Below are 48,105 nucleotides of genomic sequence, written 5' to 3' on the forward strand. Positions count from 1 at the left end.
ACCTTCGGCACCCTGGCCCACGTCGTCGTCTCCAAGTTCGACCATCACCTTCCGTTATACCGCCAGGCCGAGATCATGGCCGCGCAGGGCATCGAGATCGACCGCTCGACGCTGGCAGGCTGGGTCGGCCAGGCATCTGTCCTGCTCGATCCGATCATCAACCGCATCCGCGAGGTCGGACTGACCGCTTCAAAGATCCACACCGACGATACACCGGTCCCCATGCTCGATCCGGGACGTGGCAAGACGGCAACCGGCAGGCTCTGGGCCTATGCCGTCGACGATCGGGGCTGCGGTGCCATGACCCCGCCGCTGGTCTGGTATGAGTTCACCACCGACCGGACAGGCGCACATCCCCAACGGCAGCTAGCCAGTTTCACCGGCTATCTTCAGGCGGACGGCTATGCCGGATACGACAAGCTCTACGACACCAACCGCGTCACCGAGGTCGCCTGCTGGGCGCATTTCCGGCGCAAGATATTCGACATTCATGCGACCAAGCCGACACCGCTCACCACTGATCTGCTTGAACGCATCGGTCAGCTCTATGAGATCGAGGCGGAGGTTCGCGGCCACCAGCCCGATATCCGACGACGAAGCCGACAGGACCGCACCAAGCCGCTGATCGACGAACTGCGCCAGGCGCTCGACGATGCCCTGCGCCGCCTTTCGCCCAAATCCGAGATGGCCAAGGCCATTGCCTATGGTCGCAAGCGCTGGGTCGCTCTGACGCGCTTTCTCGATGATGGACGTCTGGAAATCGATAACAACATAGCCGAGCGCGCCATGCGCTGCGTGGCCCTGGGTCGCAAAAACTGGTTGTTCGCAGGTTCAAAAGCAGGCGGCGATCGCGCCGCTGCCATCTATTCCGTCATCGAGAGCGCCAAACTCAATGGCCTCGAACCACAGGCCTATATCGCCGACGTCATCGCCAGGATCGCTGGCAACTGGCCTGCTACTCGCTGGGATGAACTCATGCCGTGGAACTGGCGGACCGATCAGCAACCGATCGCCGCAGCCGCCTGATCTGCGGTCTCCAGGCCCCGCTTACCCCAATTCTCGTGAGACCATAATCGGGCTATGAGCGACAGATGCTCAAGTCGCCGGTTAAGCCCTATCGTCCATTTCTTCCCGATCGCAAGGCGCCGTGCCTTTGCGGATCGATGAAGCGCTTCGGAAAATGTTGTGCGAAGCGCATCCCCAACAGGCAGGTAGGAAGAGTCTGGCAGGCGGATGCGAATGCGGAGCGGAGGCTTGCGGCCTTGCTGCATGTCCGCGCAGATATCACCCAGTATCGTATCTGGCACCTTAGCCATACGGTGCCGCTGGACGTCCCGCACCCGATCTATTCACGCGACCAACTCATGCTCGTCGACGTCAATGCTTTGAACGCCCATCTCGAGAATTTGATGTGGCTTTATGGCAGACTAGGCTGGCTCAACCGCTTGCCGGCCTTGCTGGACGATATTGAAAGCGCAATTGACGATCCGCGATGGCGGGCCAAGCTTGCCTATCAGCGCGGGATCGTCGCCCTTTGGCAGGGGGATCGCGTTGCCGCCGCCGAGAAGATCGCTGGCCTGGATATTACGCCCGCCTGCGAGGACGTGGATTTGCTGCAAATCCACGTCGACCTTCACGGAAATGCGATGGGTCTTTCCGAGCACCTTGACTTTTATGACGCGATCGTCTCGCGCACGCGCAGCTTGGCGGACAAATTGCAGTATCGCGGCGCCTACGCCTTTCAGCTACTGATGGCGGGTGATGACACGGGGGCGGCCGCGCGCTTCGAAGCGGCCATCGCTGTCGGCCGTGCGGCCGAAGCTGAAAAGCCGTTCAGCGTCAACGCCATCATTTGGTTCTGCAAAGTTCTGGAGGGCCGAGGCGTTATCGATCATGATCGCGCCTTCCTTGATGAGGCTGTCACCCGGCTGGTACCGCTTGCCGACGACAAGGAGCAGCTGACCGCCAGCGGCCGTGCGATAGTCGGCCGGCAGCTCGGCGATGCATTGCGCTATGCTGAGCGCTATCAGGAAGCAATCGAAGCTTATCGAAGGGCGTTTGAAGAAGGGCCCGATCAGGCCCTTCGGACCTTCGAAGCCGAATGCGAACTGTATCTTGGCAACACCGACCAGGCGTATGCGCTGATCCGCCGCGTCGCGGTGACGAAACTCGAGGTGCCCGAGCGGGCCGATCATGCTTTCACCTTCTTCTATATCGCGCTCGCGCGGCGCGATCCAGAAGCGCTCAGCGATGCCCGCGATCTGCTCAAAGCTGCGGTGACGTCGGAGCTATATTTCGAGAGACTGAGGCTTCAGCATATTGTGACGATACAAGAGGCGTTGGACGACATTGCCTCCGAGCGGGAGCCCGCCGCGGTTGCGCCGCTTCTACAGGGGCTAAAGGCCCTCTCCCGCTATGTTCAGCTGCAACCGAACATCGCGGGGATCGGGTTGAATCTGAACAATATGATCGACGATCTCGTCGCCAGACACGAAGCGGCCAACGCCATCTCGGCCAGCGACGAGCTCGGCGGCAGCTAGGTGTTGGCGCGGCAGCGGCCGATTTGGACAAACGACCGGCCGACGAAGTCTCTTTTGGCACGGAACCAACCATCGCCGTGCGGGCGGCTGCTTCCGCCATTTGTGATCTGGAAGCTCTACCGGTCAGGTCTTGGGCATCCAGCATGGCATAGCGGACCGGCCGCACTTGGGAACGGAAAATCGGCAGCTGAACGGCCACAAAGAGGCGACCGCGATAGGCAGGGCTTGGAACAAACCCGTCGTTTTGGAAGTCGATAGCGAATGACCGGTTCCGGACGAAGCGGCCGCTCAATTCAAGACCTAAAGCAAGTCCATACCTCTATTACGACTATTCATATGAGAGCAATTCTATAACAATCGGAGGGATGACAAAGTCGTCGGGCCTTCCGAAGCCTCTCGCCAAAGCCAACGCCTCTCCTAGCAGGTGAACGATGTAGCGATGGATCTGATCGAGCTCGAGCGGAGGACTCATTGACGGGATTACGATACGTGCGTCAAGCCGCCGGCGTCCCGAAGCGAGTTTCCGGACCATTCAGCAATCGGCGCGCGGCCGCATTGTGACGCGGAGGCGCCGAGCGCACGCCGTCCTTAGACACGGCGGTCAGTTCGACAACAGTGCAGGGAAGCCCTGCCGCATCGAATTTTCGCGCGATGAACTCCCCCTCGTCCCGCTTGTGGCTGGACATGAGCAGTTGATATCCTTCGATTTCGACTAGGTTCCGCATGACGTCGACGAATGCCGCCGCGTGAATGATGTCGTTATGCTGAAGCGGATCGTCGAGCAGCAAGGCCCGCCAGCGAGACCATCGATAGGCGGTGCTCGCGGCGCACAATATGCTGAAGCCGTTCGCCGCCATCTGCCCTTCGCTCAGGACCAGCTGTGGCGGTAGATCCGTCTGGTACTGGGCGTTTTCGATTGGGTCAGCGTAACGGAGCCGCATGGCAAGCGATGTGCGCTCAACCGTGTGGGCCGATTTGAACTGCACGCTTTCGCCGGGGGTGCTCAGCAGTGAGCGATTGAACGCGTCAATTAGGTCGTTGAGCGGCAACAGGAACTGCGTCGAAAAGCCTTCAGCCTCTCGTCGAGGATGACGAGATCGGAGTGGGCCATCCTACCAGCGATCTGCTCCGCTTTTCCTTGGGCCTTTTCCTGTTCGAGCGCATTGACCAGTTCGACCGTGGAGAAGAAGCGCCGTTTGCGATGATGCTCGAGCGACCCTGGAGGCTGCCGTTCGATATGAGGATTATCCGGGCGTCGGGCGTCTGGCGACTCCCAAGCTCGGCCTGATCTGGGGACCGACCGCGGATTTTGATCTCAAGCTCAGCTGGGGCCGCTCGTTCCGGGCACCGACACTGTATCAGCGGATCAATCCCCCTTGGGTCTATCTCCTTGAAGGGACTTTGCGTGGCGAGCGAGAAGCCCCTCCGGGCCAGACGGTCATACTGATCGATGGCGGTAATCCGGACTTGTCGCCCGAGAAAGCAAGTAGCTTGTCAGCCAGCTTCGTCCTGCACCCGCAGTCTATGCCCGGGCTTGAGGCATCAGTCAGCGCGTTTAAGGTGAATTACAGCAATCGCGTCGTGGCCCCGATCGCATCTTGGAGCCGCGCCCTGATCGATCCCGCCTTTGCCGACCTCATCAATTTGCTGCCAGGCGCGGAAGCGATTGCATCGGCAATCGCCCTGTCACCGACTGGCCTCGATGATCAGACCGGGTTCGGCACGCCTTTCGATCCTACCAGCGTGTACGCCATAATGGACGCGCGATATCGAAATGTCGCACAGGATCGGATCAAGGGCATCGACCTGGCTGTGCGCTACCGTTTCGAACTGACTGATGCAGGATCGTTCGAACTGTACGGCAATGCGAGCTACCTGGACACAAGCCGGAAGCTTTTTCCGGCCAGCGGACCGATCGACCTTTCCGGCACGATTTTCAATCCACCCCGGTTCAAGATGCGCAGCGGTCTTGGCTGGTCACGAAGCGCGCTCATGATCAACCTGATCGCAAACTATATCGGAGGCGTCACCGACAACAGGCTCACTGAAACTGACAAAGTATCCGGCCTGACTACTTTCGACCTCTCGATCAGGCATCATTTGGGAAGCAAGGCCGGCGGGATCGATATTCAGGCCACGGCGCTCAATCTGTTCGACAAGATGCCGGACCGTATCCGCCAAGCTTCAGTCATATATGCGCCGTATGATTCGACCAATTATTCAGCGATCGGTCGCTATCTGAGCCTCTCCCTGACCAAGAGTTTCTGACGATGTTGACTTGGATGCTCGTTGCAGCCGCGGCCGGCGCGGCTCCAGCGTCGGTCGATTGTAGGTCTGCTTTGATACCGGACCATGACATGTCTCTCCCGCAACAGATCGATGCCGCCGTGCTGATGAACCTGCGCGATATCGGGGGGCTCGCCGATATGGAGCCGCCCTTTTCAGTCTCACCCGACGGCACAAAGGTCGCGGTCGCATTGCGGAGAGCCGACGCCGACAGAAACGAATATTGTCAGGGCTTCGTCATCATAGACGTCAGGTCGCGATCGGTCAGTGATCCGATAATGGTGCAGGGCGGCGTGCTTCTGGTTCGTTACGACCTTGCGAACCTCACTGACTATGGTGGCGGCGTGATTTCCACCCTGGTGCCCCGCTGGTCTCCGGATGGGCGGTCACTCGCCTATCTGGAGCGGCAAAACGGGATCGTTCAGGTGATGCGTCATGATATAGCGGGCGCAATAGCTGTCCAGGTGACGCACTCGCCTGTCGATGTCAGATCCGTCCGGTGGAGCGACGATGGAAGCGAGTTGATTTATGTGTCGCGCCCGGACGAGTTGACCGCGGCGCAGGCTGTCGCGCAGGAGGGGATGAACGGATATCGCTTCGATATGCGCTGGATGCCGGAATGGCGCTCAACGCCATTTCCAACGCTGAAACCGGCCCGCACATTTGCAGTCGCGCTCGCAGACGGAAAGTCTCGCGAGATCGCCCATTCCGATGCGTTCGACAGCAGCCCTGACATAGTCGCCACGGCCGAAGATCTGCACGGCAACACGGCGCACATCTCGTACCAGAGCGCTCATACAATCAACGGGCCCAGGCAAATTCTCGCATCCATGCATGACGGCAGGCAATATGCCTGTAGAGACATAAGATGTGCGATCGCTCGAAAGATCTGGTGGCGTGACGAGAACAGCCTGATTATCGCCAGTCCTGCGGGATGGGGCGGGAGCATGACCAGCCTCTCTATATGGGACCTACGAGGTGGAACCCGACGACAGATGCTGGTCACCTCAGATCTGTTGACCGGTTGTCGGGCGACGCCGGCTCATTTCATCTGCGCCGTAGAGAGTTCGAAGGCACCAAGGCGACTGGTGCTTATCGACTATGCAACCGGCACCCAGCGAGATTTGTTCGACCCCAATCCTGAATGGCGTGCGGCAAAAATTGGGAATGTTCGTCGGTTGCACTGGCGAAACGACATTGGGCTGGAATGCTATGGGGATCTGGTACTGCCAGTAGCGCGCGACAGGCCTTCTCGCCTCCCTCTTGTGGTAGTGGGATATCAATCACGTGGCTTTCTGAGAGGTGGCACGGGTGACCTCTTTCCAGTTTATCCTCTCGCCGCAAAAGGCATGGCGGTATTGGTCTACAATCGCCCGGAGCACACAGGCGCTCTGGCCCCAGCAGTCGATCAGGCCGAGGTGGACCGGCGTGGCTTTGCCGACTGGAGCGACAAGAGGAGCGGCGCCTCGTCCATCATGACGGCCATCTCGATGCTTGTCGACGAGGGCATTGCCGATCCTGAACGGGTGGGTTTGACTGGATTCAGCGATGGGGTGGACAAGGCCACTTATACCTTCATCCACAACAAGACATTTCGCGCCGTCTCGATGGGTACCTGCTGCAGCGACACAATGGGTGTCAATGTGACCATCGGCCCCTATCTGTCAGACGTTGCGACGACCGCCGGCTTTCCACGCCTGGAAGATCGAAGCAGTGAGCGCACCAGAGAGTATTCCGTTTCACTGAATGCCGAGCAGATCGATGTACCAATTCTCATTCAGACTGCGGATCGAGAATATCTTCAGACCCTCGAAGTCGAAGCGACCTTCAGGCAGGCGAAAAAGCCATTGAACCTATATGTGTTCCCGGATGAGTATCATATTTTCTGGCAGCCAGCGCATCGCAGGGCCAGCTATCTCCGGAACATCGCATGGTTCGACTATCATCTGGTCAAAGACGGCAAAGGTCCCGTTCCAGACATGCTCGCTTCCTCTCCTGAGACGGACCGATAGACGTGAACGGCATTGAAAATATGCCTTTCACGAGGAGTGCTGCCGGCACCAAATTTCGACATCTGCAATTTCCAGGATTCGTAAGAAGGCGAGATCTCGAACGGGCGTTGGTAGCGCGCAGTAGCTGAAGATCGCGTCCCTATCAGCTATTCCCTTCTTAACGAGCATGCCATCGCAGAGAAGATCACTCAGTTCGCGGCGATAGGTTTCGAAAAATCGCGTGTGCAGCGCTACCGGAGACCCTTTGCTCTTTCGATAGGCGATGGATTGAGGAAGTGACGGAGAGGCCCGCCTTGCGATGGACCTGTCGCGGCCATCAGCGCACCAGATCCAACTGGGTATGGAGAGGCAGGCTTCCATGATCGGCGCCATAAGGAGGGGCGACAAATTTTCGGCAGAACCGGTTCGGGGGAACCATTGCAGGAAGTTATGGCTGCGGATGATTGCCGCGATGTGCGCCCTCGAACCGGACAAGGCTCCGTCTGGGGCCTCCATCCAAGGGTGATATCGTACCGGTTTCACCTTGCTTGCAGCATCCCTGCTCAGAAATTTGACCTCGCGTGGCCATGAATATCTCTGGCGCGATATGCAGACCCGAGCGGCATGACGTCCAAGATCAAGATAGGAAGCAGCAGTCAGACGCCTGAGGTCACGCATGGTTCTGACAATTTCGCCGACAGGTCGACGACTTTCCACGCAGTCCCGCAATGCATAGCCAGACGCCGTCATGGCAAAGACATTATCTCCGCCATAGCCGCCCAGTATCGCGCTATGCCCCCCGACGAATGCCTGATCGAGGAGCATGGAATCTACCAGGCCAGCTATGCTCCGCAGTGTCGGGCGAGGCAGGAACATTTCGGTCCTGCAGCAGGTCGAAAAATCGGGGAAACGATATGGTGCCTCTATCAGCGGAGCAGAGCAGGCGTGCGCGATGTCCTTCGCAAAATGGCGCTCGTCACCCAATGGGTCGTCGTGTGTGAAGAAAGTGAACAGCTTCGCCCGATCACTGAATTGCGACATGCCCAAGGCGACTATGGATGAGTCCAGCCCGCCAGACACGGTGATGATCGGCGATTGGTGATGGCTGGCAAGCGCCTGAAAAACCCGATCGAACGCGTTGCGCAAACTGGTGACTGCAACGTCCGGACACATGATCGCGGGTGTCACATGGTCCCATGGGGTCCAGGCCGTCAACACCTGTTCACTCGTCTGGTCGACACGCAATTCCTGCCCGGGCAGAAGTTCAGTGATTCCGAGCAAGGCGGTGCGATCGGCGAAATGGTTGGTGAAGAGAAGCGTGTCGCTCACTTCATCCCAGTCGACAGGGATGTCCCGGCCATCTGCTTGACGCAGGAGGTCGATGTCGGACGCGATGTAGCAGCGTGGCCCGACGGTACGAAAGAAACAGGGCAACTGACCGGAGGGATCGCGGATGAAGCTATATCCGCCCGTGTCCGCACGAAAGGCGACGAATGCGCCCCATCCTCGCTGCAGCAGAGTTCGACCGGTTTCGAGATGATCAGGCGGCGCGCAATTGCCTGAAAAGAACAATCCTAACAGGCTATAGTCACCAGATTCACCCGGTCGAAAAGCGGCGGGATCATTGATGTAGAATGTGCCAGGTGCCTCCACCTCGACCCTTGTGAAACCGGCGGGAACGACCAACTTTGGCGGGATATCCCCCTCGCTCCGATCGATGATGAGCAGGTAGCGAACGGCCATCTCAAATCACCAGTATCGGCGAGAATGTGCGCACCTTCTCGAGGTCGTCGTTGATCAGCAGGTCTCGCTGCTGAACCCAGCAATGAGCCGCGAAAGGTCCGGCCCGAACCCCGATCACGAAAGTCGCTGGAAGGTGACGATCAAAGAGCGCCATGATCAGGGAGATGGACGTGCTCAGGCAGCGATCATCCATTGGAAACAAGGGTGCGATTTTTTGAAAGGCCTGGGCGATCGAGCCAGTTGCATCATCCTTTCCGACCTCGGCGATGACGCCAGCCTTGCGCTTTTGCAGTCTGGCTATGATTTCTTCTAACGATGAGAATCGAAGCCACAGGCCGGACTGGCAGCGATATCCTATCGCCCTGAGCGCCGCTCCTGGAGCCACTGATTGAGTTCCCATACCCAGGCAACGAACAGGTTGGAGATGTCCTGCTCGATGATCGGGGGCTTCGTGATCGATCCAACAAAGGGCGTCGCCACCCAGAGCCCGGCTAAGAACGGCAAGCTCATCTTCATCTTCGTTGCCCTCTTCGATCACCCGTTTGAACAAGGGACGCGCTTCCTGCGGCAATGCGAAATATCTGTCATGATACAGGTCGAGGAGGATCACATCATCTTTCAGCCAGACATGATATAGGGACGGACGCAGTCCATAGGACATGGCACAATGCTCCAAATCCGGGCGCGCGCGCAGGGCGCACGCCCGGAGCCGATCACTCGGCGGTCAGGCTCGGCGCATAGATACGCTGCCCGCTGACGCCGTCATTGGTGAGGCTGTTGCCGCCACCCTTCGTCACGGTCGTTGCAGCGCCCAAATCGATCAGCCGACGGCTGCGGACGGTCTTCTTCTTCATGTCACGCTCCTTCATTTGAACCGCAGAATCGCGGCCTCCAAAGCATCAGGCGAAAGCTTTCAAAGATGAAGCGGAGAAGGTCCGGATGCTGGACTATGGCCTTCGTACCAATTGCTTTGTCGATGATTGAAAAAGACTTAGGCGCACGATTTTATACTTGGTGGAGACAGGCTGAAGGGGAAGGGAGGTGGGGATTGGGCTGATGCTGCGCGAGGAATGCCCATGAACCTGATTTCCCTCCAAATGGCGGCCGCCAAACTGGTGCAAAGGCTTGGCGGCACCTGGCAGGCGCACGGGGCCATGTGCCGTTGCCCCGCGCATGACGACCACACGCCCAGCCTGTCCGTGCGGGTGGGGCACAGCAGCCTCCTTTTCAAATGCTTCGCCGGCTGCACGCCCCCGGAAGTCTTGCGGGCGATCCGGCACCTGGCGCTGGACGTACCCGTGGAGCGATCGGACCGGGATGCGACCAGCGCTCTTGCGCCAGACAGAACCGGCGACATCGCCCGGGCGCTCTGGCAGGAGGCGCGCGATGTGGCGTCGAGTCCAGGCCAGGTCTATCTGCGCAACCGTGGCATCCATACTTTGTCTAAGAGCCTGCGATGGCATCCTCGAACGCCGCTCGGACGGGGGCGCGATGTGCGCTTCAGGCCTGCATTGCTGGCCGGGGTTGAGGATCGCGGCCGTATTGTCGCTCTCCAGCGGCTGTTTCTCGAGGCGGATGGAAGCAATCTGGCGCAGGATCTCCTGCGTCCCAAGCGGACATTGGGGCGACCGCTGTCCGGAGCCGTGAGGTTGCGGGCTCCAACGCACAAACTGGGGATTGCCGAGGGCGTCGAGAGCGCTAAATCCGCCTCCCTGTTGCTGGGCTTTCCGGTCTGGGCGGCGCTGGGAAGCGAGCGCCTGCACCAGCTCAGTTTGCCTGCCGGAATAGAACATCTTGTCCTTCTGCCCGACGCTGATGGCGCCGGACGGAAGGCCGAGCTGCGTGCGCGGCTAGCCTATGAGGCGCGACGCTGTTTCGTCGAGACGATATGGCCCTGGTGGGGCCTGAACGACTGGAACGACGTGCTCCTTACAGCCAGGAGAGGGATAGGGACGAGGGCCGGCCGCACCTTGCCAGATATGCCGGCCCTGCTGCGCTGAGCCGATGGCTCTTGCCTGTTGCGCCTTGCACATCTGCTCCCTCTCCCGGCGGTCTGACACGCTTGCTGGAGAAGGAGGGAGGGGGGTGGGGAAGGGCGTGCGGGAAGCGATCAGCACCCTGGTCCGACGCGCCCAGAAAATGAGGAGACAAGCATTGGCCGCATCAATCCCTTCGGATGTCGCGACGCTTCAGATCAGCAGGATCGTCAAAGGCGATAATCCTCGCCGCTATTTCAGTCGGAGAAAGCATGATGAACTCGTCGTGTCGATCGGATTGCGCGGTGTCCTTCAGCCCATCATCGTACGGCCGGCGCCCGATGGCAGCGACCTCTTCGCCATCGTCCTTGGCGAACGTCGCTGGAGAGCCGCCCGGGAAGTATTCGGTGCCTCGGGTTCGATACCCGTCATCATTCGCGAGATGTCCGACCAGGAGGCGCTCGAAGCGGCAATCGACGAGAATGATATCCGCGACGACGCATCGGAAACCGAACAGGCCGATGCCGCCGTGCGCGTGCTAGCGGCCTGCAAGAACGACCGCGCCGAGGCCGTGCGCCGGCTTGGCTGGTCCACCTCCAAACTCGCGCGGCGTCTGGCGCTCGCAGAACTCTGTGAGCCGGTCAAATGCGCACTGGACGAGCGTCGGATCAAGATCGGCCATGCCGAATTGCTCGCCGTCATTCCCGTGGACAAACAGGAAAAGGCGCTCGACACCATATTGAAAGCTGGCCTTGACGTTTCGAAGACCCGAGATCTGCTGATGCGGGTCACCCAGAATCTCGGCGCTGCCTGCTTCGACAAGACTGAATGCACCGCCTGTCCGTTCAACTCGACGACCCAGCATGTGCTCTTCGAGACCCATGTCGAGGATGGCTTTTGCACCAATCCAGGCTGTTTTGACCTCAAGATGCAAGCCGCCGAACTGACCCGGACCGACCTCCAGGCGCAGGCGTCGGTGCAGGTGCAGGCGGACGTCGGGGCCAGTCGTGCCGATGGGGATGAGGGGCACGACGACGAAGATAAGATTACGTCGGCCGCTTGCGATCAGGAGGCGATGGCTCAGGCTGGCGGGAATATTGGGATCGAGACGCCGGCGGCAGGCCCGCCCGAAACACCGGCCCGCGCCGTGATCGCTCCGGTGGCGCGGGACAAGGCAGCTGTCAGCGCGACCTCGATCGCTGCCCGCACCATCGAGCTTCGTGAGGCGATGTGGCGGACGGCGCTCGCGCGAACCCTTGCGGCCAATCCCGCTCATGCCCAGGCAGCGATCCTCATTGCCGCGATGTCGGGCACCCTCTCGCAGATCAAGCCCGAGACGCTGACGTCGCGCTCGGGCGTGCTGGTCGGGCCTGAATTTCCAGGGCTCGACTATCAGGCCAAGATCGCGCAAATCCTGGCGCTTGCACCGGCTCGCGCGGCCAACATCCTCTCGATCATCGGCGCAGCTTACGCAAAGGACGTCCAGGCCTTCGCCCATGTGGCACATTTGGCGCGGACCTTTGAAGTGGATGTTCGCGACATCTGGCAGGTCGATCAGGCATTCCTGGAACGCTACACCAAGGATGAACTGATGTTCATTGCGCAGGAATGCGGACTGATCACCCATATCGGTCCAAAGGCGTTCGCCAAACTGCTTGCCGGCAAGAAAAGCGAGCTCCTCGTCGCCATGCTCAATCGTCCGGGGTTCAGCTGGGCCGGCCGCCTGCCGGCCGCCATGACGCTCGATGGACAATATGGGCCGCCGCCCGAAGAGGAGACGCCGCTCAAAGAATCGTCGATTGCCGCCTGATCGCACTCCTGCCAGCCCAACAAGGATCAATCGCCATGCTGATCGCCAGTCTGCTCCCATTGCTTTCGCGCTACTCGCTCGCCTTCGACCTCATTGCCGGGCCGGACGATATCGTCACCCTGACCGTCATTCCGCGCAAGGCCGTGGGGGATAGCCAGAAACTTGAGGCAAGCGAGAGCCGGCCGATCTCGCTCACCGCCAGCGCCGCAGAGATTGATGCCGAGCTCGCCAGGGGAGCCGACGGCGCTCTTGGGCAGCTCATCGCCACGCGCAGGACACTGGGGGATCAGATCGCCGACCAGCGCGCCTCTGCCGAAGCGGCCAGGACCGTTGCCGCGGAGGCGGCCAGGCCCAAGGCGGTGGCGAGGCCAACCGCGCCCGCGCACAGCGCGAAGCCGGCGGTAGCGAGCAATCCCCCGGCCGGGGCCAGAGCGGATGAACCTGCCACTCTGTTCTGACCAGCCTGGCCACACCGCAGTCCGATCAAGAAACAGGAGGTTACCCCCATGCAAATCGATCATCTCACCAGGGCCTATCGCTACGACGGCATCGATCTCCCGGTTCCCCCGCATCTCGCGAGCGATCCCCAAAGCCTGCGCTCCTATCATGCGACCCTCTATCCAGCGATCCTGAACGCCGAGACGATCGATGCCGGCATATCGGGCGGCGCATATGTGACTGAATATCGCCGCGCCGTCGGCACCAAGGGCTGACCGTGTCGCGCAAGCAAAGCGGGGCGATCGAGCCAGCACCGCGCAAGACGCTCCTCCAATGGATCGAGGCACATGATGGCGACGAGAATCGTGACCCCATGCCAGTCTGCAGCAAGCAAGCTCAGGCCCTTCATGCCCAACTCTGCCATGGGCCGATCACGCAAAAGCATGTGTCCGACCGCCTCGCGCCGCCAGCCGGTTTCCGCCTCCCACCGCTCGGCTGATCTTGCCGGGCGCATGGTCGCGCTCGGCGCGGACGTTCCGGCGATCTTCGACCAACCGCTGGCTCTGCACCACAAGTTGCTTGGGCGCTGGGTGGCGGGTCGAGAGGGTGCGCAGGAAGCTTGTACGCGCGTTGAGGCGCGCCGTCGGATCGAGCGGGCCTTTCGCGCCGTGGCGCTCGACATTCTCGCACCGGTTGAACTTGCCGACCTGCGCATCGCTATCCTGAGTGGCGAGGAAAACCAATCGCCGGTCGTCACCATCACCTGTGAGAGCATCGGCCAGCTTGACCTTGGCTGGATCGAGACAGGCGATGCCCCCATCAGCTGGCGGGCAGCGGCTTACGCTGCGCTCGAGAGAACGCTCAGCCGCGTGCTGCCCGTCTTTGCCTACCAGGATCTCTTCGAGGAGATATCCCGCTATTATTGGGAAGGCGAAACCGACGACGCTGCTGCGCTTGAATATATGATCGCCTGCCACGGCGCTGACCCCGAAGACCTCGACAGTCTGAGCCTGCCATCCACGATGAACGATCGGCGCCCCGATTGGATGATCCGGGACAAGGCGATGTCCGTGCGCAGCCTTCCAGCCAGGCTGCGCGGGATCATCAGGAGGCTCGACCATCTGCATAGGCAGATTGACCGCCTCGATCCGAACGACAATGCGTGGGCGTTCCATCTCGATACCGCCTACGAATATTTCCCGGGCACCGAGGAATGCTCGCCATTGCCGCCGCTTACTTTGGTGCCGGTCGACCAGTTCGCGCGCGAGGTCGACGACGTTGCGCAGCATGGCATGGAATATGGCTTCTTCGATCTGGCCGGGATCTGCGTGCTCCCGCAAGCCGACAAGATCGACCGATGGCTCTCCTCGTTTCAACTCGGCGTAAAGCTTCTCACCACTGCGCAGGAGCTGATCATGCTCGATCCAACTATCCTGGGAGCCTCCCATGGCAAATCATAGCGTCTATTTTGGAGAATCCGATGGCGGCCTAGTGCTAACCAACGCCATTCTCCTCTACAGGTCCGGGGGGGCGGCCGGGCAGTCGGGTCATGGTACCCCGCTGGCGGCTCCGGCATTCGCCAGCATCCATGGAATTGTACGCGACGATCTGGACCGGCCGACGATTGCCGCAGGGAAGCCCTTGTCGCAGGCACATCTGCGGCATTGGACGCAGGCCCTGGGACGCTGCGTCCAGCCTGAAATCCTACCCGACAATGTCCTTGTCTCCCATCCCGAGATGCTGGCCTGGTGGACGGCGGAGCAGGTGCGCACAGGCTATTTTGCCCTGTCCAACCCGCCCGCGGACCTCAAGGCGCTATCAGGGCGCACGAGCGTGCCAGTGCCCTATCCTGCCCATCTCTTCATCGCGACCCGCTCCGGGCTCGACGTCTATGCCCTGCCGCGAAGCTGCCGGCCAACAGCTGACACGCCGGTCCTGCATTCCCCGATCCTCAACATATTCATCGAAGGCAAGCTCTGCTGGGGCAACATCGCAAAGCCCAAGGCGCTGACGGTGGCATCCATCGCGGACTATGAAAGCGCGGTGTTCGATTCCTGGTCGACCCATCCCAACCCTGGTCAGGATTTGACGCTCACCGGCAAAGGCGGTCTCGTCCGGCTCTGGGATGCGCTTGCGGCGCAGCGCGCAACGCGCTTTCCGGTCCGACGCCTCAAGCCATTCCTCCCCGGCCGCCGGCAAGCGAGAAAGCCATGCGGCGATGCCGGGGTGACGGTTGGTGATCTTATCGCACGCGGGGCAGCGTGATGACCATACTCGCTAAGGACCCGACCGCGGCGGCGATACTTGCAGCGATCCCCTGCTATGCGGTCCCTCCACACGGCAGGTCGCCGGCGCTCGAGGCTTTGCAGGACGCGCGGACCAGTCATGGGCTGGCTGTCGGCAAGGATGGCGTGATGCTCATCCTGCGTCGGCCATGGCTTGTTCTCGACCTGCCTGTTACGCCGCCCATTGCAGGCTATCTCCCCTATGGCGACATGGGCATGCCGCGTGCCGCACTGCGCTGCGGACTTGTCCCGCGCGAGCATTTCGAAGCGATCGTCGATCATTTCCATGGTGCTCTCCCGCATGAGGCGGCCGCCTTCATCCTCTGGAACGAGGCGACCGGCAGGTTCGTCACCAACTTTCCCGAGATCGAGGAGGCGACGCCTGCGCGGCTCGTCTACCGCCCGCCCATCATTGAACCGGGCTGGCACCTCATCTGCGACATTCACAGCCATGGCCGCGGCGCCGCCTATTTCAGCGCCACCGACAATGCCGACGACATGCATGCAACGAAGCTGTCACTCGTGCTCGGCCGGCTTGGCCATCCCGATGGGCCCGTAATGGCGATGCGCCTGTGTGCGGCCGGCCTCTTCATTCCGTTGCCGTGCAGCCCCTTCGAAGGAGATCGACATGTCATCTGATCTGTCCCGCCGCCACTATCTCGCGCCCCATTTCAACGGGCGTTCGATCAGCGTCCTGCTCGTGGGCTGCGGGGGTAGTGGCGCGCAGATGCTGATGGGCCTGGCGTCGCTCGACACGGCGCTGCGTGCGATCTGCTCTCGCGCGCTCCACGTCACCGTTGTCGACGATGACGTTGTGACCGGGGCCAATCTGGGCCGGCAGCCCTTTTTTGCTTGCGATCTGGGGCAATCCAAGGCGCGTACGCTCACGGAACGGATCAATCTCGCGCATGGATTGGCTTGGGAAGCCATACACGGGCGCGCGCCCGCAGCGGCTGGCATCGGGGGTGTCGATATGCTGATCAGCTGTGTCGACACGGCCTCGGCACGCGGGGCGCTAGGGCAGGCGATCGACCAGGCGATGGGAAAGCCCGCTTATTGGATGGATCTGGGCAATCGTGCCCGAGACGGCCAATTTATCATTGGCTGTCCGGGCGATGGTGTGAATCGGGGGCCTGGTCGGCTGCCGACGGTGCTGGAATTTTTCCCGGAGCTTTCCGACGAGAGCATGGCCGATGACGACAGGCCATCCTGTTCGGTTGCCGACGCCCTCGAGCGCCAGTCGCTATTCGTCAACCGTGTCATCGCAAGCCATGCACTCGCGCTTCTGTTCGATCTCCTTGCGCGCGGCTCCATCGATCATGCCGGCGCGTTCATCAATCTTGCCAGTGGTCAGACCGTGCCAATCCCGTTGCCGGTGAGCGCTAAAGCCGGGCAAGCCCCGATACTGGATTGAGGCGTTTGCCGCGCACTCGCTGATATATGTGCCCGAGCCTGGGAAGTGTTGGCGCAAGGACAGGTGAACGACCGTGGGTCCTGATGACGACCTGCGCTTTACTGAGAGGGCGAGGCATCAGGGGACTATTGAACCTGAGCCCATGTTGGCATATATATTGGCATATACATAAGGGACGATCATGGCCGGCACAGCAGCCCACAATGCCCCGAGAGAGGCGAAGCTTTTCCGCAATAATCGCAATCAGGCGGTGCGGATACCTGTGGAGTTTGAATTTTCCGGCGAAAGAGTTCTGATCCATAAGGAAGGTGATCGGCTGATCATCGAGCCGCTGCGCAAGCGTGGGCTGATCGAGATTCTCCGCGGCTTGTCTCCCTTGCCGCCAGAAGATCAACTGCCCGACGATCTCGACGCAGCGCTTCTTCCGTTACGGGATGTGGAGCTTTGAGCGCACCGCGTTACATGCTCGATACCAACATCGTGTCCGATCTCGTGCGACATCCGCAGGGCGCGATTTATGAAAAGATCGTCGAGATCGGAGCGGATGCGGTCTGCGTGAGTATCATCACCGCCGCCGAACTACGCTATGGATGCGCCAAGAAGGGTTCTGCAAGGCTGCTCGCCCAGGTGGAAGCCATTCTCGAGGGTATCGAGGTTCTGCCCTTTGATATGCCTGCCGACGCTGAATATGGTGGAATCCGGGCAGAGCTGGAGGCAGCAGGGCAGCCGATCGGTCCGAACGATCTTCTGATCGCGGCGCACTGCTATACGCTCGGCTTCACCCTGGTCACAGCAAATGATCGGGAGTTTCGCCGTATACGCGCGCTTCCCGTGGAGAACTGGATCCACTGACGCGAATGGCTCTGCTGAAGATGTTGGGGCGCCTGAGATATCAGTAGCTTCGTGCTGCTTGATGACGTGCCTGGCAATGGCAAAAGCGTCTTTCTCGCCAGCGTGGCTAGCTGCTTGAGGCGGGAAAAGCCCGAGATTTTTTCGGTCCTCTCCTGTGCGTTCCCGGACCGCCGCATCGACGGCGGGCATGTCGGCGCGCTCTACGCGGTCATGGGTCTGGCCGAGGCGACATGCTCGTCCCCGAAACCATCATCGGCAACAAGCGCCATGCGCGCGCCGCTATCGCCGATCTCCTCCGCCAGTTTGCTTCGTCTCTTCGCCTTGGCTGACCTGACCGCCCGGCGGGGACCGGCCTTGCGTCCCTCGATCTTGAGAGGCGCTCCGAAAAGCCGCTGCTGAGCGGCCGCGAGCATGCGTTCCGGGCTGTCGCTCTGAAGGAAAGGGGGAGGTGAATGGGGCGCTCCGCCAGGCGGAGCGGACCGGAGCCACGCGCGGTTCCGGTGCCTTCGCGTCCATCCCGGAAGGATCCCCCCATGCCAAACAGTGCCTCCGCGCTGGCTCTCCAGATGAGTCTCGACTTCGACCAGATCGTCGCGCACGCCATCGGTGCGATGGACGCAATATCAGAGCCGCCGCCCCGCCTTGGGTTGGCGAGCGGCCAGCTCGTTCCCGCGTCCCGGCCGAAACTGCTCGATTTCTCCCTTGCAGGTGAACATGGGCTCGCGCCGACCTGGCTGGAGCGCGCCTGCGACAATGTGGAGGCGATCAGACTTCTCACCCTCATTGAGCGCGAGCAGCGGGCCGCTGACCCTGACGAGCAGGCGCGCATCGCCCGGTTTACAGGTTTTGGCGCGTCTGACCTGGCCAACGGCATGTTTCCCGATCGGTCGGGCGAGTATCGCCAAGGTTGGCGGGAGGCCGGCCAAAGCCTTGCGCAACTGGTGTCGGATGCGGAGCTTCACTCGCTCAAAAGGGCTACGCAATATGCCCATTACACGCCGGCGCATATCGTTCGGGCCATGTGGAAGGCGGCTTCCATCCTTGGATTTAAAGGGGGGCAGATCCTCGAGCCGGGCTGCGGTAGCGGTCTCTTCATGGGGCTGCGGCCCAAAGACCTTTCGTCCGACAGCCTGTTCGTAGGCATCGAGAATGATCCCGTCACAGCCCGGGTGGCAAAGGCGCTCTATCCCAATCAGATGATCCGCTGCGAGAGCTTCGACAAGTCCGTACTGCCGCAGGATTTCGACTTGGCGATCGGCAACCCGCCATTTTCCAACCTCTCCATCCGTGATCGCACTGCGATCGGACAGCTCGGGCTCTCACTCCACGACTTCTTCATCGCAAAGTCGATCGAGCATCTGCGGCCCGGTGGCATCGCGCTGTTCGTGACGTCCCGCTACACGCTCGACAAGAGCGATCCCAGGGCCCGTTCCCATATCGGCTCCATGGCCGACTTCCTTGGAGCGGTGCGGCTGCCGGGTAAGGCGATGCGCCAGGAAGCGGGCACCGACGTCGTGGTCGATATCCTGCTGTTCCAGAAGCATCTCGGCGATGAGCGGCGCGGCTGCGTTGACTGGCTGGAGCTTGGCGAGGTTCCGGGCAGCGACGAGGGCGAGGGGCCGCTGCGTATCAATCGCTACTTCCTCGACAATCCCGATCATGTGCTGGGCACGCACGCATGGCGAAGCGGCCGGTTCGGCATGGACTATGACTGCACCGCTCTTCCTGGCGTCGATCTTCCCGACACAGTTGGATCAGCCCTCAGCGGCATCGCCGCGCGTCATGCCGGCAGTTTTCATGCCGTTCCGCGCACTATGCCCCTGCGCGAGCGCTTTGAAGTCCGACCGGGTGTCAATGTCGGCAACGCTGCTGACGAAAGCGCATTGAAGGAAGGAAGCTATTTTCTCTCCGACGGGCTTCTTCACCAGATCGTCGATGGCGCGTCTTCGATCGTCGCCGTGAAGGCAGGGCGGGGCGATGCCGGCCTTTTCCCCAAACATGCCGACATCATCCGCGGCCTCATTCCCGTTCGCGACAAGGTTCGCTCGATCCTGCGCGCGCAGATGGCGGACGAGCCCTATGCCGATCTTCAGGAGCAGCTGACGGATCATTATCGTCGCTTCGCCAGGAAGCATGGGGCCATCAACAAGAGCGTCACAAGCGTTCGCGCCGATCCTGCAACCGGCGCCGAAAAGGAATATCAGCGCCGGCCCAATCTTCAGCCCTTTCTCGACGACCCCGATGTCTGGCTCGTCGCCTCGATCGAGACCTATGACGAGGCGAGCGATACAGGCATGCCGGGACCGATCTTCACCGAGCGGGTCGTGCGCCCGCCGGTCGTCCACGACATCCATTGTCCGCAGGATGCGCTGGCGCTCTCGCTCCATGAGCGTGGCCGCGTCGATCTGCCACTGATCGCGCAGCAGCTTGACCTGAGCGAAGCCGAGGCTCTCGCTGCCCTTGCCGGGGACATCTATCTCGATCCTGTCCGCACTACGCCCGCCTTCGACCATTGGGTGCCGGCCGACGAGGCGCTCTCGGGACCGGTACGCTTGAAGCTTGCTCGCGCGCGCGCGAAGGTTGGTACCGATCCGCGCTTCGCTGCCGTCATGACTGCGCTCGAGGCGGTGCAGCCGGTCGACCTCAAACCCAGCGAGATCACCGCGCGCCTCGGTGCCCCCTGGATTCCGGTGGACGTCATCGAGGCCTTCATCGCCGACAGCATGGAAATCGAGACCAGCATTCACCACACGCGCGAGCTTGCCAGCTGGACGATCGACAAGGCCCCGTTCGCCGGCCATGTCAGCTCGACCTCCATCTGGGGCACGCCGCGCCGAAGCGCCGCCGATCTGCTGGAGGACGCCCTCAATTCTGGCATTCCCAAAATCTACGATCTCATCCGCGACGCGGACGGATCGGAGCGTCGCGAACTCAACACGACCGATACCGAAGCGGCCAAGGAGAAGCTGGCTGCCATCAAGTCGGCCTTCGAGAGCTGGGTCTGGCAGGACAATGCGCGCGCCGACCGGCTCGTGCGCCTCTATAATGACGCCTATAACGACCTGGTGCCGCGTGCGTTCGATGGCCGACACCTGACGCTTCCCGGCGCATCGACGACGATCAGCATGCGCGAGCATCAAAAGCGGGTCGTCTGGCGCATCGTTGCGTCGGGCACGACCTATGTCGCCCATTCGGTGGGCGCCGGCAAAACCTTCAGCCTGTGCGCGGCGGTGATGGAGCAGCGGCGCCTCGGCCTCGTCAACAAGCCGATGATCGCGGTGCCCAACCACTGCCTCGCCCAGATTGCGCGCGAATTTCTCATGCTCTACCCGACCGCGCGCATTCTCGTCGCCGACGACACCAACTTCGTCAGGGAGAAGCGCCAGCGGTTCCTGAGCCGTGCCGCGACCGGCAACTGGGACGCGATTATCATTACCCATGACGCCTTCAAGTTCATTCCCACGCCGTCCGCCTTCGAGCGCGGTCTCATCGGGGATCAGCTCGCAAGCTATGAAGCACTTATCGCAGGGATCGACCGGAACGATCGCGTGTCGCGCAAGCGGATCGAGCGCCTCAAGGAAGGGCTTGGCCGCCGGCTCGAAGGTCTTGCCGCCAGGAAGGACGATCTTGTCCATATCGGGGAAATCGGCGTCGATCAGATACTCGTCGACGAGGCCCAGCTATTCCGCAAGCTCACCTTCGCGACCAATCTCTCCGATCTCAAGGGCGTCGACCCTGACGGTTCGCAGCGCGCCTGGGACCTCTATGTGAAGACCCGATATCTGTCGGCCATCAATCCGGGGCGCGAGCTCATCCTCGCTTCGGGCACGCCCATCACCAATACGCTGGGCGAGATGTATACGCTCCAGCGGTTCATGCAGCCCGACGAGCTTCACGCCAAGGGCCTGCACGAGTTCGACGCCTGGGCCGCCAATTTCGGCGATACGCGCACCGAACTCGAGCTCCAGCCGAGCGGCAGCTACAAGCCCGTCACGCGCTTTTGCGAATTCGTCAACGTCGCGGATCTCATGGCGATGTATCGCAGTGTCGCCGATGTCGTCCTTAAGGAAGATCTGCGCCAGCATGTCCGTCTGCCCGTGGTTCGTGGCGGCAAGCGGCAGATCATCGTCGCCCCTTCCGGCGCGCCGTTCAAGGCCTATCAGCGCGTGCTCGCCCGGCGTATCAAGGCGATCGAGCAGCGTAGCGGACGCCCGCAGAAGGGAGACGACATCCTCCTTTCGGTGATCACCGACGGTCGGCACTCGGCGATCGACCTGCGTTTCGTCGACCCGGCCATGGGCGATGAAGAGGGTAACAAGCTCAATCTTCTGATCGACAATGTGTACCGCATCTGGCGCGACACCGGCGATCATCGCTACCGCGACCCCGAGACGGGCCGACCCTATCCCTTGCCTGGCGCAGTGCAGATGATCTTCTCGGATCTGGGCACCGAGGCAGCGCTCGAAACCCGCGGCTTTTCCGCCTATGTCTGGATCCGCGAGCGGCTGATCGCGCTTGGCATACCCGCCGACCAGATCGCCTTCATGCAGCACTTCAAGAAGAACAGCGCAAAACAGCGGTTGTTCAACGATCTCAACCAGGGCGCCAAGCGCATCATCATCGGGTCCACCGCCACCATGGGCACCGGCGTTAACGCGCAACAGCGTCTCAAGGCGCTCCACCATCTCGATGTGCCGTGGATACCCTCGGACATCGAGCAGCGTGAGGGCCGGATCGAGCGCCAGGGCAACCAGAATGACGAAATCGAGCTTTATGGCTATGCGACCAGCGGCTCGATGGATGCCAGCAACTGGCAGATGCTCGAGCGCAAGGCGCGTTTCATCACCATGGCGATGTCGGGCGACCGGTCCATACGGCGGATCGAGGATGTCGGTTCCAACGTCAACCAGTTTGCCCTGGCCAAGGCGCTTGCATCGGGCGACGACAGGCTGATGCGCAAGGCGGGGCTCGACGCCGAGGTGGCGCGCCTCCTGCGCCTGCGCGATGCGCATATCGACGATCAGTTCAACATTCGACGGACCATCGCGCGAACCAGCGCCGCGATCGAAAGGGGCCGCAAACATATCGCCTGTCTCGAGAGCGATCTGTCCCGGCGCCTCGTGCCGCCGCCTGGCTTGGTCATGTTCGATCATGGCAAGGCCCTTGTCACTGATGTCAGGGCGGCTGCCGACCATATCCTGCTACATGCGCGCGAGATGCGGATGCAGGGCAGGCCGGCCACCCTCATTATCGGCAGGTTCAACGGCTTCGAGGTCGAGCTATGCTCCTTTGAAACCATCGACGATGATGGAAACTGGTGCCTGTCGACGAAGGTCGCCTTGCTGCATCATGGCGAGCAGCGCGATTTTACGGTGACCGACAGGACTAGGTGGGGCACCCTGATCGCCCGGCTTGAGGCATCCATCTGCCATCTGGATACCGATCTCGCCGAAGCGCGAGCCGCTCTTGAGGCCGATGAGCGGCGGTTGCCGGCGTTTGAGGCGCGTATCGGAAAAGGATTTCCCGATGCCGCCATGCTGGAAGACAAGCAGGCCGAACTCGCCGCGCTTGAAGCGGAACTGGTGACGACCAGGGGGGAGTTCGATCCGGAGCTGGAACCCGACATGCCCGACCTTGGGGATGGCGCCGGTCTGGACGCGCCTCTTGCGCGGGTCGCGTGACCCCTGTGGCTTTCTGCGGATCTCGATCCGTTTCCGGAAGGTCAGCGGCTGATCGTTCAGCGACGGGGCGATCTCGGCGCGAAGGGGAGGAGGGGAACGGGGGATGGGCTCGCGGGGAGCGGGTCCTCATCTGTCAACAGGAGACCCTCCATGACCGCACTTGCTTTGTCCGATCGGCCCGCCACCGGCGGTTACAAGGTCGATATCAGCCGGGGCCAGAATATCGGCCGCGTCTCGTCCGAATGGTTCAGCCGCCCCGATGACGAGCGTTTCCTTTCGCTGGGTAGCCTCCATGACAAGGTTCGCGCGCGGGCAGACCTCGCCTCGACCAGGATCGTCGAGAGCCGCGCTATCCGCGTGGCAGCGCACAGCGATGCCCCCGAGCGCCTGCGCCTTATCGCGCCCGGCTCGGACGTGCCGGTTGCGCCGACACACTGGTCCTTCGGTCAGCTCTGCAGCCTCGTTGGTGCGCCGTCGGGCTATCTGCGCGACCTGCCCGCGGCGCTTGCCGGCATCAACCTGCAGCACGGCCTCATCGCTCATAGGGGAGAACATGTAAAATTGCTCGAAACGCGCGACGGGCGGACGGAACTGCGAGCGGTCACGGGACCCGACTATGGCCGGATCTGGGACCATGAACTGGTCGAGGCGGTCATGGGCATTGCCGGCAACGGCACGGGCGATACCCGCTGGAAGGTGCCGGGCGTCCTCGACTGGGGCTCGATGGTCTACAACCCCTGTGTCGACATCAGCGCCGAGACGACGACCCTCTATGCCTCGGATCGGGATGTGTTCCTCTTCCTGGTGGACGACACCCATCCGATCGAGGCAGGCAAGCTCCCGAACGGCGATCCGGACCTCTATTTTCGCGGCTTTTATTGCTGGAACAGCGAGGTGGGCGCCAAGTCGCTCGGCATCGCCACCTTCTATCTCCGCGCGGTCTGCATGAACCGCAACCTGTGGGGCGTCGAGAATTTCGAGGAGATATCGATACGCCATTCCAAGTTCGCTGCCAGTCGTTTCGCCACACAGGCCGCGCCGGCGCTCGCGCACTTCGCCGACTCTTCGCCTGGCGACTTCATCCAGGGCATTCGCGCGGCGCGCGAGCGGATCATTGCGCGCAAGGATGAAGATCGCGAGAATTTCCTGAGGAACCAGGGCTTCTCGAAGGTCGAGACCGGGCGGATCATTGCCTCGGTCCTTGCCGAGGAAGGGCATCCGCCGGCCTCTCTCTATGATTTCGTCCAGGGGATCACGGCGGTGGCACGCACCCGGACGAACCAGGACGCGCGTCTCGAGCTTGAGGGCAAGGCCAAGCGCATCCTCCAGAAATCGAACTGATCCACAGGCGCCGCCGATATGTCCCTTCGGCGCCGCAATCTTGCTCGCAGGAGATTTGCCATGACTAACCATAAGGGCACGCAAACGTGCTACTTCGAAGCGCGCGTCGCCTTTTGCTGTGACCGGACGATATTCGCGATCGAGCGTTACAGCCTCGCGGCTCCGGACGAATATGAAGCCGAGCGGATCGCGCGTGATCGCGCTGTCATGAGCCCCTATCACGACAGGCGCATCCCGGACTTCGCTATCGATGTCGACATTGTCCTGGTCGACGAACCCGAGCCAGATGATGATCCAGAGGCCCCGGCGGTAGAGGTGGTGCGACCGGTTTGCAAGGCTTGCGGGAGTGACGACCTTGCCTGCGATGGCGTGGCGCGATGGGATGAGAGCACCCAGACTTGGTTTTTATCCTCGATGTTCGACGACATCATCTGTGGAGCCTGCGATCGTGCAGGCCCTGACATCATGTGCTGGCTTGCGGTCGACGCCCATCCCCTGACCTTAGGCAGTCATGTCATTTTGGCGCCTTTGCCGGGTACCGACGCTGCTAACCTCGACGGGAAGTCCGGCGTCATCCAGCAATTCAATTGATGTACTGCTCATGTGCGTGTCGCTCTGGCTTCGGCGCGCCCCGCTGGCGATGTTTTGCTTGTGTCCGCGACCTGCCTTCGCCCCACGCAATTGAACGGCAAGGTGCTGCCATGCGCAGGATAACGAGCCGTGCTGAGCGGGCAAACCCCATGCTCGCGTTACCCGCGCTGTGCGAGATGCTGGCGTTGGAGCCCGCGTCAAAGGCGGCGCTGCGCGCGCTTTTGCTGGATTTGCGCGCTGATGCAAAGTCCCGGGCCGATCATAGCTGGCGCAGGCGCAAACCGCCCATGGCGGCCTACTGGGCGGCGGTGGCTGTTTATGCGGGTCATCTCGCCCGTCTTCTGCGTTGATTGCTGGCAAGACCGCGCTTCCTCCGCGGCAGTCGGCCTCACAGCGGTCGGCACTGACGTGACAGTGCAAATGCTGCCTATGGGGCTGGGCCTCGCGCAACTGCGGTGACGGCAATCAGCGGATGGTCCAGGATCATGGCTCCCTCCAACGCGCAAGCCATGAGCATAGTTTGGGACCCGAGGCTTCTTTCGATTGCCGATCGCGGAAGCAAGGGGCCCTTCTATTGGACAGGTCTGATTGAAGATGAAAAAAAGGTCATGAAGGCGTACGCAGTCCTGCACCTCTTAGTGCCTCCCAGAAGCCATCAATGTCCTGCGACGCCAGCTGAGCCGGCTCGGCAATGAGGTGATTGACCGGCTTCAAATAGGTCGTGCCCATGAGCTTGCGGGGCAGCATCACATGAATATAGGCGTGCGCCTGCAATGCCCGCATGGCCTGTTGAGCATGGCCGAGCAGTGCATGGGCTTCCTTAGCCCTTCCCACGCCATCGGCGACTTCGATCAATAGCTTGGGAAATACGGCGGCATTCGCGCTGCCTGCCAGCTGCCGGGCTCTTAGCATCACATCGGCGACGACCCTGGCTGCACTCGATTGGTTGAGCGTCTGGCTAGTCAGATGGCGGGCAAAGTCGCGCAGACGATCGTCGGCGTCCCAGCCGTTGTCCTGCAACTGGCCGATGACCTCGGCAGCACTGAATTGCACGAACTTGTAATTGGCATCCATCAGGGCGGCCACCACCTGTCTATATTCAGGATGGGTGAGCTTGCCGGGAAGTCCGACCCGCTGGACGAAGACCTGGGTCCAGGTCGTGTTTGCGCCAGCTGCCTGCGCGACGACGCGAAGCCCGAAATCATCGGTCAACAGGGCGCGCTTGGGTGCCAATGCGGCTATGAGGCTGTCATGATAAGCGGGATTGAGATCTGCCAGCATGTCGGCAACGCTTTGAGGCACCTGCTGATCGGTCTCCGCCGGCACCACGGGCAAGGCCTCTGCAAGTTCCAGCGCGGCCTTCGCTTGGGCTATTTGCCGGGCGGCAGCCTCCTCTGTAAGCTCCTCAAGATAGTATCTGACGCCATCATAGCCGAAGGTGCCCGATTTACGGCCATGATTGCCCTCACGTTCCTCGACCAGGTGCCGAAGGCTGTCTATGGTCGACTGGACGACCGCGAGCCGGTCCTTGAGCTTGCTCAAAATTGGTCCAAGCCCCATGCGTGACCAAGCATATACAGACAGCGGGTCGACGACCATCACGCCGTTGCCGGCGCAAGCGCGCCCACTTGCGAACTCTGCCTCCTCGCCAAGGGCCGCCTTCAGGCCGAGGCTCTTGGGATGGCTGAAATTCTCCCAGACATCGAAGATCGAGGCTCCTGCAAATCGCGCGAACATCGGGATCGGTACGACGCTGTCACGATAGAGGTTTTCGAGTTCCTTGCCCCGATCGGCACGCGCCCGCGCCATCGCGAACATTTCCTCGAACCGGTCGTCGCCCTTGCTGTCGTCGATCGTGATCGATCCAAAGGCGCTGTTGTCCGGGAACAGAGCGGGAAATTGCCGCATCGTCCGCCGAAAGGCGAACAGGAATTGGGTCTGGATTTCGCCCACACGAAAGACCTGCGGTGCTGTTCCAAGCTTGGCTATCTCGACCGTTTCACCGACCCGCAGACCTAGCAGGCGTTTGGCAAAGCCGTCCTCCGGCGACAATTCTTCGCGCTCGATGCGCGGGTCGGACGCTGTTTCGATGATGCGGTGAAGCTCTTCGCCAGTCGCGTCGTTGATGAGAACGACACCGGTTCCCGCTTCCACCCGGTCCGGAGCCGCCATTGTGACTTTGCTTGATCGTCCGCCGATGATGAGGCCGAGCGCATAGGCCAAATGGATCCGCGGCTCCGCATAGCCGTCTCGAAGTGCGCGATAGCCAAATGCCAAGGCTCTGGGCGCGTCTTCGAGATAGCGGTCCACCAATTGGGCAAGGCTGATGAGTTCAAGAGCTGCGCCCTCGATGTCATGCGGTGTCTGCTGCAGCCAGGCCCTGAAGTCCACCGGCCGGCCAAGGCGGGTGAGCAACTGGATCCAGATCAGTCGATTGCGCAGCACATCGAGCTTTTGCAGGGCGCGCTCTGCAAGAGTGAGCGCCGGCTTTAACAGGCCCGAGCGCTCGTAGATCGCGACGCCCACCGGCAGATAGCCGTCGGATGTTTTCAGATCAGGCGGAAGGGACTCGAACAATTTGCGAGCCTCTGCCCGGCGATCGGCAAGGTTCAATGCCTGCAGCCGCCGCTGCAAGGCGAAATTATCGGTCTTTTGATGCAATGGCGCATAGAGATCGGCCGCCATCGAATAATGACCCGAGACATAGAGCGTCTCGGCGGCGTGCATGCGTTCACGTACGCTCAGCTCGCTTTGCGCGAGGGCCTCGATCTCGCTTACCAGTCGGTCCCGTAAGGGATCGTCCTGCGCGAGGCCATCGAACAATATTGATCTGACCACGATAGAGTTCGGGTTTTTCTCGATAGCCGCCGTGACGGCCGTGTCCCTCTCAACACCGCCCAGGATTGCCGCCTGAACCTGCATCGCTTCGACAAGCTCGATGCGCTCGGCTGGCGGCACATCCGCGCCTTCGGCAACGCCCAGCTTGTTCGACCAGGCGATTGCCGCTTGCGCGTCCTTCATCTGAAACGCGGCATGAGTTCGAAGCAGAAATGCATCGAATGGCAGTTCGCTTTCTGGAAGACTGTCGAGCATCTTGGCCGCTGCGACCCAGTCGCCGTTCGCCGCCAGTCTGCGCGCTTCGAAAATGCCATATGCGGCATAATCGGGATTGGCCAGGAGGGCCTGATCCAGGATCTTCTCGGCCTCGATGTCGCGGCCAAGCATTCCGAGCAGACTGATGAGATTGGCAGCGACGTGGCGGCCCTGGAAACTGGAATCCTGCTCGACAAGCTTCGTCCACGCGCTTTGCATAAGCCTGATCGCGCGATCTACGTCCTTGCGTAAAGGTCCGGGGATCTCATGGGTGATGCCCAAAGCTTCAACTGCGGCCAGGGGTTGCACCAATGCTTCTGCGACCGACGACATCATCCGCCAATCGTCCGGCTCGATGCGCAAAGCCGCCTCGGCATAAGCCAGATGCCCCGCATCATCGCCATTCTCGCGTGCCCGCAATCCAAGATGCAGTTGAATATCGGCTGATGCTGTCAACTCGGGCGGTAGCTGTGCTTCGATGTCGGCGACAGCCGTGCCTGATGCAAGCGTATCGATCCAGATGCTCGCATTTCTCGCTGAGCTCTGATCATCCTTGAAGGCGGCTGTCGCAATCGGTTCTGCCTCGTCTCGCTTGCCCTCCATCGCCAGCGCTAATGCCTTTGTGGCGCGCGCATTGGGATAGTCAGGATAGGCGTCGAAGGCTTCATAGAACAGGCCGATCGCGCGCGGTTCATCTCCCAGCGCATAATGCGCGTTACCAAGGCCGGCCAGCATCCGATATCGTGCAAGTGGGCTGGCGTTCTCCGCCTCCCTGGCCATGAGGCGTTCAAGCGCCCTGATCGCGGCGCGAGGAGAGCCATCGCTGATGAGCTTGCTGGTTTCAGACACTTGGGCTGCGAGCGCATCGTCGTCCGATCCTGCCCGGATATCCGACATCATCTTGATCGCCGTGCGCACCAGCGTGTGGGTCTGCTCAAAGCCAGCGGCATTTTGCTGTGATGACTCGGCGATCTGCTCGACGACGTCGACCGGCGCTACATCACGATAATATTTCAGGAGCACGTCCTGATGGTCCGAGACCAGATTGCGCAGCGTCTTCCATCCGGTGAACCGGACCTCGAACAATCCAAGCTTGGCATGTTCTACGCTGATCTGTCGCGCGACCTGCTGGAGCGCCTGATCATTAGGGCCCGTGGTCGCCAGAATGAAGACATCGAGAGGCGGCTGGAAGTTGCGAGCCTTGGCGACTTCTGCCCTGAGTTCCTTCTCGGTGACAGCAGCCTGGAGATCGCCATCCTTGCCTTTGCATTGCACGCCGGTGAAGCGACCTTCGATACGATCCGTACCATAGACGTCGACACCCGCCTGCGGCTGCCCCTCGCGTCCGTGCATTTCGGCATCATTCGTCTTCCACATCCTGCGGTAGACATCGAACGCCAGATTTTCAAATTCCTGCCAGTGCTTTGGCGCTGACAACTCTCGCGATGTAACGGACATGCAACGAGCATAATTGTTCCTGCTTTGATCTGGAAGCCCTGATTGCGGCCTGACGGCCGATAATCAGCATGAGGCAGGTGCCGCGTCGGGTCGGCATAGCCCCTGGCTCTCGCGCATCCGAAATGTCTTGTACTCGGCGAATGCACATTGCGAAACTTGTCGTCGAGCGGCGGAACGTCTTTTCTTATTTGTTCTCATTTTGTATCGTCCAGGTTCCGACAAGCGCTTCATGGAGGAGCCGCGAAAATGGACGAGCAAAGTCAATCCATCGGGACGATCAAGCCGCCTCTGGAGTATAGCAGCGCCAAGGCCGGCCGCCATGCGGCAAAGGCCCTGGCGGGCGCGATCCCGGTCGTAGGATCTGCGGTTACCGAACTCATCGATGGCCTCGTGCCTGACCCTGAGAGTAATGACCGCAAACGCTGGGAAGGCGAGGTCACCGATAGCGTCAATGGCTTGACGGATACGGTGGAACAGCTGTCTCGTCCCGATCGCGGACAGAAGGTCACATTTTCGGGCGCCCAGGCATTCGTGGCGAGCTACCTCACTGAAAATTGCAGCAACGGTATCCCCGACTATGTGGATGTCGACAGTTTGGTAGCAGCAGATTCATCTTTTTCGCGCGAGGATATCGAGGACGCCATTGCCGATCTTGAAGGCTATGGGCTCGTGAAAAGTCTCGACTCCTTTGGCGGTTCCGGGCTGATCGAGCTGACCGAGCACGCCTATGAGGCGTTCGACCCTCCTATCATGGGCTGGGACCCGCAAGAGGATGCCAGGCTTCTGGCTGCCTATCTGGTGACCCATCGCGCGGAACAGTCCTTTTCGGCACCTGACCTGGAGGCTGCGATGGGTTGGCCCCGTCGGCGGTTCAATCCAGCCCTGCGCGTTGTCGCACAATATATCCGATGTGTCGGTGACGAACTGCAGCCCCATTATGTGGTGACATGCGTGCTGCCGACTTCTGCGGAATTCTCCCGCCTGCGAAGATTTGCGGCTGGGAGGTGATCACGCGCTATCGCAGGCAGCATGATTGCGGATGTCTTGGAATCTGGATCGGCTTCGCATTGGCACACTGATCCCCGTCACAGACTCGACCTTGCCACCTCATCCCAACCTTGAACGACGCCATCCACCGCCGTCACGTTGAAGAAACTGGAAAGCCGGGGGCGGAAGCGGAGTGTTTCGCCCCACCGGGACAGACCCTGGATATCGTCCCGCTGCACGAACAAAGCTATATTGCGGCCCTGCGCGCTGCGGGTGCTCGGATAGATGATACCGTCGAGAGCTGCATCATCTATCCGGAAGACCCTGCGAAAATATTCCGTCACGATCTGCGCGGGCACATAGTCGATATGCTCCCTCCCATCGCGCGCCGAAATCCTGGCGATGTCGTCAATGAATGCCGACATGAACTGTGCGAGACCGCGCTGGCCACGGGTGGCATTATGGAATATCCCGACATAGGGAAGCGGCGCCTGACCGGATAGATCGAGCAGGCGTAAAGGTCGCAGGGGCGAGAAGACGCCCATCGCAACCCGGCCATTGCTCTGCAAAGCTTCGTGGAGCGGCGTTTCGGGATCGAGCGCACCGTAGAATATGGCGATGCCCGCCGCGTTCATACGCCCGGCCGGCGGGCCGTTGTCACTTTCAGGTGGTGGGCCAAGGTCTGCGGCAGAACGGTGCCACGGCTGACCCTCTCCTACAGCACGCGCACGATAGATGCGCGTGCCGGTTCCCAATGTTCGAATGAGACCGGCCGATCGAACCGCGTCGCCCAGCAGATCGAGCATGGCGGTCGCGGGCACGAAGTCATCATCCTGTCGATCATGATACCCCCTGGGCTGCTCGTCCTCCCGAAGGAACATGAAACGGGAACTATGCTTCACATAACGACTGAAGCTTTCCCAGGCCTCGCCCAGTTGGCGGCTGGGAAGCCATTGACCCGGATTGCGTTCACACCATTGCCTGTCATCATCGAGAATGGAGCTGACCGCCTCGGCGACCTCCCATTCCGTGCTGAGATGGTCCTGGACGATCTCCCATTTGTCCCAGGTCATTCCAGCCCAGCCATTGTCGCTCTCCGGATCGAGGAAGAGGACATTTTCAGGAATATCATAATCCTGCGCGATACAGCCCATGATATAGGCTGCGATCAGATCGATCGACACTGCCCGTTCGGAGCGGAACCGGCGGCCACAAAAATCGCATTGTCTGGCACCCGCAAGTGTCGCCGCCGCCTCGGCCAGACCTTCATCGGCAAGGCATGTTCCGCAGACATGCCGTGGATCGCTGCCGCTGACATCGCTCTGTCCCTGCGACACCATCGCGTCGGCCCAATCGGCCCAGCTCAGCTCATCACCGAAATTCACAGGCTATTCCTTTTTCGCGCACGCCCTTGGGGGCATTGAACCGGTGCTCCGCACCAGCCGTTGCCGAGACCGCCCCGGTTAATCTGGAGCAAGTGAAGATAGGGTGTCCAGCGACCGCGCATCCAACGGGTCTGCGTGGAGCCGCCAGGGAAAGATGTCAGGCTGTGGCCGCGCGCAGCATTCCAATCATGTCGGCTCGGTCCCGCATGATTCTGGCATGAGCATGGAGCAGGGTGGCTGCCGCCGCGATGGGGAGGGGACCAACGCATCGATAGAGACCGATTACATAATCATCGGCGCTCTCGAGAAGCCTTGCCAGGTCCCTTCGACCCTCGCTGTGCGCATTGCTGACCCCATTCTCCTCCTCCATCCACAACTGCGATACTGCGTCAGCCACAGCCTCGGCTTGTATGAAACCGCTGTCGAGGCCCACCTGAAGCGACAGGGCCGCAAGGCGCACCGCGACAGGGTCTGCGGCAGGATCGGCGATCACATCAATGAGCGGGAGATTATGGTCATAGGTGCTGAGCCAGGCATGCATGAGTTGGATTCTCCAGGGACGCTCCGTTGAGAACATAGGAGGAACATCAATGCAAGGGTGAAGGCGCGTGGCGGCTGCCCGCTACGCGGGCACCGTCGCCCTATCGGCGCTGCGCGCCGACCGAGCCCCTGCTGCGCCGGGTCTCGGCCCTGTCGGGTGACGGTCGACTGCCGGAGGAAGAACTGGCGGGGGCAAGTGGCGGCGAAGAGCAGCGCCAAGGCCAAGGGGCAGCATTGTCGCAGGAGGAGGGTAGCGACGGCGGCGGCCTGCGCCCGCGCGCGCGGGCGGCGGCAGCGGCGGGGGTGAGGACGGGACAGAGAGAAGAGAGGGACTTTTGAGGATGTCGGTTCGGAATGGTCCGAAAGCGACATGCGTCAAAGGATAAGTCTTATGAACATCGGTGAATTCAAGACCATGAACGGCCGTCTGCAGGGCTGGATCGCAACCCGCACGATGGATCTGCCCCGGCTTGGGCTGCGCAAGGTCGAGAGCATGCACGAGCGGGCGCCCGTCTATGAAATCCTCGCACTCAACGTCGGCAATCGCTGGGTGCAGGTGGGCGCGCTTTGGGAAGCCTTCGCCAAGAACACCACCGGCGAGGCCTTCCTCCAGGGTTCGATCGACGATCCGAGCCTGCCCGAACCGCTCCCGATCGCCCTGTTCGGCGATGCGCAGGAGGGCTTTCGCGTCGCCTGGCGCCGTCAGCAGCCTCGCGACATGTTCGCTCCGGTGAGCCGTGGGGCGCAGCGCGGCGGGGCGCCCGACGGCGAGGACGACTTCGGCGACAGCACGGCCGACAGCAATGGCGAGCTGATGGGCGCGGGCGCCGATCTGGCGGACGAGGTCCCCTATTGAGGGCATCGGCCGTTCGCCATGAACCGGGCCGGGGGCAGCGTGGCTGCCTCCGGCCCATTTTTCCTGTGCCAGCCATGAGGAGCAGGGCCATGACCCGCACCCATTCTCAAAGCGTCCATCAGTTCGCCGACCTGAAGCAACTTTACGCGGAAATGACCGCAACGCCCGATTTCCAGGCGATATTCGGCGAGCCCCTGGGGCTCACCATCGCCGGGCCGGGCGAAGCACCCGCCGAACTCGACATGCCCGAACCGCTCGCCGTCCAGGCCGATTGCGGTGGCGTGATCGCCTGCCTGTTCGATCTCCTGAGCGATACGCGCCTCGAAGCGCTGGCCGCCGAGATCGCCTGGGGTTTCGTGAACTCCTTTCACTTCGTAGCCGGCAAGCTTGAACGCCGCGAAGATGGCCTTGCCCGCGAGCTGGGGGAGATGGCGCGCGCTCCCGACATGAGCGAGGTCTATGCCCGCGAACTGGAGGAGAAACAGCTGCTTTGCCATAGCGTCACCGAACAGCGCGAGGCGCTCGAGACCATGCGCGATTTCGCGGCCGATATGTATGGCGCCATGTCGGGCATGCCCTGGTCGCCCGCGCGCGGCAGCCGGACGTCGAACCGGAGCGCCTCCCATATCGATGCGCTCGACTTCCTGCGCGCGCGGCAACTGGCGGCGCGCGAGCGGCACCTGCCGCAGGGGCCGATCGTCATCTTCTCAGGCCCCGCCAAATGGCATGACACCGATATCCTCTTTGCCAAGCTCGACGAAATCCGCGCGCGCGTGCCGCACATGACGCTGGTGACGACCGGTCAGCGAACCGGTGCCGACGCGATCGCGGCCGGCTGGGCCGACAGGCCCGGCGTGAAGGTGCCCCATGTGGCCTACAAGCTCTACCGATCGGGCGCGAGGGAGGCGTTCGACCGTAACCGCAAGCTCCTGGCGCTGCGCCCCGTCGAGGCTGTGCTGTGCCAGGGATCGGGCGTGCAGAAGAACCTCTATCAGCTCATGCGCGAGGAGGGCGTGCCGATCCACGCCTTTCGCAAATGCGACCAGGCGCCCGACGTGGGACTGCGTGACCGACTGGCAGGGGGGAGGGCGTAATGGCGATCCCCGATGGCTACAGACGCAATTTCGAGACGCTGGTGCGCGCTGCAAAGCAGGATGATCTCGCGCTGCTCGAATGCACCGACGCGGTGACCGGCGAGCCGCGCTATGTCCTGTGCGCGGTCGGAAGCGATGGCACCGACTATGTCATGACGCCCTTTGGTCATCTGCATGACGGCAACCCTTACGAGGCCTATATTGCGCCCGCCTGAGCCGCCGGCGTGGCCCGGTTCTCCGCGAGGTGCCGTACCGGTGGAAATCGGCACGCATCTTGTCCTCTCCACAGCGCATGTGACCCATGCCACATCGGAACTGCTGACCGCCTGGGCGGCGCTGCCTGTCGAGCAGCAACCCCTTACGGCCGCATCGACCTGGTATGGCTGGTTCGTCTCGACCTATGCGGTCGAGGGTGACATCGCGCCGATCATCCCGCCGGACCTGGTGGAGATCCAGCGCTTCGCCCGGTCCCTGGGATGTGCGTACATCCTCTTCGATTGCGACGGGGATACCGTCGCCGCACTGCGGACTTTCAGCTGGTAGCCGGGCTTTTCGCCTTGCCTTCGACCAGTGGGTCGCCGGCATCGTCCGGCGGCCCTTTTTTTATATTGCAAGGATGGAGGATCCGAGATGGGCCAGGCCCGGCAGATCCATTGTCGCGATGCCCTCTGGCCCCAGGTGCGCAGGGGATCGACCTGTTCGCGACGCTTAAATGCCGGCCGACTACTCCGTCAGCCGCGCAAGGTTGAGCAGGGATTGCGCCATGCCCAGAGCATGATCCGCAGCGGAAATTCCCTCCGGCACGTCATGGGCACTGAAGGTGACCCTCGTTCCATCCCGATCTTTCTCGAAGGTCGTGACCAGGGTCATCACACCGGCGAAGGCGGGATCGTCCGAAACGAACCGCACCTCTTCCACGATCTTCTCCTCGGGGAGCATCTGCGCGAAACGGACCTCGACCGCATCCTTGCCTGGCCCGCTCTTGCCGAACGCCTCGTTTCGCTGATCGTCATAGTGAAGCACCATGCGATAGCCGCCACAGGCCTGCGGCCGGAAGTCGCTCACCTGCGCTGTCATGCCTTCGGGCGCGCGCCAGTTGGCCATCATCTCGGCGTCGAGGAAAGCACGATACAAGGTCCGCGCACTTGCCAATATCACCCGCGACGCCTTGTCGATTCGCGCCTCATTCCTTGCCTCACGCAACGTTCGTTCGCCCCTTGTCTCGTTATAAGCCTGATTTGCCCTAGGCCCATATTAGGCTGATGCGGGCCGTCTGTCGCCAGCCCGCATGAAGATGCCATGCCGATCGCTCCCTGGCCGTGGCAGCGTTCCCACAGTGGCGCTGCGCGCAAACGGGATCGAAGGTAGAAGGGGAGCAGAGGCAGACGTAGCGTGCGTATCTGTGCCCTGCGGGGGGCATCGAGCCCCCCGCAGGGCAGCTCTTCCTCTCTCTCAAGTCCTTCTAGTGTGGCACGGGACCGCGTCGGCCTCAAGGACGGCGGGGCCCCACCATTTTTCCTGGCGGGGCGGACGTTGGGCACGCGTCTCCGGCGCGGTGGCCGCCAGGAAAAATCGTGACCCCCACCGCCGCTTCGCGGTCGCTGCGCGATCCTTGACCCCGCCGCTCGGAGCCCGTGCCGGAAGGGAGACCTCTTCAAGTCAAGGAGGTCAAGATGACTGCATATATCGAACCTGTCGCCCGCTTCGCCGATGTCGCCGAGGTCTTCCTCGCAGAAACGCAGACGCCCGCCGGCAGCTACGCCGGCGCCTTTGCCGAAACTGCCGATCAGGTCCGTCTCGGCGCCACCGACGAGGCTATCAGTGCGCAGATGCCGGACCCGCTGGCAGCGCAGCTGGGGGTCGAAATGCTGGTGACGACGCTGTTCGACCTGCTGCGGGACAGCCGCCTGGAACCCCTGGCCCAACGCCTGGCATGGGGCATCGTGCACAGCTTCCACAAGGTGGCGGATCAGTTGGATGGTGAGGCGGACCGGGCAGCAATGCAGGTCGGGCGCCTGATCCGCGAACAGGACGGGAGCGAGATTGCCACGACCAGCCTGGAGGAGGCGCAGGCGCTCTGCAACGGGCTGGACGAAGCGCGCGATGCAGTGGCGTGTATGCGCGATCACGCAGCGGCCATGTTCCACGCCGAAACGGGCAAGCCCTGGTCCGCGCCCCGCGCCACGCTGGTATCGGGGAAGCGCACCGCCTCGGTGATATCGGGGATCGATTTCCTGGCGGCCAGGCGGCGCAAGCGCATGGATGCCCACGCACCCGATGGGCCGGTCGTGCTCTTTTCAGGGGGCGCGGAATGGACCGACTATGCGCAGCTCTGGGAGCGGCTGGACCTGATCCGGGCGCGCATTCCGGCGATGACACTGGTCACCACGGCGCAGGAAACCGGATGCGACGCCATTGCGGCCGCCTGGGCGGCATCACGCGACGTCAAGCTGGTGCCGATCGACCTGCGTAAATGGAGCAAGCTGGGCCAGCGGGCGGGGTTCGCGCGCAATGAGGCGCTGATGGGACTGAAGCCGGTGGAGGCGATCGTCTGCGAAGGCAACGGCCTGCAATCGCATCTGGGGCGACTGGTGCGCGCCGCCGGCGTGCCGCGCCACTATTTCGTAAAGGCCGGGCAGGCGCCCCGGTGAGACAGGCAGCCGGCGAGGGAGGTGCGCCTTCCTCGCCGGCTCTTTTTTGTCGAGAGGGCAGAGGTCGCCCGGCTCAGGGACCCGGCCTAAAGGCCGGTCCCGTCGCCCGGCGATGCTGCGCCCTGAGGAGTCGCCGGCCTCCTGCGCACGGCTACGCCATGCTCTTGGCGTGGCCGCTGTTCCTGCGCGGGGCCGGTCTTGGCGGCTGTGGGTGAGAGGGCCTTAAGGGCTGCAATGGCCGCAGGGCCGCCGACGCGAATGGCCTCGTTGATCAGATCGCGAAACTCGCGTTCGGTAAGCGTTTCCACCTCCATGTCGGCAGCAAGCGCGCCATATTGGGCGCGCAGCGACCTGCGGACCGCCTGCGTTTCCTGCGACAGCCGTTGCTGGTCGGTCATGAGTTTGGCCAGCCGTTCACGGTCATTCATCTTGGGCATGTATGGCTCCTTGCAAAAGAAGGAGGTCTGCCCGCCGTCCCTATTTATCGGTGATCCGCGCGAAGAGCGCAATGTCGATGTGCTGCGGATCGTGCCTTGCCAAGGGCGAGGCATGATCGAGCCTAGAGTCAGGCACAGGCGTTGCACGATGAAGCCCGCCAACGCCCATTGAGGGCGTTCCCGGACTGCTGCCGCGGGTAAGTTCTTCTCTCTCTTGAGGCCCAGGATGGCGGACGGAGCAGAGAGCCTCAAGGATCGACGGTGCCCCCAATTTTGCCGGGGCCTTCGCTGGCGCTCCGGTCCCGACAAAATCGGCACCCCCGTCGCCCGCTGCGCGGTCGCTTCGCGATCCTTGACCCTCTCTGCTCCGCCCGCCGCGCGGCTCTCCTCATGTCAAGAAGGAGACGAATGATGGAGACGCGCACGCAACTTATTACGAGGCTGGAACGCGAGATCCGGGCGGTGGAAAGGATACTCGACCGACGCGGCATGTATGTGGACATGATCGACTGGACGGCGATGACGGCCCGGGAGCGGGACTGGGCCCGCTATCGCCATATGGAGGAACTGCACATGACAATCTGGGAGCTGGACAGCCGCCTCGATCATCTGGACGAGAACCGATGGAGCTACGAGTGAGGGGGGCGCAAGCCCCTCTTTTTTGCCACCGTCCTGCACGCGCGGTCGTCGCAAATCCCCTCCGGGGAAGCCCCGCGCCTGCCGGCACGAGACTGGCGCAGCGGGCGAGCCGCTGCGAAGGCAGGACGCACGGCCCAGGGCCGTTTGTAATGCACCGTACGCACGGGTGCTGCGGGCGCCAATCGCCCGTATTTGCGCGCGTTGACCGCTAGTGACCGATCATGCCAGGCTGGCACATATCGGTGCCGGTGGCACAGATGAGCAGTCATCAAAAGGCCACATCCGGCTAAGATATTGTTCCTCCTTGGCAACATCCGGCAGCCGCCCACCCTTGCCGACATGATAGGCAGGCTCTTGATATCATGTGGAAAAACGGCTACCAGCAGCAGGCTTCATCGACAACGCGGTCAGGCGACGAACAGGAGTTCGGCGCTTGGCAAGGGTTACAATCAGGTTCAATGACGCGCTCTACGAGCGTCTCGTCGCTGGCGCTCGCGCCTCCGATACCAATGTCGCGGACTATGTCCGCAGCGTCCTTGATCGCTATGAAGGCATGGACGCCGGCGGCTATCATGGTCGCTTCGACGAGCTGCTTTCCACCAACATCCAGACCTTCGCGATCGTCGCCGCCTATGTAAGTGGGCTGCATCCCGACCTTCTGGCAAGAGGCGTCGCAGACGCTCGCAAACATCTCCTCGAGCGGGGGCTGATCGATCCCGTGGAGGAGCGCTCATGAGCATCTTCCGCAACGACACGCTGGGTTCATGGACGAGGGGCGGGCAGGCCATCGTCCACAATGTCCGGATGACCACGCAGGTGTTTCTCCAGACCCTGACGGCAAGCCTCGTCATCTGGGTCGGCGGCACCTTGTGGTACATCCTGGAAAAGGCCAGCGACTATCAGCGCTACGTCTCGTTCAAGATCGTCGAGGCCACGCTCAAGAGCGATGTTCCAGGCGGCGCTCCGATGCAGTTCCGGGCGCCGACAGGCCCGGAATATTGGACCAACTCGGACACCTTTCTGGAGTCCGGGGTTGCCACAAAGACGCTTCTGGCGATGGAGCATCATCTGCTTGTCGGGGCCGCGCTGGTCGGCGCTTTCGCGCTGCTGATGCTCTTCTGGGCCTGGTTCTATTTTACCAGGACGGGAAGGGGCCTGGGATCCAACCAGTTCCTGCGCGGCGCGCGCTTCGGTTCGCCTCGTCAGCTGCGACGAATGCTCTGGCGACACCGCAAAGGCAGCTTCGCGATCGGGGGAATTCCCGTACCCGATGCCTTCGAACCCGAGCATATCCTGATCTGCGGTGCCCCTGGGACCGGCAAGACGAACATTATCGTCAAGATGCTGGCCGGCATTCGCAAGGAAGGGCGGCGGGCGATCGTCTATGATGCGGCAGGCACGTTCGTCGAAAAATTCTACCGCCCGGGGCACGACATCCTTTTGAACCCTCTGGACGCCCGCGCCGACAGCTGGTCGCCCTGGGTCGATGTCCCGCGCGACTATCATTACGACCAGATCGCGGAGTCCACGATACCCGACAAGTCGGGTGATCCCTTCTGGGCAAAGGCCGCGCGCGGCACACTCGTGGCTGTGTTTCGCAAGCTGGCGCGCGACAAGCGAATGCTGGTCTCCGTCCTGCTCGACACGATCCTGCGGTCGCCCCTGAAGGACCTCGCCACCTTCGCCGAAGGAACGGACGCAGCCGCCTTTATATCGACCGAAGGAGACCGCACATCAGCGGGGATCCGCGCTGAACTGGCGTCGGTCATGCGCAGCTTCTCCTATCTCGACGATACGCTCGATGGCTTTTCGATCCGTGACTGGGTGGCCGACGAGAAGGACGACAGCTGGCTGTTCATCACGGTGAAGGCCGATCAGCTTCCCTCCCTTCGTCCGTTGATCACCGTCTGGCTCGACATCGCCATCAGCGCCATCATGAGTCTGGATCCAGAGAGGGATCGCCGACTCTATTGCGTGATTGACGAGCTTCCCACGCTCCAGAAGCTGCCGTCGCTCTCGGACTTTCTGGCGCGCGCCCGCAAATATGGCGGGTGCGGGATTTTGGGGTTCCAGAGCTATCCGCAGCTCGAGGCGACCTATGGTATCCAGGATGCCGCCGCGATCACCGGCTACTGCTCGACCTGGGTGGCGCTGAGGGCGAATGATACCCCGACGGCCAAACATGTTTCCGAAAATCTGGGGCAGGTGGAACAGGTCGAAGCCAATGAAGGCATGTCCTACGGGGTCAATGACATGCGTGATGGCGTTAATCTCTCGCGCATGCAGGTGACCCGCCCGCTGGTGATGCATACCGAGGTCACTAACCTGCCCAACTTGACCGGGTTCCTGCGATTCGGCCGGGACCTCCCGGTCGCGCGCTTTTGCGACAGTTACAACCGTGAGCCGACATGCTTTCCCGCCTTCGAGGAACGGACAGCGCCGGCCGTCAGGCTGTCCATCGCTCCACCCGATGACTCCCCTTCGGAGCCGCCAAAGCCGGCGCGCAAGAGAGCGCGAGCTGCCAAATCGACGGACGCAGGGCTGGAGCTTCCGCTCGAGGCAGATCATGTCAGGGACAGCCTGCCTGTCGATATGGGCAGGTCAAGATCTCTAGTCCCGGCGGCCATCATACCGGATGCTCCTGCGGCCCCGTTGCTCGGTCGACCTACCGGCTTTGATCTGTCCCAGCATGGCCGTAAGGGCGGTGCCCGCAGTCGCTCGAGGCCGGCATGATGCATCCCCGACGCCTGTCCGGCACGGCCGGCAACATCGCACGTTACTATTCGGTTGGTGACTATTATACCAAGGGAGGCACCGAAGGGTCTGAATGGGGCGGCAAGCTAGCCGATGAGCTGGGTCTCTCAGGCGAGGTCGATGCCAAGATCTTCGAGCAGCTCCTGCGCGGGGAGGTAGCCGGACAGCATTTGGGCCGGCATCGCAAGGAGGGTATCGAGCATCATCCCGGCTGGGACTTCGCACTGAGCGCTCCCAAGTCGGTGTCGATCATGGCGTTAGCGGTCGGTGACGACCGTATTGCAACCGTCCACGAGCGATCGGTGAGTGCGGCCCTGTCCTGGCTCGAAGAACATGCCCAGTTGCGCCGTCGGGAGGACGGAGAAATCCGGCACGAGACGACCGGTCGGTTGCTGTGGGCGCGGTTTACCGAGCACGCCAGCCGCGAACTCGACCCGCATCTTCATACCCATGTCGTCGTCCTCAACATGACGAACGGGCAAGAAGGCGCGACAATGGCGAGCCTTGAGACCCGCGCCATGTTCGCAGAACAGATGAGCTCGGGCCAGATCTACCGGAACGAACTCGCGCATGGTCTGCGGTCGTTGGGCTATGATGTCATGGTCGATCCCAGGCGAGGCCTCTTCGAAATACGGGGTGTCCCGGAAAAGCTCATAGAGTCCATGTCGCAGCGCGCAGAGCAGATCGATACGCATGCGCGCCAACATGGTTTCGAGGGGCAGGCGGCCCGTCGCCAGTCCTTCTGTGCAACGAGGGGAGCAAAAGAGAAGGTCGGACTTGAGGCTCTGCATCTGCAATGGCGCACGCGCCTTGGCGGTCATGCCCTGACACTAGATGACCTGCGCTTGAGAGCCGAACAACAGGGCGAGAAAATATGGCCTGTTGCGCCGGCCGATGCCGCTCGCGCCGCCCTGTTTGGAGTGCGGCAGACGGAAGGACGGGAAGCGGTCAATCCGCTGGGGCGACTGATCACGACGGGACTGGCTGCCCATGTAGGGGAAGTGCGTTTTTCCGACATGCGGCCGCTTCTGGAAGGGCATGAGGTCCGTCGAAAGCTGCTCGCCACCCGGGAACAGACGGGAGACCAGATTCTGACCCGCGGGCGGGCGACCAGGCGCTCGCTTCGCTACGAGCAGGCGCTGGCGCAGCATCTGGCGCTGGCAATGGGAGATGCTCGGCCGATCGCGTCATCCGATCGATTGTTAGAAGTCTTAGAGACAGCCGGACTGTCGCCCATACAGGAACGAGCGCTGGTCGATACGGCGCGTAGCAACGATCGGGTATCGGCGGTTCACGGTGTCGCCGGTGCCGGCAAATCAACTTTGATCGCATCCCTGCGGCAGGCATCCGAGCCGGGGATCATCCTCCACGCCCTAGCACCGACGTCGTCGGCCGCGGCCAATCTCGGCGATACTGCCGGGATACCGTCGCAGACAGTAGCCAGCCTTCTTGCAAGGGGCGGCCACGGCCTCACGACCAACGACGTCCTCATTCTCGACGAGGCCGGGCAACTGGGCAATCGTCAGGCACTACGGGTTCTCGAAATCAGCCGCAGGACCGGCGCCCGGCTTATCCTCCTGGGAGACAACCAGCAGACAGGTGCGATCGAACAGGGGAAAGCCTTCTGGTTGATGCAGCGTCTTGGCATGTCGACGGCGCATCTTACTGAATCGCGCCGTCAGGAGACTGCGCGGATGAAGGAGGCGGTGACGCGGGCGCGCGCAGGCGATTATGCAGGATCTCTCGATCAGCTCGACAAGGTGGTAGCGGGCGACGATGCTGAGGCCCTCGCCAAGGGACTGGTAGGAGAATGGACGCGCCTTCGGCCTGAAACGCGGGGATCCACGAATATCCTCGTCCTCGACAATGCGACCCGGTTGATCGTCAATACCCAGGTGCGCGAGGTATTGCAGCGCGAGGGTGCGATAGCGGCGCAGGATACGCGGCTTGGCATTCTGTCTCCGGCAGGTCTGTCCGAGCAGGAGAAGCATCTCGCGCGCTTCTATGCACAGGGACAGGTCGTGACGTTCGGACGCGATCAGGCCGGGGCCGGCCTTGCCCGTCATACGGAATATCGGGTGCTGGGGCTGGCGCGGGATGAACGCGGTCGACCGATGGTAAGGCTGGTCGACGAGCATGGCCGCATCCTGCGCTGGGATCCGAGGCTAACGAAAGGCGGACAGGTCAATGTGTTCGTTTCCGAGAACCGTGATCTGGCGCAAGGCGATCGCATCCAGTGGCGCCTCGTGTCCCATGAGCTTGGGGTCAAGAATGCGCAGCGCGGCACTGTCGAGATGTTGCAGGGCAGTACTGCCACCATCCGCTGGGACAAGGACGGCAGCGTCCAGGACATCGACCTGTCGAAACACAGGAGCTGGGATCATGGCTATGCAGAGACCATCTACTCGGCCCAGTCGCGCACCTATGCACGCGTCTATGTCCTGGCTCCGCTGGGCTCGCCGCTGGTCAACGGCCAGAACTATTATACGGCGATCACCCGGGCGCGCCTTGGCGTGAAGCTATGGACCCAGGACCGGGACAGGCTGGTCGAGAAGCTGGAGCGGACTTCGGGGGCGAAAACATCGGCGCTAGAGGGGTTGGGGCGCCTCGACCGCGACCACGCCGATCAACTCGCCCGCCGCTACCCGGAACATATTGCAAGCCTCAAGAGCGAGCAGTTGGAAGGACGCACGCAGTCGCGCGATCGTCTGCTCGAAGCGCGGCTGCGCCGCCGGTCATCAGGCGACCACGGATTGCCTGCACGACTGGCCTCGGGAGCCTTGAACATAGCGCACCAACTGGACCAATACCTGACGAAAATGATGGCGAGCAACGAGGCCGATGGAAGCCGACCGCCGCCATGCGATGTGCAGAAGCAGGCTCGTGACCGGGGAGGCGATCATGGTCCTGATCGCTAAGTGCCGGCTCACAATCGCGTTGTGGATAGCGATGTGCGCGTCCACCCCCCATGCCGTTGCCGGCGAAAGCCGCTCCGAGGCCGCCCAGATTGCTCGCTGCATCAAGGCCGCCTCAAGGGGCGCAACGTGGCTCGAGCGGACATTATGGGGACTTCGCGATCAGGAGGGAGGCTGGATAGGCGCGGAGGTTCCCAATGCGAACGGGAGCCATGATCTGGGGCCGCTCCAGATCAACAGCTGGTGGGTTCCCAGGATCGCAAAGCTCACAGGCCAGTCAGACCGGCAGACGCGGCATTGGCTAAAACATGACGCCTGTTTCAATACAGAAGCCGCGCGTTGGATATTCCTCTCCGGCCTTTCGACGACCAATGACTTCTGGAAGGCGGTAGGGATTTATCATAGCCCGACTGCCTGGCGGCAGAGGCGCTATAGCCTTCGCGTCGCCGAGCACCTGCGCGCGCGGTTCGGCAGGGACGTCTTTGGCAGTACCGGGGCGAGATAGTCGATGCGGTTGCGTCGACATTTCCTCGTCCGGATTTTTTGGCGCTTCCAAATCCTGTGCGAGCAGATAGGCTGATGCAGCTTCATCACGCGCTGGGTCTTGAAAAAGAACCTTCTCCAGTGCGCAACAATGATAGGCCCCGAACCGGTGGCCGCCAGTGATCATGGCGCGCGGCCGTCGGAGCCGAGAGGTGCCTGGCGGACAAACGAACTGACGAGCGGAACAGTCAGATATTTTTGCGGATCGGAAGCATTCGCAGCCAGCGGTCATGCGGCACGCCACGACGGGCCTTGCAGTAAAGGGATATGCAAATTGTCAGCGCCTAGATCTACTCGTCTGAAGCGATTGCGCCGGCAATTCAAAATAAAGCCTGTCGATTCGACTGAACGCGGTGACAAGATTGTTACGGCCACTTGCGGACAGTCTGATGGAGTAACAATTGCAAGTTTGTCCCCGGCAGCTCGGCGGCGGTTGCTCCTTCTGCGCAGGGCTGGCAAGGCAGGTACACGGTAGCATCATTGGACCTTATATGTTGCACAGGGCGTGTCGTGCAAAGGGCACGATAGAAACGCATCTTTCCGGGCTTTAGCATCTCTGCCAGTGTGCCCCGACCTAACGGGGCAGGAAAGCAATATGGTACGATCTGATTTGATTGATAGGATCGCTGAGGAAAATCCGGGGCTGACCCAAAGTGAGGTCGAGACGATCGTCGAAGCATTCTTCGGAGCGATCGTGGGCCAGCTCAATTCTGGTGGCCGCGTAGAACTACGCGGCTTCGGAATCTTTTCCGTGAGAAGCTATGGAGCGCGTGCAGGCCGCAACCCCAGGACTGGCGAGCCGGTGGCGGTTGAAGCCAAAAACCGACCTTTTTTTAAGGCAAGTAGGCAAATGATAGAACGATTGAACACCGTTCGCTGATTGGCCAAAAATAATCAATTCCGAAGGTGTTTTACGGATTTCTACGTGTGACCATTCGGTCATGTGCGAGATTAGATAATGTAATTGACATTGATTTCACAATGGTTCAATTTGTCTCAAGAGGTTCAATTTGGTTGTTGGTTAAATAGTTGAACTTTTCTAATTACAATTGTTGTAGATTTACTTAATTTCAAAGACCTGCGCAATGATTTATAATCCTACTCCCGCAACCAACGCATAACACTTCGCAAACATAGTGACCCTAGGCTTTGCGCCGTCCCGCCAAAAGCAGGGACCAATACCCCACGCACAACCCAGCACATCGGCCGAACCATGATCTTACACAGGATCATCACGCCCAGGTGGTTACCATGAGATTTGTTGGTAAGTCTGTTGGTTCGAGCTTCAGGATTTTAAGTCCTGCGCACGGTTTTCAGGGGTCCTGATCCGTGCTCACCGATACTCTTATCCAATCGTTTCTCCCCGCCGATCCCATCATCAAGAAAGCCGATGGCGTCGGCTGGATGCACCGGACGCGAATTTTCCGCACCCGGCGCTCATGAAATTGCGGGTACACAGCCAGCTTAAGGCGTGAGCAAGTTCACCAGAAGCTCGGCTAGCCGCAGGCCAGCTTGCTTCATCCGATAGACTGCCAAGGCATATTGCCTGGTTTCATAATCCGCTGGCAGGGTTTCCGGATTGGACGGGCAAGCAGTTCCCGTGCGTCCGCCACATATCGTCACCTTGTTGGCATCGTTGGCGCTGGGGTTGGCAGGATCGAGGAAGAGGTGCTGCTTTGCCAGGTTCCGGCTCTCGACGGCCCAGTCTCGCGGGGTGAACCCTACTGGCGGATTGACCGTGTTGGTCCAAAGTTCCTGCCCCAGTCCGATCGCTGTCTTGCCGTGACGCTTCACGATGGAATAGTCCCAGACCCCGTGGATGGTTGGATAGACCCATGTACCATTCTGGTTTGTCGGGGCGAGGACCCCGCCTGCAATGAGCACCTCATTATATCCGCCCGGCTCTGCTCCGTGCAGCGGCTGATGGAGATCGCCTACCAGATGGAGGATGAACTTGAGCGCCTCCAGACGCTGTGCCGGCGCGTTAGCCTCATTCTTGAGTATCGCGGAATAATAAGCGATCGCCTTGTCCGCGCACATGACATTGGGCTGACTGGGAAAGCAGGCGGGGTCTGACGCTGCAGGTATCGCGCCGAGTACGGGAATGCGCACTGAATGAGCTACATCGGGATAGTTCGCCCGCATATCGTCTGCCCAGCCTGCGATATCCTCGTCATAGAGATTGGCTGCGCCCAGCAGGGCTGCGAGCTTTTTCCAGACTACCCAATTGTCGGTCTTGAGCTTCGCTTCCGTGACAAAGCCGATTGCGGCGTGACCGGTGCGGGTCCAAGCAGCTGCTGGCTGCTGTGCGGAGACGATGAGTAAGGGGGATGCGAAGATCATCGCACAGAGCTGTTTGAACAGGCTGGCCATAGCATACTCCATGATGTGATTTTGAGAAGGCGCTCAGCGCGCCTTTGGCGGAGGAGCTGATCCGGTTTCCGGGTCGAAATCTTCATTGTTCGGATCCAGCGGATCAACCACTTCAGGCCTCGTTGTTGCTGCCTCGCGCCACGCGCGGTCGATCATGTCCCGCAGCATCGTTGCCCCGGCGCTGGCAGTTTTATAGACTAGGCGGCGGGCGTCCTTGTCCTTGGGATTGTCGAGCGCACCTCGTTTCTCCAGGACGTAGACATGCTCCATCTGGTCGCCGCTTCGGTTGAGAAATCCGATTACATGATCGAACAAGTCGCCAGGCAAAGGAGCGGTAGTCGGCATTAGGGAGCGGATATCATCTACCGTAAGGCCGATGGCGCTCACATATTGCGATTCGAATAGGTGATCTGCCCCCCGCTGAGTGGCCCAGAGACTATGATAGTCTGGACCATGAAAGGGACATTGAATGCCGAGCAAGAAGCACAAGCCGGAAGAGATCATCGGCAAGCTGCGTGAAGTTGAGATTGTGCTGGCGCAGGGAGCGAGCACGGCTGAAGCCTGCCGCCGGATCGCGGTCAGCGAGCAGACCTATTATCGGTGGCGCAAGGAGTATGGCGGCCTGAAGACCGACCAGGCGCGGCGGATGAAGGATCTGGAGAAGGAGAACCAGCGGCTGCGCCGGGCGATCTCGGACCTGACCCTGGACAAGCTGATCTTGCAGGAGGCTGCACGGGGAAACTTCTGAGCCCCGCGCGGCGGCGGCGCTGCATCGATCAGGTACGACGGGATCTGCCAGTCCGGGTATCCGAGCGACGGATATGCCGGGTGCTGGGTCAGCATCGATCGACGCAGCGCAAGATGCCGCGCGGGGCGGATGACGAACAGGCACTGACCGAGGATATCATTGCATTGGCGAAGCAATATGGTCGTTACGGCTACCGCCGGGTCACGGCGTTGCTGTGCCATGCGGGATGGACGGTGAACCATAAACGTGTCGAGCGGATATGGCGGCGTGAAGGACTGAAAGTCCCGCAGCGCCAGCCAAAGCGCGGGCGTCTATGGCTCAATGACGGATCGTGCATCCGGCTACGCCCCGAATATCCGGGGCATGTCTGGGCCTACGATTTCGTCGAGGGGCGGACGCATGACGGTCGCAAGTTCCGCATCCTCACGATCATCGACGAGGCCAGCAGGGAATGCCTGGCGCTCATCGTTGCACGGCAGCTCAAGCATGAGGATGTTCTGGCGGCCCTGGCCGACCTGTTCATCTCGCGTGGGCCGCCAGCGCATATACGATCCGATAACGTCCTGGGTCACGAAGGAAAGCGAGATTTGGTCAACAGATCTCTATGCGCCGGCATTGAGCGGCGAGGCATGCATTCTGAGCCAGATGGCTTCCACCGTCAACGGGATCGCTCCCTGCCATAGC

At 61.5% G+C, this 48,105-nt stretch carries 43 protein-coding genes and 2 pseudogenes; 32 read left to right on the top strand and 13 right to left on the bottom strand.

Annotated features, from left to right (window positions below):
- A partial coding sequence (gene tnpC, locus F4U94_RS20155) for an IS66 family transposase (RefSeq protein ID WP_150412174.1) occupies nucleotides 1–1,026 on the top strand: 1,026 nt, incomplete at its 5' end.
- Between the two features lie 65 nt (nucleotides 1,027–1,091).
- Entirely contained in the window at nucleotides 1,092–2,540 is a 1,449-nt protein-coding gene (locus tag F4U94_RS20160; RefSeq protein WP_145986316.1) for a hypothetical protein, read from the top strand.
- Nucleotides 2,541–3,034: 494 nt separating this feature from the next.
- Here F4U94_RS20160 and F4U94_RS20165 read toward each other — a convergent pair whose 3' ends face one another.
- Entirely contained in the window at nucleotides 3,035–3,589 is a 555-nt protein-coding gene (locus tag F4U94_RS20165; protein WP_120253370.1) for a P-loop NTPase family protein, read from the bottom strand.
- 29 nt (nucleotides 3,590–3,618) lie between these two features.
- Nucleotides 3,619–3,747: pseudogene (locus tag F4U94_RS20170) on the bottom strand (ATP-binding protein); the annotation flags it as partial.
- Nucleotides 3,748–3,803: 56 nt separating this feature from the next.
- On the opposite strand from F4U94_RS20170, the gene F4U94_RS20175 reads away from it, so the two are divergent.
- Nucleotides 3,804–4,808: a TonB-dependent receptor domain-containing protein gene (locus F4U94_RS20175; RefSeq protein WP_232016666.1), complete on the top strand. Its 1,005-nt coding sequence runs from the start codon at nucleotides 3,804–3,806 to the stop codon at nucleotides 4,806–4,808.
- A gap of 2 nt (nucleotides 4,809–4,810) precedes the next feature.
- Nucleotides 4,811–6,838 carry an Atxe2 family lasso peptide isopeptidase gene (locus tag F4U94_RS20180; RefSeq protein WP_120253368.1) on the top strand — a complete coding sequence of 676 codons (2,028 nt, stop codon included), beginning with the start codon at nucleotides 4,811–4,813 and terminating at the stop codon, nucleotides 6,836–6,838.
- A gap of 27 nt (nucleotides 6,839–6,865) precedes the next feature.
- Here F4U94_RS20180 and F4U94_RS20185 read toward each other — a convergent pair whose 3' ends face one another.
- Genes F4U94_RS20185 through F4U94_RS24495 form a run of 3 tightly spaced genes read right to left on the bottom strand, consistent with a single transcriptional unit; the run spans nucleotide 6,866 to nucleotide 9,414 of the window.
- Nucleotides 6,866–8,560 (bottom strand): asparagine synthase-related protein, encoded by a 1,695-nt coding sequence (locus F4U94_RS20185; protein ID WP_120253367.1) that lies wholly within the window; start codon nucleotides 8,558–8,560, stop codon nucleotides 6,866–6,868.
- Between the two features lies 1 nt (nucleotide 8,561).
- Nucleotides 8,562–9,221, bottom strand: coding sequence for a lasso peptide biosynthesis B2 protein (locus F4U94_RS20190; RefSeq protein WP_120253366.1), 660 nt, complete (start codon nucleotides 9,219–9,221; stop codon nucleotides 8,562–8,564).
- Nucleotides 9,222–9,273: 52 nt separating this feature from the next.
- Nucleotides 9,274–9,414 carry a hypothetical protein gene (locus F4U94_RS24495; protein WP_161600425.1) on the bottom strand — a complete coding sequence of 47 codons (141 nt, stop codon included), beginning with the start codon at nucleotides 9,412–9,414 and terminating at the stop codon, nucleotides 9,274–9,276.
- A gap of 222 nt (nucleotides 9,415–9,636) precedes the next feature.
- On the opposite strand from F4U94_RS24495, the gene F4U94_RS20195 reads away from it, so the two are divergent.
- The 16 genes from F4U94_RS20195 (at nucleotide 9,637) to F4U94_RS20265 (ending at nucleotide 25,298) form a co-directional block, all read left to right on the top strand.
- Nucleotides 9,637–10,560 carry a DUF7146 domain-containing protein gene (locus F4U94_RS20195; RefSeq protein ID WP_232016361.1) on the top strand — a complete coding sequence of 308 codons (924 nt, stop codon included), beginning with the start codon at nucleotides 9,637–9,639 and terminating at the stop codon, nucleotides 10,558–10,560.
- 139 nt (nucleotides 10,561–10,699) lie between these two features.
- The gene (locus F4U94_RS20200; protein ID WP_172598886.1) at nucleotides 10,700–12,346 is read left to right on the top strand and encodes a ParB/RepB/Spo0J family partition protein; all 1,647 of its coding nucleotides are present in this window, start codon (nucleotides 10,700–10,702) and stop codon (nucleotides 12,344–12,346) included.
- Between the two features lie 35 nt (nucleotides 12,347–12,381).
- Nucleotides 12,382–12,804: a PRTRC system protein E gene (locus F4U94_RS20205; protein WP_120253363.1), complete on the top strand. Its 423-nt coding sequence runs from the start codon at nucleotides 12,382–12,384 to the stop codon at nucleotides 12,802–12,804.
- A gap of 48 nt (nucleotides 12,805–12,852) precedes the next feature.
- On the top strand, nucleotides 12,853–13,059 hold the full coding sequence (locus tag F4U94_RS20210; RefSeq protein WP_120253362.1) for a PRTRC system protein C: 207 nt from the start codon (nucleotides 12,853–12,855) through the stop codon (nucleotides 13,057–13,059).
- 2 nt (nucleotides 13,060–13,061) lie between these two features.
- Nucleotides 13,062–13,283 (top strand): hypothetical protein, encoded by a 222-nt coding sequence (locus tag F4U94_RS25125; protein ID WP_120253361.1) that lies wholly within the window; start codon nucleotides 13,062–13,064, stop codon nucleotides 13,281–13,283.
- Between the two features lie 13 nt (nucleotides 13,284–13,296).
- Nucleotides 13,297–14,244, top strand: coding sequence for a hypothetical protein (locus F4U94_RS20220; RefSeq protein WP_249042092.1), 948 nt, complete (start codon nucleotides 13,297–13,299; stop codon nucleotides 14,242–14,244).
- Nucleotides 14,231–15,049 carry a PRTRC system protein B gene (locus F4U94_RS20225; RefSeq protein WP_120253360.1) on the top strand — a complete coding sequence of 273 codons (819 nt, stop codon included), beginning with the start codon at nucleotides 14,231–14,233 and terminating at the stop codon, nucleotides 15,047–15,049. The genes F4U94_RS20220 and F4U94_RS20225 overlap by 14 nt, the downstream gene beginning before the upstream one ends.
- Complete coding sequence (locus F4U94_RS20230; RefSeq protein ID WP_170267513.1) at nucleotides 15,049–15,708, top strand: PRTRC system protein A; 660 nt, start codon at nucleotides 15,049–15,051, stop codon at nucleotides 15,706–15,708. Before F4U94_RS20225 ends, F4U94_RS20230 begins: the two co-directional genes overlap by 1 nt.
- Nucleotides 15,698–16,483 (top strand): PRTRC system ThiF family protein, encoded by a 786-nt coding sequence (locus tag F4U94_RS20235; protein WP_120253359.1) that lies wholly within the window; start codon nucleotides 15,698–15,700, stop codon nucleotides 16,481–16,483. Before F4U94_RS20230 ends, F4U94_RS20235 begins: the two co-directional genes overlap by 11 nt.
- 181 nt (nucleotides 16,484–16,664) lie before the next feature.
- Nucleotides 16,665–16,931 (top strand): antitoxin, encoded by a 267-nt coding sequence (locus tag F4U94_RS20240; protein ID WP_120253358.1) that lies wholly within the window; start codon nucleotides 16,665–16,667, stop codon nucleotides 16,929–16,931.
- A 14-nt stretch (nucleotides 16,932–16,945) separates the two neighbouring features.
- Entirely contained in the window at nucleotides 16,946–17,335 is a 390-nt protein-coding gene (locus tag F4U94_RS20245; RefSeq protein WP_120253357.1) for a type II toxin-antitoxin system VapC family toxin, read from the top strand.
- Between the two features lie 51 nt (nucleotides 17,336–17,386).
- Nucleotides 17,387–17,734 carry a hypothetical protein gene (locus F4U94_RS24810; RefSeq protein ID WP_161601903.1) on the top strand — a complete coding sequence of 116 codons (348 nt, stop codon included), beginning with the start codon at nucleotides 17,387–17,389 and terminating at the stop codon, nucleotides 17,732–17,734.
- A 134-nt stretch (nucleotides 17,735–17,868) separates the two neighbouring features.
- Nucleotides 17,869–23,016 (top strand): lactate dehydrogenase, encoded by a 5,148-nt coding sequence (locus F4U94_RS20250; protein ID WP_232016357.1) that lies wholly within the window; start codon nucleotides 17,869–17,871, stop codon nucleotides 23,014–23,016.
- Nucleotides 23,017–23,166: 150 nt separating this feature from the next.
- Nucleotides 23,167–24,357 (top strand): DUF932 domain-containing protein, encoded by a 1,191-nt coding sequence (locus tag F4U94_RS20255; protein ID WP_120253356.1) that lies wholly within the window; start codon nucleotides 23,167–23,169, stop codon nucleotides 24,355–24,357.
- Nucleotides 24,358–24,417: 60 nt separating this feature from the next.
- The gene (locus F4U94_RS20260; RefSeq protein ID WP_120253355.1) at nucleotides 24,418–24,948 is read left to right on the top strand and encodes a hypothetical protein; all 531 of its coding nucleotides are present in this window, start codon (nucleotides 24,418–24,420) and stop codon (nucleotides 24,946–24,948) included.
- Nucleotides 24,949–25,058: 110 nt separating this feature from the next.
- A complete protein-coding gene (locus F4U94_RS20265) occupies nucleotides 25,059–25,298 on the top strand; it encodes a hypothetical protein (protein ID WP_120253354.1) in 240 nt (79 codons plus the stop codon).
- A gap of 256 nt (nucleotides 25,299–25,554) precedes the next feature.
- On the opposite strand, the gene F4U94_RS20270 is transcribed toward F4U94_RS20265, so the two are convergent.
- A complete protein-coding gene (locus tag F4U94_RS20270) occupies nucleotides 25,555–29,499 on the bottom strand; it encodes a PIN domain-containing protein (RefSeq protein ID WP_150412179.1) in 3,945 nt (1,314 codons plus the stop codon).
- Between the two features lie 246 nt (nucleotides 29,500–29,745).
- Here F4U94_RS20270 and F4U94_RS20275 point away from each other — a divergent pair, with 246 nt between their 5' ends.
- Nucleotides 29,746–30,507: a hypothetical protein gene (locus F4U94_RS20275; RefSeq protein WP_120253350.1), complete on the top strand. Its 762-nt coding sequence runs from the start codon at nucleotides 29,746–29,748 to the stop codon at nucleotides 30,505–30,507.
- Nucleotides 30,508–30,584: 77 nt separating this feature from the next.
- Here F4U94_RS20275 and F4U94_RS20280 read toward each other — a convergent pair whose 3' ends face one another.
- Together F4U94_RS20280 and F4U94_RS20285 are read right to left on the bottom strand one after the other, a co-directional pair.
- Nucleotides 30,585–31,871, bottom strand: a complete 1,287-nt coding sequence (locus F4U94_RS20280; protein WP_120253349.1) for a HEPN-associated N-terminal domain-containing protein — start codon at nucleotides 31,869–31,871, stop codon at nucleotides 30,585–30,587.
- Between the two features lie 157 nt (nucleotides 31,872–32,028).
- On the bottom strand, nucleotides 32,029–32,412 hold the full coding sequence (locus F4U94_RS20285) for a hypothetical protein (protein WP_145986313.1): 384 nt from the start codon (nucleotides 32,410–32,412) through the stop codon (nucleotides 32,029–32,031).
- Nucleotides 32,413–32,802: 390 nt separating this feature from the next.
- Between F4U94_RS20285 and F4U94_RS20290 the strand changes: the two genes are divergently transcribed.
- The 4 genes from F4U94_RS20290 (at nucleotide 32,803) to F4U94_RS20305 (ending at nucleotide 34,904) form a co-directional block, all read left to right on the top strand.
- Nucleotides 32,803–33,267 (top strand): DUF736 domain-containing protein, encoded by a 465-nt coding sequence (locus tag F4U94_RS20290; RefSeq protein ID WP_120253347.1) that lies wholly within the window; start codon nucleotides 32,803–32,805, stop codon nucleotides 33,265–33,267.
- Nucleotides 33,268–33,356: 89 nt separating this feature from the next.
- Nucleotides 33,357–34,361 carry a DUF2493 domain-containing protein gene (locus F4U94_RS20295; protein ID WP_120253346.1) on the top strand — a complete coding sequence of 335 codons (1,005 nt, stop codon included), beginning with the start codon at nucleotides 33,357–33,359 and terminating at the stop codon, nucleotides 34,359–34,361.
- Nucleotides 34,361–34,576, top strand: coding sequence for a DUF6117 family protein (locus tag F4U94_RS20300; protein ID WP_120253345.1), 216 nt, complete (start codon nucleotides 34,361–34,363; stop codon nucleotides 34,574–34,576). The genes F4U94_RS20295 and F4U94_RS20300 overlap by 1 nt, the downstream gene beginning before the upstream one ends.
- Before the next feature lie 40 nt (nucleotides 34,577–34,616).
- Nucleotides 34,617–34,904, top strand: coding sequence for a DUF5983 family protein (locus F4U94_RS20305; protein WP_120253344.1), 288 nt, complete (start codon nucleotides 34,617–34,619; stop codon nucleotides 34,902–34,904).
- A gap of 180 nt (nucleotides 34,905–35,084) precedes the next feature.
- Here the strand turns inward: F4U94_RS20305 and F4U94_RS20310 are convergent, their stop codons facing one another.
- The gene (locus tag F4U94_RS20310; RefSeq protein ID WP_120253343.1) at nucleotides 35,085–35,564 is read right to left on the bottom strand and encodes an SRPBCC domain-containing protein; all 480 of its coding nucleotides are present in this window, start codon (nucleotides 35,562–35,564) and stop codon (nucleotides 35,085–35,087) included.
- A 470-nt stretch (nucleotides 35,565–36,034) separates the two neighbouring features.
- On the opposite strand from F4U94_RS20310, the gene F4U94_RS20315 reads away from it, so the two are divergent.
- Complete coding sequence (locus F4U94_RS20315) at nucleotides 36,035–37,012, top strand: SLOG family protein (protein WP_120253342.1); 978 nt, start codon at nucleotides 36,035–36,037, stop codon at nucleotides 37,010–37,012.
- An 86-nt stretch (nucleotides 37,013–37,098) separates the two neighbouring features.
- On the opposite strand, the gene F4U94_RS20320 is transcribed toward F4U94_RS20315, so the two are convergent.
- The gene (locus F4U94_RS20320) at nucleotides 37,099–37,449 is read right to left on the bottom strand and encodes a hypothetical protein (RefSeq protein WP_188117316.1); all 351 of its coding nucleotides are present in this window, start codon (nucleotides 37,447–37,449) and stop codon (nucleotides 37,099–37,101) included.
- Nucleotides 37,450–37,857: 408 nt separating this feature from the next.
- Here F4U94_RS20320 and F4U94_RS20325 point away from each other — a divergent pair, with 408 nt between their 5' ends.
- The 4 genes from F4U94_RS20325 to mobF all read left to right on the top strand — a co-directional run bounded on the left by F4U94_RS20325 (nucleotide 37,858) and on the right by mobF (nucleotide 43,760).
- Nucleotides 37,858–38,088, top strand: coding sequence for a hypothetical protein (locus tag F4U94_RS20325; RefSeq protein WP_120253341.1), 231 nt, complete (start codon nucleotides 37,858–37,860; stop codon nucleotides 38,086–38,088).
- Nucleotides 38,089–38,521: 433 nt separating this feature from the next.
- Complete coding sequence (locus F4U94_RS20330) at nucleotides 38,522–38,824, top strand: hypothetical protein (protein ID WP_120253340.1); 303 nt, start codon at nucleotides 38,522–38,524, stop codon at nucleotides 38,822–38,824.
- Nucleotides 38,821–40,821 (top strand): type IV secretion system DNA-binding domain-containing protein, encoded by a 2,001-nt coding sequence (locus F4U94_RS20335; RefSeq protein WP_120253339.1) that lies wholly within the window; start codon nucleotides 38,821–38,823, stop codon nucleotides 40,819–40,821. Before F4U94_RS20330 ends, F4U94_RS20335 begins: the two co-directional genes overlap by 4 nt.
- Entirely contained in the window at nucleotides 40,818–43,760 is a 2,943-nt protein-coding gene (gene mobF, locus F4U94_RS20340) for a MobF family relaxase (RefSeq protein WP_120253338.1), read from the top strand. Before F4U94_RS20335 ends, mobF begins: the two co-directional genes overlap by 4 nt.
- 298 nt (nucleotides 43,761–44,058) lie before the next feature.
- On the opposite strand, the gene F4U94_RS25470 is transcribed toward mobF, so the two are convergent.
- Nucleotides 44,059–44,427 (bottom strand): hypothetical protein, encoded by a 369-nt coding sequence (locus F4U94_RS25470; RefSeq protein ID WP_161600427.1) that lies wholly within the window; start codon nucleotides 44,425–44,427, stop codon nucleotides 44,059–44,061.
- A 468-nt stretch (nucleotides 44,428–44,895) separates the two neighbouring features.
- Between F4U94_RS25470 and F4U94_RS20350 the strand changes: the two genes are divergently transcribed.
- Nucleotides 44,896–45,180, top strand: coding sequence for an HU family DNA-binding protein (locus F4U94_RS20350; protein WP_120253611.1), 285 nt, complete (start codon nucleotides 44,896–44,898; stop codon nucleotides 45,178–45,180).
- Between the two features lie 584 nt (nucleotides 45,181–45,764).
- Here the strand turns inward: F4U94_RS20350 and F4U94_RS20360 are convergent.
- On the bottom strand, nucleotides 45,765–46,673 hold the full coding sequence (locus tag F4U94_RS20360; protein WP_161600428.1) for a S1/P1 nuclease: 909 nt from the start codon (nucleotides 46,671–46,673) through the stop codon (nucleotides 45,765–45,767).
- A gap of 33 nt (nucleotides 46,674–46,706) precedes the next feature.
- The gene (locus F4U94_RS20365) at nucleotides 46,707–46,988 is read right to left on the bottom strand and encodes a hypothetical protein (RefSeq protein WP_150412181.1); all 282 of its coding nucleotides are present in this window, start codon (nucleotides 46,986–46,988) and stop codon (nucleotides 46,707–46,709) included.
- A gap of 154 nt (nucleotides 46,989–47,142) precedes the next feature.
- Here F4U94_RS20365 and F4U94_RS20370 point away from each other — a divergent pair.
- Nucleotides 47,143–47,981: pseudogene (locus F4U94_RS20370) on the top strand (IS3-like element ISSpma1 family transposase); the annotation flags it as partial.
- Between the last annotated feature and the right edge of the window lie 124 nt (nucleotides 47,982–48,105).

Source organism: Sphingobium limneticum, from assembly GCF_008710155.1.
In the GTDB taxonomy this organism is placed as follows: Bacteria; Pseudomonadota; Alphaproteobacteria; order Sphingomonadales; family Sphingomonadaceae; genus Sphingobium; species Sphingobium limneticum.

Excerpts from the sequence above, each read along its gene's own strand:
- F4U94_RS20185 (WP_120253367.1), bottom strand. The coding sequence starts at position 8,560 with ATGGCCGTTCGCTACCTGCTCATCATCGATCGGAGCGAGGGGGATATC.
- F4U94_RS20180 (WP_120253368.1), top strand. The coding sequence starts at position 4,811 with ATGTTGACTTGGATGCTCGTTGCAGCCGCGGCCGGCGCGGCTCCAGCG.
- F4U94_RS20200 (WP_172598886.1), top strand. The coding sequence starts at position 10,700 with ATGAGGAGACAAGCATTGGCCGCATCAATCCCTTCGGATGTCGCGACG.
- F4U94_RS20290 (WP_120253347.1), top strand. The coding sequence starts at position 32,803 with ATGAACATCGGTGAATTCAAGACCATGAACGGCCGTCTGCAGGGCTGG.
- F4U94_RS20225 (WP_120253360.1), top strand. The coding sequence starts at position 14,231 with ATGGCAAATCATAGCGTCTATTTTGGAGAATCCGATGGCGGCCTAGTG.
- F4U94_RS20195 (WP_232016361.1), top strand. The coding sequence starts at position 9,637 with ATGAACCTGATTTCCCTCCAAATGGCGGCCGCCAAACTGGTGCAAAGG.
- F4U94_RS20240 (WP_120253358.1), top strand. The coding sequence starts at position 16,665 with ATGGCCGGCACAGCAGCCCACAATGCCCCGAGAGAGGCGAAGCTTTTC.
- F4U94_RS20245 (WP_120253357.1), top strand. The coding sequence starts at position 16,946 with ATGCTCGATACCAACATCGTGTCCGATCTCGTGCGACATCCGCAGGGC.
- F4U94_RS24495 (WP_161600425.1), bottom strand. The coding sequence starts at position 9,414 with ATGAAGAAGAAGACCGTCCGCAGCCGTCGGCTGATCGATTTGGGCGCT.
- mobF (WP_120253338.1), top strand. The coding sequence starts at position 40,818 with ATGATGCATCCCCGACGCCTGTCCGGCACGGCCGGCAACATCGCACGT.
- F4U94_RS20230 (WP_170267513.1), top strand. The coding sequence starts at position 15,049 with ATGACCATACTCGCTAAGGACCCGACCGCGGCGGCGATACTTGCAGCG.
- F4U94_RS20235 (WP_120253359.1), top strand. The coding sequence starts at position 15,698 with ATGTCATCTGATCTGTCCCGCCGCCACTATCTCGCGCCCCATTTCAAC.
- F4U94_RS20270 (WP_150412179.1), bottom strand. The coding sequence starts at position 29,499 with ATGTCCGTTACATCGCGAGAGTTGTCAGCGCCAAAGCACTGGCAGGAA.
- F4U94_RS20315 (WP_120253342.1), top strand. The coding sequence starts at position 36,035 with ATGACTGCATATATCGAACCTGTCGCCCGCTTCGCCGATGTCGCCGAG.
- F4U94_RS20160 (WP_145986316.1), top strand. The coding sequence starts at position 1,092 with ATGCTCAAGTCGCCGGTTAAGCCCTATCGTCCATTTCTTCCCGATCGC.
- F4U94_RS20220 (WP_249042092.1), top strand. The coding sequence starts at position 13,297 with ATGGTCGCGCTCGGCGCGGACGTTCCGGCGATCTTCGACCAACCGCTG.
- F4U94_RS20335 (WP_120253339.1), top strand. The coding sequence starts at position 38,821 with ATGAGCATCTTCCGCAACGACACGCTGGGTTCATGGACGAGGGGCGGG.
- F4U94_RS20250 (WP_232016357.1), top strand. The coding sequence starts at position 17,869 with ATGCCAAACAGTGCCTCCGCGCTGGCTCTCCAGATGAGTCTCGACTTC.
- F4U94_RS20255 (WP_120253356.1), top strand. The coding sequence starts at position 23,167 with ATGACCGCACTTGCTTTGTCCGATCGGCCCGCCACCGGCGGTTACAAG.
- F4U94_RS20350 (WP_120253611.1), top strand. The coding sequence starts at position 44,896 with ATGGTACGATCTGATTTGATTGATAGGATCGCTGAGGAAAATCCGGGG.
- F4U94_RS20285 (WP_145986313.1), bottom strand. The coding sequence starts at position 32,412 with ATGCATGCCTGGCTCAGCACCTATGACCATAATCTCCCGCTCATTGAT.
- F4U94_RS20260 (WP_120253355.1), top strand. The coding sequence starts at position 24,418 with ATGACTAACCATAAGGGCACGCAAACGTGCTACTTCGAAGCGCGCGTC.
- F4U94_RS20300 (WP_120253345.1), top strand. The coding sequence starts at position 34,361 with ATGGCGATCCCCGATGGCTACAGACGCAATTTCGAGACGCTGGTGCGC.
- F4U94_RS20190 (WP_120253366.1), bottom strand. The coding sequence starts at position 9,221 with ATGTCCTATGGACTGCGTCCGTCCCTATATCATGTCTGGCTGAAAGAT.
- F4U94_RS20320 (WP_188117316.1), bottom strand. The coding sequence starts at position 37,449 with ATGCCCAAGATGAATGACCGTGAACGGCTGGCCAAACTCATGACCGAC.
- F4U94_RS20205 (WP_120253363.1), top strand. The coding sequence starts at position 12,382 with ATGCTGATCGCCAGTCTGCTCCCATTGCTTTCGCGCTACTCGCTCGCC.
- F4U94_RS20210 (WP_120253362.1), top strand. The coding sequence starts at position 12,853 with ATGCAAATCGATCATCTCACCAGGGCCTATCGCTACGACGGCATCGAT.
- F4U94_RS25470 (WP_161600427.1), bottom strand. The coding sequence starts at position 44,427 with ATGATCACTGGCGGCCACCGGTTCGGGGCCTATCATTGTTGCGCACTG.
- F4U94_RS20275 (WP_120253350.1), top strand. The coding sequence starts at position 29,746 with ATGGACGAGCAAAGTCAATCCATCGGGACGATCAAGCCGCCTCTGGAG.
- F4U94_RS20325 (WP_120253341.1), top strand. The coding sequence starts at position 37,858 with ATGATGGAGACGCGCACGCAACTTATTACGAGGCTGGAACGCGAGATC.
- F4U94_RS20265 (WP_120253354.1), top strand. The coding sequence starts at position 25,059 with ATGCGCAGGATAACGAGCCGTGCTGAGCGGGCAAACCCCATGCTCGCG.
- F4U94_RS20360 (WP_161600428.1), bottom strand. The coding sequence starts at position 46,673 with ATGGCCAGCCTGTTCAAACAGCTCTGTGCGATGATCTTCGCATCCCCC.
- F4U94_RS20295 (WP_120253346.1), top strand. The coding sequence starts at position 33,357 with ATGACCCGCACCCATTCTCAAAGCGTCCATCAGTTCGCCGACCTGAAG.